The 57,315-nt window shown below is 66.1% G+C and carries 53 protein-coding genes, 2 tRNA genes and 1 pseudogene (2 of these 56 running past the window's edge); 22 read left to right on the top strand and 34 right to left on the bottom strand.

What is annotated here, in order from left to right; all coding sequences use genetic code 11:
• Nucleotides 1-653: the 5' end (the start) of an adenylate/guanylate cyclase domain-containing protein gene (locus tag ACAG21_RS06450; protein WP_370495138.1), read on the bottom strand. The gene continues 1,561 nt to the left of window position 1, outside the view; the window shows 653 of its 2,214 coding nt (coding positions 1-653); the start codon lies at nt 651-653; the stop codon falls past the left edge of the window.
• A 125-nt stretch (nt 654-778) separates the two neighbouring features.
• On the opposite strand from ACAG21_RS06450, the gene ACAG21_RS06445 reads away from it, so the two are divergent.
• Both ACAG21_RS06445 and ACAG21_RS06440 read left to right on the top strand, forming a co-directional pair.
• Nucleotides 779-1,654: a ribokinase gene (locus ACAG21_RS06445; protein WP_370495137.1), complete on the top strand. Its 876-nt coding sequence runs from the start codon at nt 779-781 to the stop codon at nt 1,652-1,654.
• A complete protein-coding gene (locus ACAG21_RS06440) occupies nt 1,654-2,262 on the top strand; it encodes an isoprenylcysteine carboxylmethyltransferase family protein (protein WP_370495136.1) in 609 nt (202 codons plus the stop codon). The genes ACAG21_RS06445 and ACAG21_RS06440 overlap by 1 nt, the downstream gene beginning before the upstream one ends.
• Here the strand turns inward: ACAG21_RS06440 and ACAG21_RS06435 are convergent.
• Complete coding sequence (locus ACAG21_RS06435; protein WP_370495135.1) at nt 2,259-3,077, bottom strand: GntR family transcriptional regulator; 819 nt, start codon at nt 3,075-3,077, stop codon at nt 2,259-2,261. The two genes, ACAG21_RS06440 and ACAG21_RS06435, sit on opposite strands and share 4 nt — an antisense overlap.
• 78 nt (nt 3,078-3,155) lie before the next feature.
• Here ACAG21_RS06435 and ACAG21_RS06430 point away from each other — a divergent pair, with 78 nt between their 5' ends.
• The 6 genes from ACAG21_RS06430 (at nt 3,156) to ACAG21_RS06405 (ending at nt 8,354) form a co-directional block, all read left to right on the top strand.
• Nucleotides 3,156-4,586: an MmgE/PrpD family protein gene (locus tag ACAG21_RS06430; protein ID WP_370495134.1), complete on the top strand. Its 1,431-nt coding sequence runs from the start codon at nt 3,156-3,158 to the stop codon at nt 4,584-4,586.
• Between the two features lie 11 nt (nt 4,587-4,597).
• The gene (locus ACAG21_RS06425) at nt 4,598-5,482 is read left to right on the top strand and encodes an oxaloacetate decarboxylase (protein WP_370495133.1); all 885 of its coding nucleotides are present in this window, start codon (nt 4,598-4,600) and stop codon (nt 5,480-5,482) included.
• Entirely contained in the window at nt 5,473-6,726 is a 1,254-nt protein-coding gene (locus ACAG21_RS06420) for an aconitase/3-isopropylmalate dehydratase large subunit family protein (RefSeq protein WP_370495132.1), read from the top strand. Before ACAG21_RS06425 ends, ACAG21_RS06420 begins: the two co-directional genes overlap by 10 nt.
• Nucleotides 6,717-7,277, top strand: coding sequence for a 3-isopropylmalate dehydratase (locus tag ACAG21_RS06415; RefSeq protein WP_370495131.1), 561 nt, complete (start codon nt 6,717-6,719; stop codon nt 7,275-7,277). The genes ACAG21_RS06420 and ACAG21_RS06415 overlap by 10 nt, the downstream gene beginning before the upstream one ends.
• A complete protein-coding gene (locus ACAG21_RS06410) occupies nt 7,277-7,822 on the top strand; it encodes a YbhB/YbcL family Raf kinase inhibitor-like protein (RefSeq protein ID WP_370495130.1) in 546 nt (181 codons plus the stop codon). The genes ACAG21_RS06415 and ACAG21_RS06410 overlap by 1 nt, the downstream gene beginning before the upstream one ends.
• Nucleotides 7,823-7,946: 124 nt before the next feature.
• Nucleotides 7,947-8,354: a hypothetical protein gene (locus ACAG21_RS06405; protein ID WP_370495129.1), complete on the top strand. Its 408-nt coding sequence runs from the start codon at nt 7,947-7,949 to the stop codon at nt 8,352-8,354.
• 52 nt (nt 8,355-8,406) lie between these two features.
• On the opposite strand, the gene ACAG21_RS06400 is transcribed toward ACAG21_RS06405, so the two are convergent.
• Nucleotides 8,407-10,449, bottom strand: a complete 2,043-nt coding sequence (locus ACAG21_RS06400; protein WP_370495128.1) for an NAD(+) synthase — start codon at nt 10,447-10,449, stop codon at nt 8,407-8,409.
• Nucleotides 10,450-10,507: 58 nt separating this feature from the next.
• Between ACAG21_RS06400 and ACAG21_RS06395 the strand changes: the two genes are divergently transcribed.
• From ACAG21_RS06395 to ACAG21_RS06380, 4 genes are all read left to right on the top strand, one after another.
• Nucleotides 10,508-11,047: a cysteine hydrolase family protein gene (locus ACAG21_RS06395; RefSeq protein WP_370495127.1), complete on the top strand. Its 540-nt coding sequence runs from the start codon at nt 10,508-10,510 to the stop codon at nt 11,045-11,047.
• A gap of 332 nt (nt 11,048-11,379) precedes the next feature.
• Nucleotides 11,380-13,317, top strand: coding sequence for a protein kinase (locus ACAG21_RS06390; RefSeq protein WP_370495126.1), 1,938 nt, complete (start codon nt 11,380-11,382; stop codon nt 13,315-13,317).
• Between the two features lie 81 nt (nt 13,318-13,398).
• Complete coding sequence (locus tag ACAG21_RS06385) at nt 13,399-13,896, top strand: CHAP domain-containing protein (protein WP_370495125.1); 498 nt, start codon at nt 13,399-13,401, stop codon at nt 13,894-13,896.
• Between the two features lie 221 nt (nt 13,897-14,117).
• Complete coding sequence (locus ACAG21_RS06380) at nt 14,118-14,924, top strand: NAD-dependent deacetylase (RefSeq protein ID WP_370495470.1); 807 nt, start codon at nt 14,118-14,120, stop codon at nt 14,922-14,924.
• On the opposite strand, the gene ACAG21_RS06375 is transcribed toward ACAG21_RS06380, so the two are convergent.
• Nucleotides 14,921-16,189: a cytochrome P450 gene (locus ACAG21_RS06375; protein ID WP_370495124.1), complete on the bottom strand. Its 1,269-nt coding sequence runs from the start codon at nt 16,187-16,189 to the stop codon at nt 14,921-14,923. The two genes, ACAG21_RS06380 and ACAG21_RS06375, sit on opposite strands and share 4 nt — an antisense overlap.
• Nucleotides 16,190-16,281: 92 nt before the next feature.
• Between ACAG21_RS06375 and ACAG21_RS06370 the strand changes: the two genes are divergently transcribed.
• Nucleotides 16,282-16,932 (top strand): TetR/AcrR family transcriptional regulator, encoded by a 651-nt coding sequence (locus tag ACAG21_RS06370; protein ID WP_370495123.1) that lies wholly within the window; start codon nt 16,282-16,284, stop codon nt 16,930-16,932.
• Between the two features lie 4 nt (nt 16,933-16,936).
• Here ACAG21_RS06370 and proB read toward each other — a convergent pair whose 3' ends face one another.
• From proB to clpX, 17 genes and pseudogenes are all read right to left on the bottom strand, one after another.
• Nucleotides 16,937-18,040 (bottom strand): glutamate 5-kinase, encoded by a 1,104-nt coding sequence (gene proB / locus ACAG21_RS06365; RefSeq protein WP_370495122.1) that lies wholly within the window; start codon nt 18,038-18,040, stop codon nt 16,937-16,939.
• Nucleotides 18,037-19,479 carry a GTPase ObgE gene (gene obgE / locus ACAG21_RS06360; RefSeq protein ID WP_370495121.1) on the bottom strand — a complete coding sequence of 481 codons (1,443 nt, stop codon included), beginning with the start codon at nt 19,477-19,479 and terminating at the stop codon, nt 18,037-18,039. The genes proB and obgE overlap by 4 nt, the downstream gene beginning before the upstream one ends.
• A gap of 42 nt (nt 19,480-19,521) precedes the next feature.
• Nucleotides 19,522-19,788, bottom strand: a complete 267-nt coding sequence (rpmA, locus tag ACAG21_RS06355; RefSeq protein ID WP_342928182.1) for a 50S ribosomal protein L27 — start codon at nt 19,786-19,788, stop codon at nt 19,522-19,524.
• A 15-nt stretch (nt 19,789-19,803) separates the two neighbouring features.
• The gene (rplU, locus tag ACAG21_RS06350) at nt 19,804-20,115 is read right to left on the bottom strand and encodes a 50S ribosomal protein L21 (RefSeq protein ID WP_370495120.1); all 312 of its coding nucleotides are present in this window, start codon (nt 20,113-20,115) and stop codon (nt 19,804-19,806) included.
• A gap of 368 nt (nt 20,116-20,483) precedes the next feature.
• Complete coding sequence (locus ACAG21_RS06345) at nt 20,484-23,306, bottom strand: Rne/Rng family ribonuclease (RefSeq protein WP_370495119.1); 2,823 nt, start codon at nt 23,304-23,306, stop codon at nt 20,484-20,486.
• Between the two features lie 319 nt (nt 23,307-23,625).
• Nucleotides 23,626-24,036, bottom strand: coding sequence for a nucleoside-diphosphate kinase (gene ndk, locus ACAG21_RS06340; RefSeq protein ID WP_370495118.1), 411 nt, complete (start codon nt 24,034-24,036; stop codon nt 23,626-23,628).
• Between the two features lie 29 nt (nt 24,037-24,065).
• A complete protein-coding gene (locus ACAG21_RS06335; RefSeq protein ID WP_370495117.1) occupies nt 24,066-24,443 on the bottom strand; it encodes a DUF4233 domain-containing protein in 378 nt (125 codons plus the stop codon).
• Nucleotides 24,440-25,872 (bottom strand): annotated as a pseudogene (locus ACAG21_RS06330) (folylpolyglutamate synthase/dihydrofolate synthase family protein). The gene ACAG21_RS06335 and the pseudogene ACAG21_RS06330 overlap by 4 nt, the downstream one beginning before the upstream one ends.
• Nucleotides 25,873-25,899: 27 nt before the next feature.
• On the bottom strand, nt 25,900-28,548 hold the full coding sequence (locus ACAG21_RS06325) for a valine--tRNA ligase (protein WP_370495116.1): 2,649 nt from the start codon (nt 28,546-28,548) through the stop codon (nt 25,900-25,902).
• A gap of 86 nt (nt 28,549-28,634) precedes the next feature.
• A complete protein-coding gene (locus ACAG21_RS06320) occupies nt 28,635-29,267 on the bottom strand; it encodes a LysM peptidoglycan-binding domain-containing protein (protein ID WP_370495115.1) in 633 nt (210 codons plus the stop codon).
• 241 nt (nt 29,268-29,508) lie between these two features.
• Nucleotides 29,509-30,765 carry a trans-acting enoyl reductase family protein gene (locus tag ACAG21_RS06315; RefSeq protein ID WP_370495114.1) on the bottom strand — a complete coding sequence of 419 codons (1,257 nt, stop codon included), beginning with the start codon at nt 30,763-30,765 and terminating at the stop codon, nt 29,509-29,511.
• Between the two features lie 98 nt (nt 30,766-30,863).
• Nucleotides 30,864-31,391 (bottom strand): transglycosylase family protein, encoded by a 528-nt coding sequence (locus tag ACAG21_RS06310; RefSeq protein ID WP_370495113.1) that lies wholly within the window; start codon nt 31,389-31,391, stop codon nt 30,864-30,866.
• A 1,104-nt stretch (nt 31,392-32,495) separates the two neighbouring features.
• Nucleotides 32,496-33,092 carry a molybdenum cofactor guanylyltransferase gene (gene mobA / locus ACAG21_RS06305; RefSeq protein WP_370495112.1) on the bottom strand — a complete coding sequence of 199 codons (597 nt, stop codon included), beginning with the start codon at nt 33,090-33,092 and terminating at the stop codon, nt 32,496-32,498.
• A 12-nt stretch (nt 33,093-33,104) separates the two neighbouring features.
• Complete coding sequence (locus ACAG21_RS06300) at nt 33,105-34,199, bottom strand: 2-oxoacid:ferredoxin oxidoreductase subunit beta (RefSeq protein ID WP_370495111.1); 1,095 nt, start codon at nt 34,197-34,199, stop codon at nt 33,105-33,107.
• Between the two features lie 73 nt (nt 34,200-34,272).
• Nucleotides 34,273-36,228: a 2-oxoacid:acceptor oxidoreductase subunit alpha gene (locus ACAG21_RS06295; protein WP_370495110.1), complete on the bottom strand. Its 1,956-nt coding sequence runs from the start codon at nt 36,226-36,228 to the stop codon at nt 34,273-34,275.
• Between the two features lie 271 nt (nt 36,229-36,499).
• Nucleotides 36,500-37,711 carry an MFS transporter gene (locus ACAG21_RS06290; protein WP_370495469.1) on the bottom strand — a complete coding sequence of 404 codons (1,212 nt, stop codon included), beginning with the start codon at nt 37,709-37,711 and terminating at the stop codon, nt 36,500-36,502.
• A gap of 37 nt (nt 37,712-37,748) precedes the next feature.
• Nucleotides 37,749-39,029 carry an ATP-dependent Clp protease ATP-binding subunit ClpX gene (gene clpX / locus ACAG21_RS06285; protein ID WP_036470433.1) on the bottom strand — a complete coding sequence of 427 codons (1,281 nt, stop codon included), beginning with the start codon at nt 39,027-39,029 and terminating at the stop codon, nt 37,749-37,751.
• A 288-nt stretch (nt 39,030-39,317) separates the two neighbouring features.
• On the opposite strand from clpX, the gene mmuM reads away from it, so the two are divergent.
• On the top strand, nt 39,318-40,229 hold the full coding sequence (mmuM, locus tag ACAG21_RS06280; RefSeq protein ID WP_370495468.1) for a homocysteine S-methyltransferase: 912 nt from the start codon (nt 39,318-39,320) through the stop codon (nt 40,227-40,229).
• A 19-nt stretch (nt 40,230-40,248) separates the two neighbouring features.
• Here the strand turns inward: mmuM and clpP2 are convergent, their stop codons facing one another.
• From clpP2 to ACAG21_RS06260, 4 genes are all read right to left on the bottom strand, one after another.
• A complete protein-coding gene (clpP2, locus tag ACAG21_RS06275; protein ID WP_096289341.1) occupies nt 40,249-40,893 on the bottom strand; it encodes an ATP-dependent CLP protease proteolytic subunit ClpP2 in 645 nt (214 codons plus the stop codon).
• Nucleotides 40,890-41,480, bottom strand: coding sequence for an ATP-dependent Clp protease proteolytic subunit (locus ACAG21_RS06270; RefSeq protein WP_096441443.1), 591 nt, complete (start codon nt 41,478-41,480; stop codon nt 40,890-40,892). The genes clpP2 and ACAG21_RS06270 overlap by 4 nt, the downstream gene beginning before the upstream one ends.
• Before the next feature lie 126 nt (nt 41,481-41,606).
• Complete coding sequence (tig, locus tag ACAG21_RS06265) at nt 41,607-42,995, bottom strand: trigger factor (RefSeq protein ID WP_370495109.1); 1,389 nt, start codon at nt 42,993-42,995, stop codon at nt 41,607-41,609.
• A 40-nt stretch (nt 42,996-43,035) separates the two neighbouring features.
• Nucleotides 43,036-43,112: transfer RNA gene (locus ACAG21_RS06260), tRNA-Pro, on the bottom strand.
• Nucleotides 43,113-43,246: 134 nt separating this feature from the next.
• Between ACAG21_RS06260 and ACAG21_RS06255 the strand changes: the two genes are divergently transcribed.
• Nucleotides 43,247-43,317 (top strand) — tRNA-Gly (locus ACAG21_RS06255).
• A gap of 31 nt (nt 43,318-43,348) precedes the next feature.
• The gene (locus ACAG21_RS06250) at nt 43,349-44,539 is read left to right on the top strand and encodes a serine hydrolase domain-containing protein (protein WP_370495108.1); all 1,191 of its coding nucleotides are present in this window, start codon (nt 43,349-43,351) and stop codon (nt 44,537-44,539) included.
• Nucleotides 44,540-44,607: 68 nt separating this feature from the next.
• Here the strand turns inward: ACAG21_RS06250 and ACAG21_RS06245 are convergent, their stop codons facing one another.
• From ACAG21_RS06245 to ACAG21_RS06230, 4 genes are all read right to left on the bottom strand, one after another.
• Complete coding sequence (locus ACAG21_RS06245; RefSeq protein ID WP_370495107.1) at nt 44,608-44,874, bottom strand: hypothetical protein; 267 nt, start codon at nt 44,872-44,874, stop codon at nt 44,608-44,610.
• A 132-nt stretch (nt 44,875-45,006) separates the two neighbouring features.
• On the bottom strand, nt 45,007-45,807 hold the full coding sequence (locus ACAG21_RS06240; protein WP_370495106.1) for an Fpg/Nei family DNA glycosylase: 801 nt from the start codon (nt 45,805-45,807) through the stop codon (nt 45,007-45,009).
• A 1-nt stretch (nt 45,808) separates the two neighbouring features.
• Entirely contained in the window at nt 45,809-46,288 is a 480-nt protein-coding gene (locus tag ACAG21_RS06235) for a ribose-5-phosphate isomerase (protein WP_370495105.1), read from the bottom strand.
• Nucleotides 46,289-46,405: 117 nt separating this feature from the next.
• Nucleotides 46,406-47,029 (bottom strand): DsbA family protein, encoded by a 624-nt coding sequence (locus ACAG21_RS06230; RefSeq protein ID WP_370495104.1) that lies wholly within the window; start codon nt 47,027-47,029, stop codon nt 46,406-46,408.
• 118 nt (nt 47,030-47,147) lie between these two features.
• Between ACAG21_RS06230 and pepN the strand changes: the two genes are divergently transcribed.
• Nucleotides 47,148-49,736: an aminopeptidase N gene (pepN, locus tag ACAG21_RS06225; protein WP_370495103.1), complete on the top strand. Its 2,589-nt coding sequence runs from the start codon at nt 47,148-47,150 to the stop codon at nt 49,734-49,736.
• A 20-nt stretch (nt 49,737-49,756) separates the two neighbouring features.
• On the opposite strand, the gene ACAG21_RS06220 is transcribed toward pepN, so the two are convergent.
• The 4 genes from ACAG21_RS06220 to ACAG21_RS06205 all read right to left on the bottom strand — a co-directional run bounded on the left by ACAG21_RS06220 (nt 49,757) and on the right by ACAG21_RS06205 (nt 51,862).
• Nucleotides 49,757-50,440, bottom strand: coding sequence for a hypothetical protein (locus ACAG21_RS06220; protein WP_370495102.1), 684 nt, complete (start codon nt 50,438-50,440; stop codon nt 49,757-49,759).
• A 4-nt stretch (nt 50,441-50,444) separates the two neighbouring features.
• A complete protein-coding gene (locus ACAG21_RS06215; protein WP_370495101.1) occupies nt 50,445-50,912 on the bottom strand; it encodes a DUF5130 domain-containing protein in 468 nt (155 codons plus the stop codon).
• Nucleotides 50,899-51,123 carry a hypothetical protein gene (locus tag ACAG21_RS06210; RefSeq protein ID WP_370495467.1) on the bottom strand — a complete coding sequence of 75 codons (225 nt, stop codon included), beginning with the start codon at nt 51,121-51,123 and terminating at the stop codon, nt 50,899-50,901. Before ACAG21_RS06210 ends, ACAG21_RS06215 begins: the two co-directional genes overlap by 14 nt.
• A gap of 67 nt (nt 51,124-51,190) precedes the next feature.
• Nucleotides 51,191-51,862, bottom strand: coding sequence for an HNH endonuclease (locus tag ACAG21_RS06205; RefSeq protein ID WP_370495100.1), 672 nt, complete (start codon nt 51,860-51,862; stop codon nt 51,191-51,193).
• Between the two features lie 143 nt (nt 51,863-52,005).
• On the opposite strand from ACAG21_RS06205, the gene ACAG21_RS06200 reads away from it, so the two are divergent.
• The 3 genes from ACAG21_RS06200 (at nt 52,006) to ACAG21_RS06190 (ending at nt 55,083) form a co-directional block, all read left to right on the top strand.
• Nucleotides 52,006-52,401: a globin gene (locus tag ACAG21_RS06200; protein WP_370495099.1), complete on the top strand. Its 396-nt coding sequence runs from the start codon at nt 52,006-52,008 to the stop codon at nt 52,399-52,401.
• A gap of 25 nt (nt 52,402-52,426) precedes the next feature.
• Nucleotides 52,427-53,992, top strand: coding sequence for a glycoside hydrolase family 13 protein (locus ACAG21_RS06195; protein WP_370495098.1), 1,566 nt, complete (start codon nt 52,427-52,429; stop codon nt 53,990-53,992).
• A 74-nt stretch (nt 53,993-54,066) separates the two neighbouring features.
• Complete coding sequence (locus ACAG21_RS06190) at nt 54,067-55,083, top strand: pyridine nucleotide-disulfide oxidoreductase (RefSeq protein WP_370495466.1); 1,017 nt, start codon at nt 54,067-54,069, stop codon at nt 55,081-55,083.
• A 142-nt stretch (nt 55,084-55,225) separates the two neighbouring features.
• Here the strand turns inward: ACAG21_RS06190 and ACAG21_RS06185 are convergent, their stop codons facing one another.
• Nucleotides 55,226-55,852 carry a TetR family transcriptional regulator gene (locus ACAG21_RS06185; protein WP_370495097.1) on the bottom strand — a complete coding sequence of 209 codons (627 nt, stop codon included), beginning with the start codon at nt 55,850-55,852 and terminating at the stop codon, nt 55,226-55,228.
• A 199-nt stretch (nt 55,853-56,051) separates the two neighbouring features.
• Between ACAG21_RS06185 and ACAG21_RS06180 the strand changes: the two genes are divergently transcribed.
• Together ACAG21_RS06180 and ACAG21_RS06175 are read left to right on the top strand one after the other, a co-directional pair.
• Nucleotides 56,052-56,918 carry an amidohydrolase family protein gene (locus ACAG21_RS06180; RefSeq protein ID WP_370495096.1) on the top strand — a complete coding sequence of 289 codons (867 nt, stop codon included), beginning with the start codon at nt 56,052-56,054 and terminating at the stop codon, nt 56,916-56,918.
• A gap of 15 nt (nt 56,919-56,933) precedes the next feature.
• Nucleotides 56,934-57,315 carry the beginning of an acyl-CoA dehydrogenase family protein gene (locus ACAG21_RS06175; protein ID WP_370495465.1) on the top strand. 1,841 nt of this gene lie beyond the right edge of the window, so the window shows 382 of its 2,223 coding nt (coding positions 1-382); its start codon is at nt 56,934-56,936; its stop codon lies off the right edge, out of view.

Raw genomic sequence — 57,315 nt, 5'->3', positions numbered from 1 at the left:
GTGACGATGCCGCGCATGTAGAAGTCGAATCGCGCATTAGCCGCCGACCACGCACTGCCGTCGCCCGCGTCCACCACCGGCAGCCCGTCGGCACTGGTCCTGGGCGGCGCGGTGTAGTTCGCCTGAAGATATTTCTGCGCGTTGGTACTCGGCATCACGGCATTGATATCGATCGTGTCGCCGGTGATGCGCTTGATCGGTTTGATCATCTCGTTGTCGTAGTAGTTGACGAGCGACTGCTGCTGCGCGGGGCTGATCGTCGCGTTGCCCAACTGGTTGAAGCCGGCGGAGAACGCTTCCATGGCCTGAACAATGCTGAAGCCGCCGCTGTAGACGATGAGGGAGTTCGTCATCTGCTTGAACAGCGATTCCAGTTGCCGCTTCTGAGACTCGCGCAACTCGGTCAGACGTTCGGCCTCGACTTGGCGCAGTGCGCTGCGGCCGGTGAGAGCCCCGATGAAGCCGACGACGGCCACCGAAAAGATGCTGCAGATCAAAAGAGTCATCAACAGCTTGGACTGGATGCCTACCCGCAGGAACCGCCGGCGGCGAAACCGGCGACTCGGGCGCGACGCACCCTCTTGGGGCACTGCCTGTTTGGCCGGGAGGGATTCGGCGGCCGATGCGGCGTCGGTCAGCTCACTCGATGTCACTGGCTTCCTTCTTCCCAACGACGCGCTGTTCACGCAGCACACTAGCGCGCGGACATCACAAAATTGGCGTTTGAGGCATGCGATTGCCGTCAAATGGCAAGCAACAGGCGACTAACGTTGAACAGATGGCTAGGGTCTGCGTCGTCGGCAGCGTGAATATGGACATCACCTGCGACGTCGCCGCGCTTCCCCGCCCGGGCGAGACGGTGCTCGCATCGTCATTGAGTTACGCGCCCGGCGGCAAAGGCGGCAACCAGGCCGTCGCCGCGGCACGCGCGGGCGCGCACGTGCAGTTCGTCGGGGCGCTCGGCGACGACGACGCGGCCGCGAGCTTGTGGGCACATCTGGTGGCCAACGGTGTTGGGTTGGACGCGACCGTGACCGTCCCCGGTCCCAGCGGTACGGCGATCATCGTGGTCGATGCCGGCGCCGAGAACACCATCGTGGTGGCGCCGGGAGCCAACGGACAGCTCACTGCGAGTACGGCGGCCACCCGGGTGATCACCGACAGTGATGTGTTGTTGACCCAGTTGGAGATTCCGATCGCCACGGCGGTGGCCGCGGCACGCGTAGCCAAGACGGCGGGTGCGGTCGTCATCGTCAACGCGTCGCCGTGCCACCAGGTGCGAAGCGCGCTCGCCGAACTGGCGGATCTCGCGGACGTGGTGATCGCCAACGAGAACGAAACCGAGGAATTACCGTGGCGACCAAATCATTTGGTGACCACGCTTGGTGCCCGCGGCGCTCGCTACGTCAGCCCTGACGACGAGCTCTGGGTACCCGCGCCCACCGTGCACGCGGTGGACACCACCGGTGCCGGTGACGTCTTTGCCGGAGTACTGGCAGCGAGCTGGCCGCACGACCCGGGTTCGCGGGCCGAGCGATTGGCAGCCTTGGAGCGGGCTTGCACCGCGGCCGCGCTGTCGACACTGGTGCCAGGAGCCGGTGATTGCGCACCGGATGCCAGCGCCATCGCCGCGGCAATGCCCGGACCCACCTGATGAGCGGCGTCGCCGTCGTCGCCCTGACGCTCTTTGCCGCTTTTGGGGTGTTCGGATTCGGTTGGCGCAGTTGGCTGCAGTATCGCCGTACCGGATCCGCCGGCTTTCGCGGCATCCGCGGCGGGGTGACGGAATGGATCGCCGGCGTCGGTTTCGCCATCGCGCTGGCGGTAGCGGCGAGCGCTCCAATCCTGCAGCTCTGCAACGTGGTTGAGCCGTTGCGTGTGCTGACCGCCGGGTGGATCCAGTACGTCGGGATCGTTGTCGCGATTCTGGGCATCGCCGCCACGGTGTACGCGCAACTCGAGATGGGTGATTCCTGGCGGATCGGGGTGGACGAACGGGAAACCACGACACTGGTGCACACGGGCGTGTTCGGGCAGGTGCGCAACCCGATCTATACCGCGATGTTCACCTTTGACTTCGGGGTCGCGCTGGTGACGCCGAATGTCGTTGCCTGTGCCGGGTTTATCCTGCTCGTCGCGACCGTCGAGCTACAGGTACGCCGTGTCGAGGAGCCGCACTTGCTGCGAGCCCACGGCGACGCATATCGGGCCTATGCGGCCGCCGTCGGCCGATTCGTCCCGGGGGTCGGCCTGATTCGTTAACGCGAGTCCCGCCGCACATCGTGGGCGATTGCCAGGCCGTCGCCCGTTTCCAACTCGGCCGCCGACTGACTCATCAGCACGCGACTGCGGCTCGGCGACAATAGGATCGACAGGTAATGGTGCGGCAGGTCCGCCACGAATGCGAGCCGGTTGACCCGCAGCAGCGCGGTCCCGATCGCGGTGTCGAGCAGGCGGGCAAAGCGCGGACCCGCGATCTCGGCGGTAATCTCGTGGCGCATCCGCTGCACCACGACACCGGCATCGGCCAGCAGCTCGTAGAGCGGTTTGCGCCGCATCACCGACTCGGGCAGCTTGTCCGCCAACGCGTTTGGCAGCCAGGCTTCGGTGACCATCAACGGCTCACCGGTCCGGCGCTGGCGGCGCACCCGCACGATGTGCAATAGCTCGCCGGAGGTCTCCAGCGCGTCGGCGACAGGACGTGGCGGGCGCCGATGCGAGTCGTATTCGAGCACGTCGACCTCGGTCTCGAACTGGGCCTGCCGCAACCCGTCCATGTAGGAGCCGCCGGCCGCGGGCAGGTCAGCCGGCGCGCGCTCCCGGACGAACGAACCGACGCCTTGGCGGCGCTCGATGTATCCCTGGTCGGCCAGGTCCGCCAGCGCGCGGCGAACCGTGATACGCGAAACCCCGAACTGATCGCACAGCGTCTGCTCGGTCGGCAGCGCGTCGCCGGGACCCAGCACGCCGCGATCGATCTCGTCGTGCAATACCAAAAACAGTTGCCGGTGCAGCGGCACACCGGCGCCGGCGGACACCGCGCCGCTTTCCGCATTGGCCCCCTGCATGGTCGCCATGCTCCCACACCACTTCCCTTGCACCCGGGCACCAGTTGTTATATATGTATAACAACTGATCACTTGTGGGGAGTTCCGATGACCGCGGTTCAGCAGCACGCCGCCACCGATCCGGCGGGCCCGACCGGCCGATTGGCCACCTGGGTCGCGGGCCTCACGCCCGACGACGTCCCCCCCGATGCGATTGAACGGGCGAAATATCTCCTGCTCGACGGGTTGGGATGCGCACTGGTCGGTGCGCAATTGCCCTGGTCACGGGTCGCGACCGGCGCGGTGCTGGGGCTGGAGGGTGCCGGCGACTCCGTGGTGATCGGCACCGGCCACACCACCGGCGCACCCGCGGCCGCGGTGCTCAACGGCACCTTCATCCAGGGTTTCGAGCTTGATGACTTCCATCCCCTGGCCCCGCTGCACAGCTGCTCGCTGCTGATTCCGGCATTGCTGTCGACGGCGTCGGTACGGCCGCATCCGACGACGGGCGCCGAGTTCCTGCTCGCGGCGGTCGCTGGGTTCGAAGTGGGGCCGCGCGTGGGCTACACATTGCACGGAACCCAGATGCTCGACCGCGGCTGGCACTCGGGCCCGGTCTTCGGCACGCATTCGGCGGCCATGGCGTCGGGCAAGCTACGCGGTCTGCCGCCCGCGCAGCTCGAGGACGCCCTCGGCCTGGCCGGCACCCAGTCCGCCGGGCTGATGGCCGCGCAGTACGAGGCCATGAGTAAGCGCATGCACCATGGCTTGGCCGCCCGCAACGGCTTCTACGCCGCCGGGCTTGCCGCCGCCGGCTATACCGGCATCAAGCGGGTGTTCGAACGCGAATATGGCGGGTTTCTCAGTGTTTTCGGTGAAGGCCACGATCCGGATGCCGCGCTGCTGACCGCTCAGCTCGGCCAGCGCTGGGAGACCACCTTCATCATGGTCAAGTCCTACGCCGCAATGGGCGGCCTGCACGGGGCGATCGATGCGGCCCGGCGATTGCGAGGTTCGATTGCGCCGGAGGATATTTCGGCTGTAGACATCACCGTCGGCGAGACGGTCTACAAGCACGGCTGGTGGCCTCCGGAGCGTCCGCTCACGCCGATCGGCGCACAGATGAATATCGGCTACGCCACCGCCGCGGCACTGCTGGACGGCAACGTGCTGCCCGAGCAGTTCACCCCGGCACGGCTGGACTCCGACGACATCTGGTCGCTGATCTCCAAAACCTCGGTGCACCTCGATGAATCGCTGACGAACGCGCCAATCACCGAGCGGTTCCGGACCGATGTCGCGGTAAGGATGCGAGACGGCGCGGTGCACCGCGCCCGCGTCGACCTGCCGCACGGCGCGCCCACCGACCCGGTCACCAACGACGAACTCGTCGCGAAATTTCATTCCCTCGCCGATCGGGTGACCAGCCGACGACGCGCCGATGCCATCGAGCTGGCGGTGGTCGGTCTGGAAAACCTGGATGACATCGACGAATTGATCGATTTACTCGCCGCGCCCGTCGCGGGCGCCCTGGACTGAAAAGGACGACCATGGCCAGCACACCGGCCCGCCAACGGCTGCGAGAATTGTTGGATACACGTGAAATGATCGTCGCGCCAGGGGTTTTCGACGGTATCTCGGCACAGTTGACCAAACGCACCGGGCAGGTGGCTGCGTACCTGACCGGCGCGGGTGTCGCGGCCTCCGGGTTCGGCCTGCCCGACATCGGGTTGGTCACCGCGACCGAAATGGCCGACCGGGTCCGGATGGTCGCCGGCGCACTGGGCGACATTCCGCTGATCGCTGACGCCGACACCGGCTACGGCGCACCGATAAACGTGGTGCGCACCGTGCGCAGCTATGAGGAGGCCGGAGTGGCCGCAATTCAATTGGAAGACCAAGTTTTTCCGAAACGCTGCGGCCATTTGCCCGACAAGCAGGTCGTCGATGCCGCGGTGTTCGAGCAGACCCTGACGGCCGCGCTGGACGCCAGGTCCGACGATAACCTGCTCGTCGTGGCCCGTACCGACGCCCGCGGCCCGTTAGGACTGGACGTCGCGATCGAACGGGCGAATCGTTATGCCGACGCCGGAGCGGACATCATCTTCGTCGAAGCGCCACGCGACGAGCAGGAGGTCGAGCGCATCGCGCGCGAGGTCGATGCTCCCCTGCTGATCAATCTCGTGCTCGGCGGGCTGACCCCGCTGCAGTCGGCGTCTCGCTTGCAGGAGTTGGGCTACGCGATCGCGATCCACCCGAGCAACCTACTGATGCAAGCGACATTCGGGATGCTGCAAAGCCTTTGCCAACTCAACGGCAGCGACGTGGCCACCCATCTGCCCACCAGCCCCCAGGACTTCTTCAACCTGGTCGGCATGTCCGAGTGGCTGGCCCTTGACACCAAGTACACGGGTAAGGATGCCTCATGGGAATGACCATCATCGAAAAGATCTTCGCCCGCAAAGCCGGCCTGGACTCGGTGGCGCCGGGCGATACCGTGGTCGTGGACGTCGATATGACCGTGCTGATCGATCTGCAATTCGCGACGATGTGGATCCAGCCCAACAGGATTCACGACCCCGACAAGCTGGCCGTCGTCATGGACCACGCCGTCCCCGCACCGACCATCAAGGATGCCGCAGGCGGTCCGCAGGCCCGCAAATTCGTCGCCGACTTCGGCATCCAACGCTTCTACGATGTCGGACGCCACGGCATCTGCCATCAGGTCATCGCCGAGAATGGCCTGGCCCGACCCGGAGAAATCTTGGCCTGCACCGACTCTCACACCTGCGCCGCGGGTGCTTACAACACCGCGGCCCGCGGACTCGGCCCCGCCGAGATCTACTCGATCATGTGCACCGGCACCACTTGGTTCCAAGTCACGCCGACCGTCCGTTACGAACTCGAAGGCAACAAACCAAACACGGTGAGCGGCAAGGACATCTTCTTGCACATCGCGGACAAGTACGGCGACGCCGCCAACCTCAACCTGGAATTCGGCGGCCCCGGCCTGGGCGGCATCCCGATGCACGACCGACGCACCATCGCAACCCAGGGCGCGGAGGTGTCGGCCGACTTCAGCACCTTCGAAGCAGACGACGTGCTGGCCAGATTCCTCGACGACGCCAACGTCACCGGATACGCCTCGGTCGCACCGGATCCCGACGCTACCTACCATGATGTGCGCCATATCGACCTGTCCGGGCTGGAACCGTATGTCGCGCGGCCCGGTACAGTCAGCCGCAACGGGCTGCCCGTGTCACAGCTGGGTCGGCAGAAAGTGGACCAGGCGTTCATCGGGTCGTGCGCGAACGGTCAACTCGAGGACCTCGAGATCGCCGCACAAGTGTTGCGCGGCATGACCGTTGCCCCGGGGGTGCGGCTGCTCGTCACACCCGCCTCCCAGTCCGTATACCGAGAGGCTATGCGGCTGGGTTACCTGCAGGACATCGCCGACGCGGGTGGTGTTGTCACCAACTCCACGTGCGGCGCCTGTTTCGGCTACCACATGGGCGTCATCGGCCCCGGCGAAGTGTGCGTCACGACCAGCACCCGTAACTTCACCGGACGCATGGGCAGCACCGAGGCCGAAATCTTCATGGCCTCACCGGCGACCGTCGCCGCGTCCGCGATCACCGGTTACATCACCGACCCGAGGAGTGTGGCGGCATGGCGGTGAGTTTTTCCGGCAAGGTGTGGGTGTTCGGCGACAATCTCAACACCGACGCGATGTACCCGGCCTTCGCGATGAAGATGGATCCTCCCGAAGCGGCCAAGCACATCTTCTACGAGGTCCGGCCGGGTTGGACCGATCAGGTTTCTCCGGGCGATATCGTGCTGGCCGGCAAGAACTTCGGGATCGGCTCGTCGCGCCCGGTCGCTGCTCTGTTCACCGAACTCGGCGTCGCCGGGCTTGTCGCCGAGGAGTTCAATTCGCTGTTCTTCCGCAATGCCGTGAACGCCGGACTGCCCGCGATCACCGTGCCGGGCGCCACCGCCGTGTTCGCCGAGGGCGATACCGGAACCTTCAACCTGACCGAGGGCACCTGGCGCAATGACAGCACCGGTGCGTCGGGAACGGTTCCGAAGCTGCCCGGCCTGATCCTCGAGGTCATCGAGAGCGGCGGCGTCATGCCCCGACTGGCGGCGCAGGGTTATCTGCCCGCCGAACTCGGCGACCTGCTGCGCTCCAGCGCGGTGGCCATGCGCGGCGCCGCAAGCGGCGCCTGATGGCCCTACTCGGCCGGCTGCTGCGCGGTGTCCGCGCCGGTGCACAGCGGGGCCCGTTGTGCGGTGCTGACTTTGCTGTGCCCGAATCCATCGCGGTCACCAGCACGGCGTTCGCCGACGGCGCCGCGATGCCGTCATCGAGTGCGGGAAAGGGTGTGGGGGACAACACCTCGCCGCCGCTGCGCTGGGACGCGCTGCCGCCCGATACCCGGCAGACGGTGCTCATCATCGATGACATCGATGTTCCGCTGCCCCGCCCGCTGCTGCACACCATCGCGCTGATCGAACCGTCGCTTGACCGAGTCGCGGCGGGCGCGCTGCAGCCGGGAACGACGGGGCTCCGGTTTATCCGCGCGGATCTGGGTCACCGCGGCTATGCCGGCCCACGTCCGATTCCTGGCCATGGACCGCATCACTACCGCTTCCACGTGTTCGCGATCGATCGGCCGATTCCGGAAAATGTCAGTACGGCAAGGGCTTTATTCGCCGCGATGGCCGGGCATGTACTGGCCCGCGGCACACTCACGGGCATCTACGAACGCTAGGCGCCAGCGGCCGCCGAACCAAGGCTGACCTGCGGTTGGCAGTAACTGGCAGCGCCTGGCGTCGATCTGGCAGTGCTTTCCGAGCAACGTCGAGGGCGTCGGAAACCAACCAGAAAGGAACCTCATGTCCGCCACCACTGTTGACCGCACAGGTACCCGCGACGGATTGCTTCGCCTCGCGATGCGCGCCGACGCCGCCATCAGCGGCCTGGTCGGCCTGGCCGGCGTCCCGCTGGCCGGATACCTGGCCCAGGCCTCCGGCACCACCAAGGCGTTTGAGTACGGCATGGCCGGCTTCCTGATCGGTTACGGCGTCTTGGTGCTCTGGCTGGCCTCGCTGCCGTCGGTGCGCCGCGCCGGCATGGCCGTCGTGCTCGGCAACCTGCTCTTCACCGTGGCCGCCGTCGCGCTCGTGCTCGCCGATGTCTTCCCGTTGAGCACCACCGGTGTGGTTCTCACCTTGGGATCCGGCATCTACACCCTGTTCTTCGCCGAGCTGCAATATCAGGGCTGGCGCCGCGCGCGGGCATAGCCCCCGCCACAGCTCGGGCCCGCTCGGTCTTTCCGGGCGGGCATCGAGCGTGCTAGTCCTCGGGCACCTCACGGTCGATCTCGTCGAGCCAGATGCGCGCGGACATGTCCGACGGAGCGCGCCAGTCCCCACGCGGCGACAGCGCGCCGCCGTGGGACACCTTGGGGCCGTTGGGCAATGCCGAGCGTTTGAACTGACTGAATGAGTAGAACCGCTGCACGAAGATCTGCAGCCAGTGCCGGATCTCCTTGAGCTGATAGGACGGTCGCTTGTCTTCCGGGAACCCGGGCGGCCAGTTGCCCCGCTCGGAGTCCGTCCAGGCGTGCCAGGCCAGGAACGCGATCTTCGACGGCCGGAACCCATAGCGCAGTACGTGGAACAACGAAAAGTCTTGCAGGGCATAGGGACCGACCTTGGCCTCGCTGCTCTGCAGTTCTTCTTCCTCGCCGGTGGGGACGAGTTCGGGAGTTATCTCGGTGTCGAGCACCGATTGCAGCACCGCGTCTACGTCGGACTCGAACTGTCCCGACGAGATGACCCAGCGAATCAGATGCTGTATCAGTGTTTTCGGCACCCCGGCGTTGACGTTGTAGTGCGACATCTGGTCGCCGACGCCGTAGGTTGACCAGCCCAGGCCCAGCTCGGACAGATCGCCGGTGCCCAGCACGATCCCACCACGCTGATTGGCCAGCCGGAACAGGTAGTCGGTGCGCAATCCGGCCTGGACGTTTTCGAAGGTGACGTCGTAGACACTCTCGCCGCGGGAGAACGGGTGATCCATCTCCTTGAGCATCAGCGCTGCGGTATCGCGAATGTCGATCTCGGCGAAAGTCACTCCGAGCGCGCGGCACAGCTCGATCGCGTTGCGTTTGGTGCGCTCACCCGTCGCAAACCCCGGCAGGGTGAACGCCAGAATATCGCTGCGCGGCCGGTTTTCGCGATCCATCGCCCGCGCGGCAACGATCAGCGCGTGGGTGGAATCCAGCCCGCCGGAAATGCCGATGACGACCTTGGGATAGTTCAGCGCACGCAGCCGCTGTTCGAGCCCGGAAACCTGGATGTTGTAGGCCTCGTAGCAATCCTGTTGCAGCCGTTGCGGGTCGGCGGGAACGAACGGAAAACGCTCGATCGCTCTGCGTAGTCCGATGTCGCCGGTCGGCGGGTCGAGCGGAAACTCGATGAGCCGAAACGTGTCCGTCAGGGGCCGGTGATGGCGCCGGTTGTCGTCGAAAGTGCCCATGCGCAGCCGCTCCGAGCGCAGCAGCTCGGTGTCGATGTCGGCGACCGAACGTCGCTCTCCCTTGGGGAAGCGCTCGGATTCGGCGAGCAGCACCCCGTTTTCGAAGATCATCGTCTGCCCGTCCCAGGCCAGGTCGGTCGTCGATTCGCCCTCCCCCGCGGCAGCGTAAACGTAGGCGGCCAAGCAGCGCGACGACGCCGAGCGGGCTAACAGCCGGCGGTCCTCGGCCCGCCCGATCGTGATCGGGCTGCCGGACAAGTTGGCCAGCACCGTCGCACCGGCCAGCGCAGCCTGCGCGCTGGGCGGAATTGGCACGAACATGTCCTCGCAGATCTCGACGTGCAGGACGAAATCGGGGTAGTCGGACGCCACAAATAGCAGGTCGGGCCCAAACGGCGCCTCGAAATCGCCGACCCGGATGATGCCGTGCTCGTCGTCACCGGGCGCAATCTGGCGGTGCTCATAGAACTCGCGATAGGTGGGCAGGTAGGACTTGGGCGCCACCCCGAGCACGACGCCGCGGTGGATGACGACGGCAGTGTTGTAGATGCGCTGCCGATAGCGCAGCGGGGCGCCGACCACCAAGATCGGCAACAGGTCGTTGGATGCAGTGACGATGTCGGCCAGCGCGGTTTCGACGTCGTCGAGCAACAGGTCCTGTAGGACGATGTCCTCGATGGAGTAGCCGGACAGCGTCAGCTCCGGGAAGACGGCCAGCGCGACGCCCTCGTCGTGACACTGGGCGGCCAACCGCAACACCGAGGCCGCATTGGCCGCCGGATCGCCGATCGTGGTGTGGTGCGTGCACGCGGCAACCCGGACAAATCCCTGGCGGTAGCTGTTGTAGAAGTCCATCGCCCTCCCATTGTCGCCCGATCGGTGTTAACAAGCATGCGCCGGGTATCACCTGGACATGAGTGATACCGCGGTCTTAGTGGTCGACATGATGAACAGCTATCAGCATCCCGACGCTGATCTCCTGATACCCAATGTCGGCAAGATCATCGACCCGCTCACCGATCTGGTGCGCCGTGCGCGCGAATCCGACGACGTAGACCTGATTTATGTCAACGACAACTACGGCGACTTCACCGCCGAGTTCACCGACCTCGTCGAATCCGCATGCCACGGCGCACGGCCCGAGCTGGTGGAGCCGATCGTGCCGGCCAAGGGCAGCCGGTTGCTGACCAAGGTACGCCACAGTGCGTTCTATTCGACGTCGCTGGCGTATCTACTCAATCGCCTCGACACCGAACGGTTGGTCCTGACCGGACAGGTCACCGAGCAGTGCATTCTCTACACCGCACTGGATGCCTATGTGCGGCATTTCGAGGTGGTCATTCCTACGGATGCCGTCGCCCACATCGACGAAGAACTCGGCGCGGCGGCATGCAAGATGATGGAAAGCAACATGTCTGCGGAGCTGACGACCGCGGCACACTGCCTCGGGTAGGGAGCGTAGTTCGCATTAATTCGGTTGTGCCGAAACGGCATTCAGCTGATGCAAAGTGGCAAACCGTCTGAAGCAGCCTCGTAGGCGCCCGCCTGGCCTGCCCGGACCAGCGTCATGTCTTCATCGTTCATCACCAACGAACGAAATCGCGATCAGCGCATGCATGCCCCGCCCGCGATGCGGCGTGCGGGCACCGGGAGTTCGCACCCGAATTTTCTATGCCTCAGAAATGAGATTGGCCTTAAATACTGAAGTTCGGGTATTGCATTTCCTAGGTACGGGGCCGTCGCCCGATTTATCGTGTTCTCGACCGTGGCTGCCGGGAGGCTGAAATGGATGGGACCCCGTTCGGGCGGTACCGCTTGGTGGAGTTATTGGGCCGCGGCGGCATGGGCGAAGTGTGGCGCGCTCACGACACCGCAACCGACCGCATTGTCGCGATCAAACTCTTGCCCGCGTTCTTGTCCGACGATGAGGAGTTCCAACAGCGTTTCCGCCGGGAAGCCCACGCCGCGGCCCGACTGAACAACCCGCACGTCATCCCGATTCACAACTACGGCGAAATCGACGGCCAACTCTATGTCGACATGCGGCTCATCGAGGGCCGCGATCTGCAGACCATATTGGCCGACGGGCCGCTGGATCCGGTACGCGCGGTACGCATCATCGAGCAGGTCGCCAATGCCCTGCAGGCGGCCCACCGGGTTGGGCTGCTGCACCGAGACATCAAACCCTCCAACATCCTGCTGGACCACGACGATTTCGCCTACTTGATCGACTTCGGCATCGCCCGTGCGATCGAAGAAACACGAATGACGAAGTCCGGCGACACAATTGGCACCTTCCAATACATCGCACCCGAGCGTCTGGACGCCACCGCGCACGAAGACGCCCGCGCCGACATCTACTCGTTGGCGTGTGTGCTCTACGAATCCCTCACCGGCCAGCCACCTTTCCCCGGTAGCTCGGCGGCGCACCTGATTACCGCACACCTGAACACCCCGCCGCCTCGACCCTCAACCACCCAACCCGACGTGCCCGTCGAGGTGGACGACGTGATCGCGACCGGGATGGCCAAAGATCCCGCACAGCGTTATGCGACCACGGTGGAATTGGCCAACGCTGCTCGCGACGCGGTCACCGACCGCATCCACACGCCGACGGCCGGTGCCGCGCAGCCCGCCACCGTGCTGGCACCAGATCCCCGCCTGCCGGCCACCGCTTACGCGTCTTCGACCGCGCCCACCCAATTCGGTGCACCGACGGACGCGACCTCGCCGCCGGCGCCACCCGCTGCGGACGGACGCAGCCAGAAACGCCGCCGGATCGCGATGGTGGCCGGGGCGGTGGCGACCGCGGCCGTCGTGGTCGTCCTTGTCATCGCATTCACCAACCTCGGATCCTCCAAGCCCCCCGACAACCCGAAGCCGGTCGCGGTTCCCAACACCGGCCCCTTCACGGGCGTCTACCGCGCCGACTTCGGCCCTTCGGCCACCAATGGCAAGCCGGATGACGGAGGGACGCCGTCAACCGGGCAGTGGTCGGTCCGTTCGATATGCCGCCAAACGGGCTGCATAGCAACAGCGACGGCAAACGGAGGGCCAACCCTGCAATCGTCGTTTGTGTTCGATGACTTCGGCGGACAGTGGCATGCGGTCGGCGCATACCCAGTGGCCTCGCCACCACCAGGCGTGTCGGGCTTCGACGGCTGCCAGTTCCCCGCCGAATACTGGACGGTCATCACCCTGCAACAGCGACCTGACGGAACAGTGGCCGGCCAGTACCGTGCAACGGGGCCCCCCGAGTGCGAGACCGAGCGCACGGTCACCTTTACCCGGATCGGCGACGTCGATGTGAACACGCTCCCGGACCCGGCCGGCCTCCCCGCGCCTGTGGGGTCCCCGGCCAGCGCATTCCACGGCCGCTACCACGCGACGCAGACGCCACTGGACATTCACAAAACGGGCACCTGGGAACCCATCGTTGCGACAGACTGCTTGCGCACGGGCGAACGCTGCGTCAGCAAGGTCGGGTACGACGTCTACCACTTTTCGAACGGTAAATGGGTTTTCAACCTTGACACCAAGCGGACCTGCGAAAAATCGGAAACCAGGGACGCGACCAACTTCTATTGGGAATTCCCCTTGCCGCAGCCACCGCAAGACCCGATCACGCTGTTGACCGGACACGGCCACAAGCAGGTAAGCGGCACCGATAGCTGCGCGGGCTCGTATGACGAAAACGTGAAGTTCGAACGCACCGGCGACTGAGTAGTCGGAACCGTGAAACGAATTCTGATCTCGCCGCGATAACAGGAAGGTAACGGTTCACCGGCCGGCGAGAGGACGCGCATGAAGCGCACCGGAATCATGGCCGCAGTCGCCGTCAGCAGCGCCCTGTCGCTGGGAGCGTCCATGGCTCCGGCACCGGCCAGCGGAGATCCGGCTGCAAGCGTCGGCCGCACGATCGATCACAACCCCTTTAGCGGCGACTACGAGGGGTACTGCACGTGGGGCGCCCAAGAACAGATTCACGCCCATACCGGCTACTACATCAAAGCGCTCACCGGAAACGCCGAAGACTGGGCTAACCAAGCCCAAGCGGCAGGCTGGACGGTCAGCAATGATGCGCAGGCCCACTCGATCGCGGTCTTCAGCAGCGCGCTCGTCGGCGGTGTCGGACACGTCGCCTGGGTCGACGCCGTCAACGGCAACCACCTCACGATCACCGAAATGAACATGGGTTACGGGGCCAGCGCGGCCAACGGATTCCGAACCACGGGCTTCCACCAGTTCGACACGCGCAGCGTCGCACAGGCACCGGGAATCAGCTACATCCTCATCCCCTGAGTGGGACCACGAATTATTCGACTTGCCAACACATTCCGCCGCTCTCACCGGCACGTTTTGGCGCAGTATTCCACTCGCGGGGACTGGGATTCGGACATGATCCTGCCGTTGGGGGGCGTCAAGTATGGGTACGCGCCCGCACTACCGGCGTGCCTGCGCGATGAACCCGTACTCTCGAATACGTGCCTCGCCGACCTGAATCTCCGGAACTGGTCGCGCTGATGGCTGGTCGCCGAATCGCGGTGCTGACCGGCGCGGGGATTTCCACCGACTCGGGCATTCCCGACTACCGGGGACCAGATTCGCCGCCGAGCAATCCGATGACGATTCGTCAGTTCACCTCGGATCCGGCGTACCGCCAGCGGTACTGGGCGCGCAACCACGTGGGCTGGCGACACATGGACGCGACGCAGCCGAATGCGGGGCATCGGGCACTGGCCGCGCTCGAGCTTGCCGGGGTGGTGACCGGCGTGATCACCCAGAACGTCGATCTGCTGCACACCAAGGCCGGCAGTGGCAACGTGGTCAACCTGCACGGCACCTACGCCCAGGTGATCTGCCTGAGTTGCGGCCACACCATGAGTCGCGCCGCATTGGCCGACGAACTCGAGGCACTCAACCCGGGATTCATCGAACGCGCAGAGGCCATCGGTGGCCTGGCGGTGGCGCCCGACGCCGACGCCGTCGTCGCCGATACCACGTCATTTCAGTATCTGGACTGTCCGCGCTGCACCGGCATGCTCAAACCCGACATCGTCTACTTCGGCGAGAGCGTTCCTAAAGATACTGTGATACAAGCTTTTTCGTTGCTCGACGAGTCCGACGCGTTGCTGGTCGCGGGCTCGTCACTGACCGTATTCTCCGGCTACCGATTCGTGCGGCACGCTGCCGCACGGGGCATCCCGGTCGCCATCGTCAACCGCGGACCGACCCGCGGTGACGAACTGGCCACCGTCAAGCTCGACGGCGGATGCTCGGAACTGCTGGTGCTGCTTGCCGACGAGTTGGCGCCGCTGGCCCTGCACTAAAACGTGCAGGGCAGGCTGCGCACCGCGTGCACGAAGTTGCCCGCCACGTACGCCGCCTCGCTTGCCTGAATGTCGGGCAGCTGACTCAGCAGCTCACCGAAGAAGGCGCGCAGTTGCGCGCGCGCCACGTGGGCACCAAGGCAGAAATGCAGTCCGCCCCCGCCGAATCCGACATGCGGATTGGGGCTGCGGCTTAGGTCGAAGTGATCCGGATGCTGGAAGGCATCGGTGTCCCAGTTACCCGACGAATAGAACATCACCACTTTCTCGCCCGCGGCGATACGCTGGCCGCCGAGCTCGAAATCGGTTGCCGCCGTGCGGCGGAAGGTCATGACCGGCGTCGCCCAGCGAACGAACTCCTCGACGGCCACGCCGATTCTGTTCTCGTAATCGGCTATCAGCCAAGCTCTTTGGGCCGGGAAATCAGTGAGCGCTTTCATGGTGTGGCTCATGGTCTGACGGGTGGTGTCGTTGCCCGCCACCGAGAGCAACACGAAGAACGCGGCCACCTCAGCGTCGGTCAGCCGGTCGCCGTCCACCTCGGCATGCACCAGGCTGCTGATCAGGTCTTCGCCCGGCTTCTCGCGGCGCTGTGCGGCGAGCGCGCCGACGACCTGGTGCAGGTACATCTGCTGTTCGAAGATGACCTCCAGGGCGGGGCGCCCATTGAGGAAGTCGGGGTCGGCCCACGACACCAGCGCGTCGGTGGCGTGTGCCATGCGCTCCCGCTCGGACTCCGGAATGCCGACCATGTCCGACAGCGTGCGGATGGGCAGCTCCTTGGCGCAGCGGTCGACGAAATCCGCACCGCTGCCGGCGTCGCGGAGCTCCTCCACGATCGCCTTCGCGTTCGCCTGGATCGATTCCTCGATGCGGCGGACCTGCCGCGGCGTGAACGCGGCGTGGGCGAGTTTGCGCAGCTTGGTGTGCCGCGGTGGGTCCATCGCCAGGAACGATTGGGACGCCTCGAGAAGCTCCACCGGAATGCTTTCGAACATCACCCCCTTGCCGGACAGGAAGACGTCGCTGTCGCGGCTGACGGTGACAATGTCCGCGCGCCGGGTGACCGCCCAATAGCCGGGGTCGTCAGGATCCGGCATCAGGGCGTCTTCGACGGGAGGATGCCAGCTCACCGGCCGCTCGGCCCGCAGCACGGCAAACGAACGCTCGCGGTCGGCGGCCGTCGTCGACCAGAACTCGCGCGAGGACAGATCAATCGCGTCGTAGGCGCGTGGGCGGCCGGACCGCCCGGTCAGTACTGCCATCGTTGCCCTCCATCACGTCATGAACTGCGTGGAACACTATGCCTAGACACTATGTCTAGTCAAGGTGTTGAAATGTCGGTTATGCTCGGCAAATGCCCTCGGTCACCCGCAAGCCGCAGCCGAAGCGCGAGCAGTCGCGCCAGCAGCGGCGTGAGGAGATGGAGCGCCGCCTGCTCGACGCCACCGAGCGGCTGATGCGCGGCGGCGCAAGTTTCACCGAGCTGAGCGTGGACCGGCTGTCGACGGAGGCCGGGATCTCGCGAGCGAGCTTCTACATCTATTTCGAGGACAAGGGCCACCTGCTGCGCCGACTCGCCGGCCAGGTGTTCGCCGATCTGGCCGACAGCGCAAATCGGTGGTGGAGCGTGGCGGGTCGCCACGATCCGGCCGACGTGCGTACGGCCATGACGAGCCTGGTGGCCAGCTATCGTCGTCATCAGCCGGTGCTCGTCGCGCTGAACGAAATGTCGGGCTACGACCCGGTGGTCGGGGCGACCTACCGCAATCTGCTGACCGCGATCACCGGTCGATTGACCCGGGTGATCGAGGAGGGCCAGGCCGACGGTTCGATCCGCCCGGAGCTATCCGCAGCCACCACGGCCAGCGCTTTGACTTGGATGGCCGAGCGGGCGTGCCAGCAGAATCTGCCCGGCGCGCCGGACTCCTATGACGCCGAACTGGCCGCGACGTTGTCCGAAATCATCTGGGCCACTTTGTATCTCAAGCCACTGTCAGCAGGCTGACACTTCAGACGGCGACCAGGTCGTCGGCATGCACCGCGGGCCGGCGCAGCTCGTCGGGCAGCTCCGAGGTCGACCGCCCCATCATCGTCGCCAGCTCGGCCGCGTCGTAGGCGACCACGCCGCGGGCCACCATGGTCGCGTCCGGTCCGTGCAATTCGACGACGTCGCCCGCGTAGAACCGGCCCGTCACGGCGGTGATGCCGGCCGCCAACAGGGACCGGCGTTGCTGCACCACCGCGCGCACCGCGCCCGCATCCAGGCTGAGCGAACCGGTGGACTCGGCGGCATATCGCACCCAGAACCGCCGGGCCGACATCCGCGCGGGCCGGGCGGCGAACACCGTACCCGACGAGGCGTCGGTGAGCGCCGTCGCGGCTTCCGACGCCGCGGCCAGCAGCACCGGCACCCCGGCATCGGCGGCCAGCAGCGCCGAGGACATCTTCGACGCCATGCCGCCGGTGCCCAGCGCGCTGCCCGGACCGGCCACCACACCGACAAGGTCCGACGTTCCGGCGACCTCGGGAATGAAGCGGGCCCCGTTGGTCTTTCGCGGATCAGCCTCGTAGAGGCCGTCGATGTCGGAGAGCAGCACCAGCGCCTCGGCACCCACCAGATGGGCCACCAGCGCCGACAGGCGGTCGTTGTCCCCGAACCGGATTTCGTTGGTGGCCACCGTGTCGTTTTCGTTGACGATCGCCACCGCGTGCAGCGCGCGCAACCGGTCCAGGGTGCGCTGGGCGTTGGTGTGCTGGGCCCGCATCGAAATGTCGTGTGCGGTCAGCAGTACCTGCCCGACCGTACGGCCGTAACGGGCGAACGCGGCACTCCACGCATTCACCAGCGCGACCTGGCCCACGCTGGCGGCAGCCTGCTTGGTCGCCAAATCCTTTGGACGACGGGATAATCCGAGCGGCTCGATCCCGGCGGCGATGGCACCCGAGGACACGATGACGACGTCGGTGCCGGCTTTCATGCGCGCCTCGATCGCATCGGCCAGGCCGGCCAGCCGACCCCCGTCGAACACCCCGGACGGTGTGGTCAGCGCGTTGGTCCCAATCTTGACGACCAGACTGCGAGCGGTGCGGATGGCGTCGCGATGGGCACTCACAGCTCGTCACCGCGTTCGCGCCGCCGACGCCGGGCGGCCTTGCGTTCGTCGGCGCCGATGCGCTCGGTGCGTTCCAGCCGTGCGTCGGTGCCGCGGCCCGTCAGCGGAACCTGTTGGCCCGCCGGCGTTTGCGGCTCCCAGTCGAATGTCATCTCGCCGATGGTCACCGCACAGCCGGGCTGTGCGCCCAGCCGCAACAGCTCCTCCTCCACGCCGAGGCGCGCGAGGCGATCGGCGAGATAGCCCACCGCTTCGTCGTTGTCGAAATTGGTCTGGCCGATCCAGCGCTCGGGTCGGGCCCCGGTGACCACGAAACCGCCCTGCCCGTCGGACTCGACGGTGAAACCGCTGTCGTCGACGGGCACCGGGCGGATCACCGGGCGTCGCGCTACCGGCACCGGGCGCGAGGCGTTGTACTCCGAGATCATCTTCTGCAGCCCGAAGATCAACGGCTGCAACCCTTCCCGGGTTGCTGTCGATACGAGGAACACCGGCCAGCCGCGCTCGGCGATCTCGTCGCGGACGAACTCGGCAAGCTCACGCGCCTCCGGTACGTCAATCTTGTTGAGTACCACCGCCCGCGGCCGCTCGGCCAGGTCGACCAGCGCCGCATCGCCTTGCAGGGTCGGGGTATAGGCGGCCAGTTCGGCTTCCAGCGCATCGATGTCGGAGATCGGGTCGCGGCCGGGCTCGGCAGTGGCGCAGTCGACGACATGCACCAGCACCGCGCATCGCTCGATGTGGCGCAGGAAATCCAGCCCCAGGCCGCGGCCAAGCGAGGCGCCCGGGATCAAACCGGGCACGTCGGCGACGGTGAACGACTGCTCGCCGGCCGAGACGACGCCGAGGTTGGGAACCAGCGTGGTGAACGGATAGTCGGCGACCTTGGGTTTGGCCGCCGAGATCACCGATACCAGCGACGACTTGCCCGCGGACGGAAAGCCGACCAGTCCGGCATCGGCCACGGTCTTGAGCTCGAGGGTGAGGTCGCGCGCCTGGCCGGGCTCGCCGAGCAGCGCGAAGCCGGGCGCCTTGCGCGCCCGCGACGCCAGCGCCGCATTGCCCAGCCCGCCACGGCCACCGGCGGCCGCCTCGAAGCGGGTGCCGGCGCCGACCAAATCGGCGAGGAGCCGGCCGTTTTCGTCCAGCACGACAGTGCCGTCGGGCACCTTGACTTCCAAGTCCGCACCGGCCGCGCCGTCGCGGTTGCTGCCCGCCCCCTGCTTGCCGTTGGGAGCGGTGACGTGCGGACGGAAATGGTAGTCCAGCAGCGTGTGTACGGCAGGATCGACGACGAAAACGACGCTGCCGCCGCGGCCGCCATTGCCGCCGTCGGGACCGCCGAGCGGCTTGAACTTCTCGCGATGAACCGAGGCGCAGCCGTTACCGCCGGAGCCCGCTCGGGCGTGGATGACGACTCGATCGACAAACCGAGGCATCGGTGGTCCTCTCAGCTACCCGCGTGCACGGGCGCGACGACCTCAGTCGGTGGTCTGCCCGGCCGCGACGATGTTGACGGTCTTACGTCCGCGCTTCTCGCCGAACTCGACCGCACCGGCGGCCGTCGCGAACAGCGTGTCGTCACCGCCACGCCCGACGTTGACGCCGGGGTGGAAGTGGGTGCCACGCTGGCGGACGATGATCTCGCCGGCCTTGACGATCTGGCCGCCGAATCGCTTGACGCCCAGCCGCTGAGCGGCGGAGTCGCGACCGTTGCGCGAGCTGGAAGCGCCCTTCTTGTGTGCCATGTCTGTCGCCTCCTGCTACTTGATTCCGGTGACCTTCAGGACCGTCAGCTGCTGACGGTGGCCCTGACGCTTGTGGTACCCGGTCTTGTTCTTGAACTTGTGGATACGGATCTTCGGGCCCTTGGTGTGCTCGAGCACCTCGCCGGTCACGGCTACCTTGGCCAGCGCGGCAGCGTCGGAAGTGACGGACGCACCGTCAACCACCAGCGCCACCGGCAGCGACACTTGGGCGCCGGGCTCGGATTCGAGCTTCTCGACCTTGACCACGTCACCGACGGCGACCTTGTACTGCTTGCCACCGGTCTTGACGATTGCGTAGGTCGCCATCGTTGCTCCTGCCTCTTCACGTCTTCCGCGCGCGTACCAACTGCGATGCGCGTGGTGGGTCTGGGGAGCGGGAGAATCTTCCCGCCTGTCGCCCGCCGAAGTCAGCTGCCCGGCTTGACGACAACTGTCCAAGGGTACGTGACCAGCGGCTACAGGGTCAAACCAGCACCCAGGCGTGCCGCAGCGGGTTCCGGGGCTCCCCGAGGTTGGCCTTGGCAACGAGGAGAATCGCCCTGGTCAGCTGTTTGTTGACTCTCAGCTAACCTGAGGCCGGCTCGGGGTGCTCGGCACGACGTGCCTGGGCCTGATGAAGATGCCGGTCTGGACGATCTTCGCCGGCGCGATCATGCTGGGCGCCGCGCCACGGTTCAGTCCGCGTGGATGGGCGGACCCGCCGGCCTGCCCGCCGCACGCCGGCGCCGTGGACGTCCGAAGCCCGAGTCGCTGTGGGACCCGTTCGCCGAACCGTTTTCGTCGTCGGAATCCTCGTCGTCGTCGAGATCCTCGTCCTCGTCGTCGAGGTCTTCGTCGTCATCGTCGAGGTCTTCGTCGTCGTCGAGGTCCTCGTCGTCATCGTCGAGATCCTCGTCATCGAGATCCTCGTCGACCGCGTCCTCCTCGTCGACGTCGTCGGTGTCCTGATCGGTGTCGTCGTCCTCGGCGTCCTCGAAGGCATCGGAGTCGGTGTCCTCCAAGTCGGCGGGACCCTCCACCTGGGTCTGCTCGTCGATCTCGGTGGTGACGTCCTCGCCGGCCTCCTCGGCGTCACCGTTGTCGCGAGTAGCCATCGCCTTGAACATCGGATGCTCGCCCGGCGCGTGCACGGGCACCTTGGCGACGGCGGGCTGATCGACGGTCTCTTCGGATCGATTCTTCTTCGACCGCTTGCCGCGACGGCCGCCGCCCGACTCGGACTTGCGCCCCGTCGACGGGGCCGAGTCGACCGGATCGGCGTGCAGCAGGATCCCGCGGCCGCCGCAGTTCGGGCACGACGTCGAAAACGCCTCGATCAGACCGGTTCCCAGTCGCTTGCGCGTCAATTGCACCAGGCCCAGCGACGTCACCTCGGACACCTGGTGGCGGGTACGGTCCCGGGCCAGCGACTCGGTGAGCCGGCGCAGCACCAGATCGCGATTGGACTCGAGCACCATGTCGATGAAGTCGATGACCACGATGCCGCCGATGTCCCGCAGCCGCAGCTGACGCACGATCTCCTCGGCCGCCTCGAGGTTGTTCTTGGTGACCGTCTGCTCGAGGTTGCCGCCGGAGCCAGTGAACTTGCCGGTGTTGACGTCGACCACGGTCATGGCCTCGGTTCGGTCGATGACCAGGGTGCCACCCGAAGGCAGCCACACCTTGCGCTCCATCGCCTTGGTCAGCTGCTCGTCGATGCGGTGCACCGCGAACACGTCCGGCCCGGGTTGCCCTTCCGCAACGGGCGGGGCATCGTATTTCGTCAGCTTCGAAACCAGATCGGGCGCAACGGAATTCACGTAGTCGTTGATGGTGCTCCACGCCTCGTCGCCGGAGACGATAAGACCGGCGAAGTCCTCGTTGAACAAGTCGCGGATGACCTTGACCAACACGTCGGGCTCTTCGTAAAGCGCGACCGCCGCGCCGGCGGCCTTCTCTTTGGTCTCGCCCGCCTTGGCCTCGATCTGCTGCCACCGCTCCTGCAGGCGGGTGACATCGTCGCGGATGTCTTCTTCTTTGACGCCTTCGGACGCGGTCCGGATGATCACTCCGGCGTTGGACGGCACCACCTCACGCAGGATCTCCTTGAGACGCTGGCGCTCGGTGTCGGGCAGCTTGCGGCTGATCCCGGTCGACGACGCGCCCGGCACGTAAACCAGGTACCGGCCGGCCAGTGAGACCTGGGTGGTCAACCGGGCGCCCTTGTGTCCGACCGGGTCCTTGCTGACCTGGACGACGACATAATCGCCCGGCTTGAGCGCCTTTTCGATCTTGCGCTCGGCCCCGCCCAGTCCCGCGGCCTCCCAGTTGACCTCCCCGGCGTACAGCACGCCGTTGCGGCCGCGGCCGATGTCGACGAAGGCCGCCTCCATCGAGGGCAGCACGTTCTGCACAATGCCCAGGTAGATGTTGCCGACCAGTGACGCCGACGCCGCCGATGTCACGAAGTGCTCGACGACGATGCCGTCTTCGAGCACGGCGATCTGCGTGTAGCGCGCACCGGGGTGCGGCGGCTCGGTGCGGACCCGGTCGCGCACCACCATGACCCGTTCGACGGCCTCGCGGCGTGCCAGGAATTCGGCCTCGGTGAGCACGGGCGGGCGGCGCCGCCCGGCGTCGCGCCCGTCGCGGCGGCGCTGCCGCTTGGCCTCCAGCCGCGTGGACCCGTCGATGCCCTTGATCTCGGCATTGCTCGAGCCGTTGTTGCCCCTGCTGTCATCGGAGGAGCCGCCCTTGCCGCGCGGAGCCCGCTCGTGCACCACGGTGTTCGGCGGATCGTCCGGTGCGGCGCTGTCGTCGTTGTCGTCAGCCGAACCCGACTTGCGACGACGACGCCGACGACGACGCCGGGTGGCGCCATCGGGCGAACCGTCATCGGCACCGTTGTCGTCGTCGGAGTCGTCCGAGTCATCGTCGGCGTCGTCCGAGTCGTCGCCGTCAGCCGATCTCGGGCCGCGCTGCTCGCCGTCACCGTCGTCGTCCTGGTCGGACCCGCCCTGTTCGCCACGGCCACGGCCGCGACCCCGCCGGCCCCGGCGCCGCCGCCGGTTAGCCGGCCGATCGGCCTGTTCCTCGTCGTCATCACCGTCATCGGGATCGTCGGTGTCGGTATCGGCGCTGTCGTCGGCGCGGCTTTGGACATCGGTCGCGACGGGCTGTGGCGCCACGAACAGCGGCATGTAAGCGGGACGGTCGACCGCGTTCTCGACCGTCACCCGGGACTCGGATGCCCCCGGTGAGCTGACCTCGGCGCTGCTGAAGGCCACGAAGTTCTCCGGCGGGCGCGGCGACAGCAGATCACGTACCCGAATCGCGTCCTCGTAGTCCACGCCGGAATGCGCGCTGCGGATGCGTCCGTCCAGTGCGCTGAGCGCGTCGACCACTCGCTTGCTGGTGGTTCCCAGCGCTCGGGCCAGGGAATGGACTCTCAGACGGTCCGGCAGATCCTCCTGAGCCGGCGTAGTTGAACTGTCTGAAGTTTGGTCACCGTCTATCACGTATTCTCCTCAAGCCCCCGGGCGCGTCACGTCGACGCGGCCACGCGAGGGCTTCGCTATGTGCCCGGGTCACTTCTCCCGGACTTGTGATGGTCTTGCTCCGAGCGACTTGGCTTGAACCCACTCGGCGCCGTGCTGAATGTCGGCCTGACATGCGGCGCAACATCGCGAGCTGGCAATGGTCGCGCTTGTCTAAGTCTTCATTCGGGTGTCTGACGCCGGTCCGGCGACGTTCACCCGCAGTCAGTATCCCACATCACGCCGCGGCCCCAAACGAGCCTGACCTGGAACCCCGGCGACGGGGTGTGGGTCTAAGGGCCTAAGCGCCGGGAAACCATAGCGCGATTTCGCGCTTGGCTGAATCGACCGAATCGGATCCGTGCACCAGATTCAGCTGCGTTTCCAGCCCGAAATCGCCGCGGATGGTGCCCGGTGTGGCCTTCTCCACCGGGTCGGTACCCCCCGCGAGCTGCCGAAACGCCGCAATGGCGCGCGGTCCCTCGACGATTGCCGCCACAACCGGTCCCGACGTGATGAAGTCGAGCAGCGACTCGAAGAACGGCTTGCCGTCGTGCTCGGCGTAGTGCTGCGTGGCCAGCTCCTTGCTGACGCTGCGCAGCTCGAGCGCCGCGATCGCGAGGCCCTTGCGCTCGATGCGGCTGATGATCTCGCCGATCAGCCGCCGTTCGACGCCATCCGGCTTGATCAGTACCAGGGTCCGTTCCGTCACGGCGGTCAGCGTACAGAAAGAATCGCGACTCAGCCCGGCGGTGTTTGCCCCTGACGTCGGCGCACCTCGGCGCGGAAATACGCGATCAGCAGCCACAGCCCGGCGAACAGCACGCCGATGAATCCGACGCCCGAGTACACCGCGAATCCGGCGAGGACGACGAGCTGGACGCTCAGGTTCACCCAGATGGCCCAGGGCCGGCCCTGCACTCCGCACAGCACGATGAGCAGCCCGGCCACACTGACCAGGTAGCCCAGGGACACCGGGGTCAGTCCGCCGCCGACCGCGCCGACCACCGGTATCGCCAACAGCACGACGATCGCCTCCAGGATCAGCGTTGCCGCCATCACGCCCCGGAAGCTCTTCCAGGGGTCGGCCGGTGGCGGGTTCTGCTCGCTATCGGTCATTGGGGGTCACGTCCAAACAAGGTACGCGCGGCCCCGGCGGTGAACACCGAGCCGGTGATCACCATTCCGGTGCCGGAAAACTCTTCGGCGTCGCCCTCGGCGGCGGCGTCGTCGACCAGCGCGGTCGCGACGTCGATCGCGTCGCGCAGGTTTTCGGCGGTCAGCACCCGGTCGGGCCCGAACCGCTGCTGGGCGGCCAGCGCCAGCGCCTCGACATCCAGTGCCCGCGGCGAGCCGTTGTGGGTCACGACGACGGCATCGAAGGCCGGCTCCAGCGCGGCCAGGATGCCGTCGACGTCCTTGTCGGCCATCACGCTAAGGACCCCGACCAGGTAGCGGAAGTCGAATTCACTGTCCAGCGTCTGCGCTAGCGCGGCCGCTCCGCCGGGATTGTGCGCGGCGTCGATGAAAACCGTTGGCGCGCTGCGCATGCGCTCCAGCCGGCCCGGACTGGTGACGGCGGCGAAACCGGCCCGCACCGCCTCGACGTCGAGCTGACGCTGCGCACCGGCGCCGAAGAAGGCCTCGACCGCCGCCAGAGCCACCACCGCGTTATGCGCCTGGTGCTCGCCGTGCAGCGGCAGGTATATGTCGGAGTACACCCCGCCGAGGCCTTGCAGCTCCAGCACCTGCCCGCCGATTGCGACCTGACGGCTCAGCACCGCGAACTCCGAGTCCTCACGCGCGACAGCGGCGTCGGCTGAAACAGTCTGTGCCAGAATGACTTCCATCGCCGCCGGCGCTTGGCGAGCGATGACCGCGACGGTGTCGGGTGCGCCTTCCGGCGCCTTGGTGATGATGCCCGCCTTCTCACCGGCGATCCCGGCGATGTCCTCACCGAGGTATTCGACGTGGTCGATGCCGACCGGGGTGATGACCGCGACGGGCGCGTTGATCAGGTTGGTGGCATCCCAGCGGCCGCCCATGCCGACCTCGACCACGGCGACCTCGACGGGCGCGTCGGCGAACGCCGCGAATGCCATCGCCGTCAGCACCTCGAACTTGCTCATCGCCGGACCGCCGGCGGCCTGCGACTGCGCGTCGATCATCTGCACGAACGGCTCGATCTCGCGGTAGGTCGCCACGTATTGCGCTGGGCTGATCGGCTTTCCGTCGATCGCGATGCGTTCGATCGCCGACTGCAGATGCGGGCTGGTGGTGCGGCCGGTGCGCCGGTGCAGCGCGGTCAGCAGCGCGTCGATGATGCGCACCACCGACGTTTTTCCGTTGGTGCCCGCGACGTGGATCGACGGATAGCCGAGTTGCGGCGAGCCGAGCAGATCCATCAGGGCGCTGATACGGGTCAGGCTCGGTTCGATTTTCGTTTCGGGCCACCGCTGGTCCAGCAGATGCTCGACCTGTAGCAGGGAGGCGATCTCGTCCGGTGTCGGAGCGGCATCCGGCGCCGGCGCAGAGCTGGTGGCCCCAGCTTCGTCGAGCCAGTCGGGCTCGTCGGTCATTGCAGCCCGGCCAACCTGGTGTTGATGCGCTCGGTTTCCTCTTGGGCCACCCGCTGACGATCGCGAATCTTGGTGACGACGTTCTGCGGTGCCTTGCCCAAGAACTCCTCGTTCGCCAATTTCGCTGTGGTGGACGCCAGTTCCTTCTGCGCTGCGGCCAAGTCCTTTTCCAGGCGGCGGCGCTCGGCCGCGACGTCGATGGTGCCCGAGGTGTCGAGTTCGACGACGACGGTGCCGCCGTTCAACCGAACTTCCACCGATGCCGACGGGTTGAACTCGGGGCCCGGCGCGGTGAGCCACGCCAGCGACGTCACTGCGGACACCTGAGTGCTCAGATCGCTGTCCGCGACGCCGGCCAGCCGGGCCGGCACCTTCTGCCGGTCCGCCAGACCCTGGTCGCTGCGGAACCGGCGAACCTCGGTGACCAGCCGCTGCATATCGCTGACACGCTGCACCGCAACAGAATCCAGGCTGACGCCGGACGGCTTCGGCCACTCGGCGATGACCAGGGACTCCTCCCCCGTCAACGCCTGCCATAGCTCCTCGGTAACAAACGGGATGACCGGGTGCAGCAACCGCAGCAGTGTATCGAGGGCCGCGGCCAGCACCGCGGTGGTGTGGGTGAGCCCGTCGGCGAGCTGCACCTTGGCCACTTCGACATACCAGTCACAGAATTCGTCCCACGCGAAGTGGTAGAGCGCCTCGCAGGCCCGGCTGAACTCGTAGCTGTCGAACGCCGAATCCACTTCGGCGCGAACCTCTTCCAACCGACCCAGGATCCACCGGTCGGCGTCGGTCAGCTCGGCGACCGGTGGCACCGGTGCCAGTTGCGCGCCGTTGAGCAACGCGAACCGGGTGGCATTGAACAGCTTGGTGACAAAGTTGCGTGACGCCCGGACGGCATCCTCACCGACGGACAGGTCGCCGCCGGGACTGGCGCCACGGGCGAGGGTGAACCGCAGCGCATCGGCCCCGAATGCCTCCAGCCAGTCCAGCGGGTCGATCACGTTGCCCTTGGACTTGCTCATCTTGCGGCCGAACTCGTCGCGGATCAGGCCGTGCAGGAAAACGTCGGTGAACGGCACCTGTGGGCCGCGCGAGCCGCCGAGCGTGATCGCGTCGTCACCGCCGACGAAGGTGCCGAACATCATCATCCGCGCCACCCAGAAGAACAGGATGTCGTATCCGGTCACCAAAACACTTGTCGGATAGAACTTTTCCAACTCAGGAGTCTTATCCGGCCAGCCCAGCGTGGAGAATGGCCACAGCGCCGACGAGAACCAGGTGTCCAGCACGTCGGGGTCTTGGGTCCAACCCTCCGGGGGGGTCTCGTCCGGGCCGACACAGACCTGTTGGCCGTCGGGCCCGTACCAGATCGGGATGCGGTGGCCCCACCAGAGCTGTCGCGAGATGCACCAGTCGTGCATGTCGTCGACCCAGCCGAACCACCGCGGTTCCAGGCTGGCCGGGTGAATCACGGTGTCCCCGTTGCGCACCGCGTCGCCGGCGGCCTTGGCCAGCGACTCCACCCTGACCCACCACTGCAGCGACAGCCGGGGCTCGATCGGTTCGCCACTGCGCTCCGAGTGCCCGACGCTGTGCAGGTAAGGCCGCTTCTCCGCGACCACCCGGCCCTGTGCGGCCAGCGCCTCACGAACGGCGACGCGAGCTTCGAAGCGATCCATGCCGTCGAATTGTGTTCCGGTATCGACGATCCGGCCTTTGGTATCGAGAATCGAAATCATCGGTAATTCGTGACGCAGCCCGATCTCGAAGTCGTTCGGGTCGTGCGCGGGCGTGACTTTGACTGCGCCGGTACCGAATTCGGGGTCCACGTGCTCGTCGGCGACGATGATCAGCTGCCGATCGAGGAATGGGTGCGGCAGCGTGGTACCGACCAGATGCCGGTAGCGCTCGTCGCCGGGATGCACCGCGACCGCCGTGTCACCGAGCATCGTCTCGACCCGGGTGGTCGCCACCACGATGTGCGGCTGCGAGTCGTCGAGCGACCCGTACCGGAACGACACCAGTTCGCCTTCGACCTCCTGATAGTCGACCTCGATATCGGAGATTGCCGTCTGGAGCACCGGCGACCAGTTGACCAGTCGTTCGGCCTGATAGATCAGCCCCGCCTCGTAGAGCCGCTTGAATATTGCCCGGACCGCGCGGGACAGGCCCTCGTCCATGGTGAACCGGTCGCGGTCCCAATCGACCCCGTCGCCAAGGCGGCGCATCTGGCCGCCGATGGCGCCGCCGGATTCACGCTTCCAGTCCCAGACCTTGTCGACGAACAGCTCGCGACCGAAGTCCTCTTTGGTCTTGCCGTCGACCGCGAGCTGCTTTTCCACGACGCTCTGCGTCGCGATGCCGGCGTGATCCATCCCCGGCTGCCACAGCACCTCGTATCCCTGCATGCGCTTGCGGCGGGTCAGGGCGTCCATCATCGTGTGCTCGAGCGCGTGGCCCATGTGCAGGCTGCCCGTGACGTTCGGCGGCGGCAGCACAATCGAGTACCCGGGCTTGGAACTAGTCGGGTCCGCCTTGAAGTAACCGGCGTCCACCCACTTCTGGTAGATCGCCGTCTCCAGCGCACCGGGATCCCACGACTTGGGCAGGTCGGCGGCGGAGCGGGGGCTGGCGGTCACCGGTCAATTCTAGGAACCGCGACGGGCCCGCGTGTAAGCGCCCGAACACGGGGTGTGCTCGGTCACTCTCGGTGGCGCCGCGCCGCTCAGGGAATCGTGAGCACCTGGCCCGGGTGGATCAGGTCTGGATCGGAGACACCGCTGGCGTCCGCGATCACCTGATACTTGCTGCCGTCACCGTAAAACCGCTCCGCGATCGCCCACAGCGTGTCGCCGGAGACGACGGTGTACGTGCGCGGCGCGGGCTCGGGGGCCGCCTCGCCCGCGGGCTGCGGAATGCCGCCGACAGGACCGGACATCGGCTCGGGGGCGGGTTCGGCGACGGGCTGGGACGTGTCGGTCGTCACATCCGCGGGCTCGGCGGCCGGCGCCGGAGGTGGCGGACCGTCGGTCTCGGTGTGAGTGGACCATGCCGGTCCGTCCGCGGCGTAGAGCACGAGGTTGCAGTCGTCCTGAAGCACCAACCGGACGTCCTTCTTCCCTTTGGTGTCGGTGTGCCAAACCGGCTTGTCCGACGTGTAGAGGACGAAATTGCCGTCGCGCTGCACCTCGGCGCGCTGCACGTCTTGGCCGTTGGTCGCCGTCGCCCACAACGCTTCGCCGCGCGCGGCCAGTACGAGGTTGCCGTCGTCTTGCAGCGTCAGCGTGTAGGCCCCGTTCTTGGAGGCGAGCGACTGCCCCCGCTGCAGCTGTTGTCCTTCAGTAAGCGTGTCTGACATGGCTTTTCCCTCTCGTCGTCTAGGCCGGCGTGATGACGCCGGACACGTCTGCTGGCATACCTCCCTCGGCGCAATCGAAACCATCGGAAATTCCGACGATCGCTCCAGACGTGCAGTGACGCTTGGCTACTTCGTCGCGTGGTCGGCGGCGACGAACCATCTCTTGCACAGATCTTCAAGCACGTCGACCAGGACACTGATCCAATCCAGCGGCCGGTCGAAAGACGTTGTGGCAGTGGGTCTAATCCAACCGCTCGGTCCGCAGCGACACGCCGGCAGCGGGCAACCGGGTCAGCAATACCTCACCCATCGCGGCCGCCGGCGTGAGCACCCCGCGCAGGTCAGAGAGCTTGTCCCGATCCAGCGCGAGAGCCAGGCCGCACTCTCCCAGCAACACCGCCGTCGCCTTGTAGCCGGGGTCGCCCTGCTGCTCCATCCTCGCCACATACCGCGCACCACTGGTTGTGCTGGTGTAGGTCTCGAGCCGGTAGTAGCCGCGGTCGCGCGTTTTAGCGCTCGGACCGGTGCCGGGTTTGGGTGTGATGCGGTCCACCAGCGCGTCCGGCAGCAGCCGCAAGTAGCGACTGCCGAGGCCAATAGACGCGTTGCCGATCCCGGCCATGATGGCCGACGCGACCGGCGCCAGCGGCGACGAGCCCAGGCTCATGTGTTCGGTGTAGCGGAAGCGCCGGCCGTATGCCCAATCCAGTAATGCGTTGCTGCGACGCACGATTCGGGTGTTGATCGACGACATCAGAAATCCGGCTGTCCAGACTCCGGTCAGCTCCGGCGCGATGTAGCGACCCCTTCGCCAGGGCAGATCGGGCTGCCGCCCGAGTTCGGGTTCGGCGCCGCGATCGGTGCTGAGCGTGTACGGGTCGGCGAGCAGGCTGCGGACATCCGCGTCGCTGGACGCGGCGCGCAGCACGCCCATGATCGACGCGACCGTCCCGCCGGAGAACCCGCCCATCAATGCGCGCATCACGAAGTTGGTGTCGCCGAGCTCGCCGGTGCCGTCGTCGCGTGCCGCCCGGTACAAGGCGTACACCGTCAGATCCGAAGGGACCGAATCGAATCCGCAGCAGTGCACGATCCGGGCACCGTTGTCGGCTGCTTGCTTGTGATAGAGGTCGATGGCCTCGCGGATGAACATCGCCTCGCCGGTCAGGTCCGCGTAGTCGGTACCCGCCGCGGCGCACGCGGCCACCAACGGCATTCCGTAGCGGGCGTAGGGGCCGACCGTGGTCACGACGACCTGGGTGCGGGCGGCCATCTCGTCCAGTGTCGAGGGCGACGCCGCGTCGGCGCTCAGCACCGGCCAGGACTGCGCGGCCTCCCCGAGGCTGTCGCGGACGGCGCGCAAGCGCTCTGCCGACCTGCCGGCCAGGGCGATCCGCGCACCGGCCCCGGCGCGTGCCAGGTATTCGGCGGTGAGCTTGCCGACGAAGCCGGTCGCCCCGTACAGCACGATGTCGAATTCACGCCCCGATGCCGTCATCGTCGCGACGGTACCGGACGACATCGGCTGTACCGCGGCCGCGCGTACAACAGAAAATGCCGGGCACGAAGGCCCGGCATTTTCTGTTGGCTTTGAGGTCAGCCGCGACGGCCGCAGACCGGCCACGCGCCGATCCCCTGCGAGTGCAGCACGTTCTCGGCCACCCGTATCTGCTCCTCGCGGCTCGCGCCGGCGGGGGAGCCCGATCCGCCGTTGGCACGCCAGGTACTCGAGGTGAACTGCAGGCCACCGGAGTAACCGTTGCCGGTACTGATCCCCCAGTTGCCACCCGATTCGCACTGCGCGATGGCATCCCAGTTCACGCTGTACGCCTTGATCGGCGCGGGGGCGTCCGGTGCCGGAGGCGGCGGGGCGTCAAAGCCGACCGGGGCGGGCGGCGGCGGAGCGTCCGGCGCAGGAGGCGGCGGAACGTTCGGGTCGAAGCCCACCGGCGCAGGCGGCGGGGCGTCCGGTGCCGGAGGCGGCGGAACGTCGAAGCCCGCCGGCGCGGCGGGCGCGTCGGGAGCCGGCGGCGGGGGCACATCCGCGCTCGCGGTGGCGGACGGAAGCGTCACCAGCGAACCTGTGATAGCAGCGAGGATGAGCGTCTTACGGACGTTATTCAAAGCGTTCCTTTCGCGAGCGCGCGCGCCAAAGCAAACCCACGGATGGGTTTAGGGGGTTCGTGAAGTGGAAATAGGTGCTCTGGACCGTGCCGTCTCGTTTCGGCACGACAGCGAGGGCATGGTCTGCCCAGCAGGCACAAAGCCGCTGGCTGCCGGGCGGCGTTCACCGTCCGCAGCCCCGCTCACACACGGGTACGTGGATTAAATTTTGTTTAACCCCTTTCGGGCTAAAAGGCACCGTAGGGGACCGCGAAGCATCCGTCATATCCGACACGCCGATATCTCGGAACAATAACGAGCAGATCACGACGTGGGACGGGAATAATTTCTGCAGGTCAGCGACGCCTTTTCTTCGCAAACTCCCAGGTCAAGATCATGGCATTTTCGTGACTCGAATCACGCACATTTTGTGAGCTGGACCACCCGTTTGCCGGACGGTTCAGCCGCCGTAGAGTTCGCTCGACGGCAGACCCGACCGAGGGCAATCAGCCGGCACGAGCGGACTGATCTTGATCGGTTCAGTTCGAGTCGAATCACGCCGAAACTTGTACCTCTAGCAGCCGAAACATGCTCTTGCACAGGGTCGTTCGTCGATGTACGCGCGAGGCGCCCATGCGGCGGGCGTTAGCACTACGTAAACATGTCTTGACAATCGTTTCGGCCGAGTTACGCAGGGCTTCAACGGCTTTAGTGAGACATACACGCGGAGGAGCCGCAGCATCCGCCGACGCGTCGGTTCTTGGCGCCACGGCTGAGCCACGGGCGGTGGGCTCAGCGCATTTGCACGAAGCAATTTGCTGGAGAAACTCACCTGGCGATCTAGACTGCGCACATCAACGTGCCAATAGCGACCCGCCCCGCCGGCGCGCCGAAGAGTACTCGAAACCTACTGTGGCACAACGTGGCTCACTCGCGCGGAACGCCCCGATACCGGCACGTGCGGCAATAACGCGGCGAATGGCCGGATATTCGCTTGCATTCGAACCAAAAATGAGGATGAACCAATGGTTAACTGGATGAGTATTAAAGCGTGCTTTTAACTCGATAATTTGAGATAAAGGCGATCAATTAACATCCAAGAATGGCGAAACCCGCCGGGGCGCGTCAGGCGCCGGGGAGCACTAGGGCGCGGAACTCGGCGTCGGTGTTGACGTTGGTCAACGCACGCGAATCCGGTAGCACGATCTGTTGGGCATCTGACGCGTCGATCAGCGCGCTCATCCTGCGCTCGCCGCCGGCCACCAGTGCATCGATGCGGTCGGCAAGAGTGGTGCGGTACACCGCGGCCAGGAAATGACTGCGGCCGTCCCAGGGCACGATCACTTCGGCGTCGGTCTTGGTGGCGAGCGCCATCAGGTCGTCGATCAATTCCGGTGTCAGCAGCGGCATGTCGACCGCGCAGACAAAGGCGAATTGAGCGCCCGCCTCCGCGGCGGCGCGCAGTCCTCGCCCGGTGGCCGGCAGCGGCCCCAGGCCCTGGATCTCGTCACGGATAACATGCGCCGCCGCCAGCTTGGGCAGCGGTTGGCCCGGGGCTGCGACGACGAATACCGGCTCACAGCGCTGCGCTACGACACCGACGACGTACTCGGCCATCGTGGCGGCTCCGCCGGGCCCCGGCAGGGTGGCCTTGTCGCGGCCCATGCGCCGCGATTCGCCCCCGGCGAGTACTACTGCGGCCAATGACACTGCATCGGACACGAGCGCAGCCCCTTATTCGACGGTCCAGGTGTCACGCCCGCGCAGCAGAGACTGCAGCGCGGCCGCGTCGTACGGAGTGGCAGCCCGGGCCGCGGCGACCTGAGCGCGGGCCGCGTCGTCGTAGGTGGGCCGGGAGACATCCCGGAAGATGCCCAGCACGGTGTGATCGAGGTTCTGGTCCGACAGCCGCGACAGCGCGAACGCGTAGGCCGGGTCGTCGGTGTGCGCGTCGTGCTTGACGATCTCCTCGACGGCCACGTCGGCAGTCTTCGCGGCTTCGAGGCTGAAGCCCGACTTCACCACGCAGTATTCGCCGTTGGCGCCGAACACAATTGGCTCACCGTGACGCACGTTGATCACGCGGTCCTCGGCTCCCTCTTTCCGCAGCGCGTCGAACGAACCGTCGTTGAAGATCGGGCAATCCTGCAGGATTTCGACCACCGCGGCGCCGCGATGTTCGGCGGCACCGCGCAATACCTCGGTCAGCCCGGCACGGTCGGAGTCCAGCGCGCGACCGACGAAGGTCGCCTCGGCGCCCAGCGCCAGCGACACCGGGTTGAACGGATGATCCAGGGACCCCATCGGCGTCGACTTGGTGATCTTGCCGACCTCGGACGTCGGCGAGTACTGGCCCTTGGTCAACCCGTAGATCCGATTGTTGAACAGCAGGATCGTGATGTTGACGTTGCGGCGCAGCGCGTGGATCAGGTGGTTGCCGCCGATCGACAGGGCGTCGCCGTCGCCGGTGACAACCCAGACCGATAGGTCCTCGCGAGAAAGCGCCAGGCCGGTCGCGATCGCCGGGGCGCGGCCGTGGATCGAGTGGAACCCGTAGGTCTCGAGGTAATAGGGGAAGCGGCTGGAGCAGCCGATACCGCTGATAAACACGATGTTCTCGCGGCGCAGGCCGAGGTCCGGCAAGAAGTTGCGGATCGTGTTGAGGATGACGTAGTCACCACAGCCCGGGCACCAGCGGACCTCTTGGTCACTGGTGAAGTCCTTGCCCTTCTGCGGCTGATCGGTGGTGGGTACACCGTCGTTCTTCTTCAGCCTCGGAGTCAGGCCGAGGTCCGTGCCCGCCAGGTCGCCGCTGATCGCGTTAGTCACGAGCGCCGCTCCTCCCCATCGCTTCGTCCCCCGCAAGCGGGCGGTGCCCCTACTGCATCGTCGCCGTCGCGCGTCATGCGTTAGCTCCAACCGTTGCTGCCGCCATTCTGGCGACCATCGCTTTGTCCTGCTCGATCTCGGCCAGGGTCCCGGCTAGGGCCGCGCGGATGAGCCGTCCGACCTCGTCGGCGAGGAAGGCAACGCCTTGCACCTTGGTGACCGACTGCACGTCGACCAGGTACCTGGCACGCAGCAGCATCGCCAGCTGGCCCAAGTTCATCTCCGGTGCCACCACCCTCGGGTACCGACGCAGCACGTCGCCGAGGTTCGCGGGGAACGGATTGAGGTAACGCAGGTGGGCGTGGGCGACCTTGATGCCCTTGCGCCGCGCGCGTCGGCAGGCTTCACCGATCGGGCCGTACGAGCTGCCCCAGCCGATCAGCAACAGCTCGGCATCATCGGTCGGGTCGTCGACTTCCAGGTCGGGCACCGAGATGCCGTCGATCTTGGCCTGGCGCAGCCGAACCATCAAGTCGTGGTTGACCGGCTCGTAAGAGATTGCGCCCGAACCGTTTGCGGCCTCCAGGCCGCCGATCCGGTGCTCCAGACCCGGCGTGCCCGGAACGGCGAACTGGCGGGCCAGCGTCTCCGGGTCGCGCGCGTAAGGCTGGAAGGGCTCGTCGGGCTTGGCGAAGTTATGCGTGATCGGCTTGAGCGTCGAGACGTCGGGGATCTTCCACGGCTCCGAGCCGTTGGCGATCGCGCCATCGGACAACAGGATCACCGGCGTGTGGTACGACACAGCGATGCGCACCGCCTCCAAGGCGGTCTCGAAGCAGTCCGACGGCGACCGCGGTGCCAGCACCGCCACCGGTGACTCGCCGTTACGGCCGAAGAGCGCCTGCAGCAGGTCGGCCTGCTCGGTCTTGGTGGGCAGACCGGTGGACGGTCCGCCTCGCTGCACGTCGATGACCAGCAGCGGCAGTTCGGTCATCACGGCCAGGCCGAGCGCCTCGGACTTCAGCGAGATACCCGGTCCGGAAGTGCTGGTCACGCCCAGCGCGCCGCCATACGAGGCCCCGATCGCGGCGCAGATGCCACCGATCTCGTCCTCGGCCTGGAAGGTGATCACATTGAAGTTTTTGTGCCTGGACAGCTCGTGCAGGATGTCCGACGCCGGAGTGATCGGGTAGCTGCCGAGCACGACCTGAATGCCGGACAGCTGGCCGGCCGCCACGATGCCGTAGGCCAGCGCGGTGTTGCCGGAGATCTGACGGTATTCGCCGGTGGGCAGGGTCGCCCGGGACACCTCGTATGTGGTGCCGAAGGCCTCGGTGGTCTCGCCGTAGTTCCAGCCCGCCTTGAGCGCGAGCACGTTGGCCTCGGCGACGTCGGGCTTGCGGACGAACTTCTCCCGGATGAAGTTCTCGCTGGTCTGGATCGGTCGCCCGTACATCCACGACAACAGGCCGAGCGCGAACATGTTCTTGGCGCGCTGCCCGTCCTTCTTGGACGCGCCGATTGCCTCGACGGCGCCGAGCGTCAGCGTGGTCATCGCGACCGAGTGCACCACGTAGTCGGACAGCTCGTCGGTCTCCAGCGGGTTTGCTACGTAACCGACCTTGGTCAGGTTTCGCTTGGTGAATTCGTCGGAGTTCGCGATCACCATTCCGCCGCGCGGTAGGTCACCGATGTTGGCCTTCAGCGCGGCCGGGTTCATCGCGACGAGCACGTCGGGCCGGTCGCCGGCGGTGAGGATGTCGTAGTCGGCGATTTGAATCTGGAATGACGAGACCCCGGGCAATGTGCCTGCGGGGGCGCGGATCTCGGCGGGATAGTTCGGCTGAGTCGCGAGGTCGTTGCCGAAGAGCGCGGCCTCGGAGGTGAACCGGTCACCGGTCAGCTGCATACCGTCGCCGGAGTCGCCGGCGAATCGGATGACGACCTGTTCCAGGCGTTGACGGTCCGACCCAACAGGAGGGGACCCGCCATGAGAATCTGACCCGGCTCCACTGCCGTTCGGATCCACGTCTCCGCCTTCCATTTGTTAACCGGACAGGCACACTGCCGAAGTTTCAGGTTACGCGCCGTCAAAGGAAGTCCCACGCAAACACGATTGTATGAGACTCGTAGTACCAATTATTGCACTGGTTTTCGTGTCAGAAGGACGTCCTCGACTACCCGTACTTACCAATATCTTAAGCAAAACACGTAGTCAGCAAGGGCTACCGACGAGTACGACACAAAACTGTGGTCTTGGTCACGTCGTCGCCAATGCGTTTGACTGCCGTAATCAATCGTTAGCCAGCGCGTTGTTCACGCACGACCGTTTCCGGCATCGCGAGCAAATACAGCACGAAACCCGCACCGGCGAGGCCGCCCAGAGCCAAGAAGGCGACGTTGTAGCCGGCCGCGACCACGATGGCGCCCGCGGCGTAATTCGACACCGCGGCACCCAATCCCGTCGCCGCCGTGATCGCTCCCAGACTGAGGTTGAATCGGCCGGTTCCGTGGGTCACGTCTTGCACGACGAGAGGAAACAGCGCCCCGAAAATGCCGGCGCCCACCCCGTCCAGTAGCTGTACACCGACCAGCCAATACGAATTGCCGGACAGCGGGTAGAGAAAGCCGCGAGCGGCCAGAACCGCGAATCCGAACAAAAAGATCGGCTTTCGCCCCCAGGCGTCGGCCTTGGCGCCGGCCAGATAGGCAACCGGCACCATGACCACTTGTGCCGCGACGATGCAGACCGCCATCAGTGCGGTCCCGACGTGTTTGTTGTGCAGCGCGAGCAACTGGCCGACCAGCGGCAGCATCGCGGCGTTCGCAAAATGAAACGCGACGACCGCGGCGGCGAAGATCATCAGCCTGCGGTTGTGCCACAGCACGCGCAGGCGTGACGGCTCGTCCTGCTGCTCGCCGGGCACGTGATCCATGCCTCGGGCGACGTCATGGTCGATGGCATCGCGCGGGATGCCCAGGGTCGCAGCGATGCTGGCGGCCGCCATCGCGGCAAGCACCCAGAACACCACCGCCGGGCCGAAGCAATAGGCCAGCCCCCCGGTAATGGCTGCGGCCGTGGCGTTTCCGGCATGGTTGAACGACTCGTTGCGGCCGATTCGGCGCGAAAACCGTCTCGGCCCGACGATGCCCAGGGTGATCGCGGCCAGCGCCGGCGCGAATACCGAACCGGCGATTCCGGCCAGGACCTGCAGCACCGAGATTGAGTAGAAGCCGGGAAACATCGGCATCGCCAGCGACGCGGCGGTGACGGTCGAGGCACCGGCGATGATCAGGGCGCGCTTGGCGGTGGTCTTGTCGACCAGCGCGCCCACCGGTGCCTGCACAAGAATGCCGCCGACACCGCCGATCGCCATGACAAAGCCGATCGACTCCTGGTCCCAGTGGTGGGTCAGCAGCAGGTAGATCGAGAGATAGGGCCCCAGCCCGTCGCGTACGTCGGCCAGCAGGAAATTCAACAGGTCGAGCGGACGGGCCAGTCGACGCGGAATTGCGTCGCTGGTCGGAACGGGCGTGCCCGAGTCCTAGCTAGGCGCTCTTGTCGCGGCGCTCGGTGCGCGACGGCTTGCGCGGCACGATCGTCGGCAAGACGTTGTCCTGCACGGTCTCCTTGGTCACGACCACCTTGGCGACGTCGTCGCGGCTCGGGATGTCGTACATCACCGGCAGCAGCACCTCTTCCATGATGGCGCGCAGGCCACGGGCGCCGGTGCCGCGGTGAATCGCCTGGTCCGCGATCGCCTCGAGCGCGTCGTCGCTGAACTCCAGCTCGACACCGTCCATCTCGAACAGGCGGGTGTATTGCTTGACCAACGCGTTCTTGGGCTCGGACAGGATCTTGACCAGCGACTCCATGTCGAGGTTGGTGACCGAGGCGACGACCGGGAGCCGGCCGATGAACTCGGGGATCAGACCGAACTTGATCAGGTCCTCGGGCATCACTTCGGCGAAGTGGTCCGTGGTGTCGATCTCGGCCTTGGAACGGACCTCGGCACCGAAGCCCAGGCCGCGCTTGCCGACGCGCTCGTAGATGATCTTCTCCAGACCGGCGAACGCACCCGCGACGATGAACAGCACGTTGGTGGTGTCGATCTGGATGAACTCCTGGTGCGGGTGCTTGCGGCCGCCCTGCGGCGGAACCGACGCCTGCGTGCCCTCCAGGATCTTCAGCAGGGCCTGCTGCACGCCCTCGCCGGAGACATCGCGAGTGATCGACGGGTTCTCGCTCTTACGGGCGATCTTGTCGACCTCGTCGATGTAGATGATGCCGGTCTCGGCGCGCTTGACGTCGTAGTCGGCGGCCTGGATCAGCTTGAGCAGAATGTTCTCGACGTCCTCACCGACGTAACCGGCTTCGGTCAACGCGGTGGCGTCGGCGATGGCGAACGGCACGTTGAGCATCTTGGCCAGCGTCTGGGCCAGGTAGGTCTTGCCGCAGCCGGTGGGGCCGAGCATCAAGATGTTGGACTTGGTCAGCTCGACCGGCTCGCACCGGGAGTCACGACCCTTTTCGCCGGCCTGAATTCGCTTGTAGTGGTTGTAGACCGCGACGGCCAGCGTGCGCTTGGCGGTGTCCTGCCCGATCACGTAGCCCTCGAGGAACTCCCGGATCTCAGCGGGCTTGGGGAGCTCGTCGAGCTTGACGTCGTCGGCGTCAGCCAGCTCCTCTTCGATGATCTCGTTACAAAGATCAATGCACTCATCGCAGATGTAGACCCCGGGGCCCGCAATGAGTTTCTTGACCTGCTTTTGACTCTTTCCGCAGAACGAGCACTTCAGCAGATCACCGCCGTCTCCGATGCGCGCCATGGTGCCTCAGTGCCTACTTCCTGTTGCCGTACGTCTTTTAACGTGCCGCATGTATTCCCCCGACGCTACCCGTTGGATCGGGCCCGCCGCGACCATTAGCGCCGAATCGCGTCGGTGGTATTCATGCCTGTCCGAAAACATATAGCCCGACAACCCCCGTCACTGCCGCAGACGCGCTTTCCGTGTCTTTGGCGTGTCGCGGTCGTTACCCCACCGAGGCTGCTAACACCAAACGGGCTGGTTGCCAGGCCACCACCATACAGTGGCCGGGTGGGATTGGCTGGGGGAATTTTCGGGGCGGGCGAATCGGTCCTGATCAGCGATGGCGGCCTGGCCACCGAGCTGGAAGCACGCGGTCACGACCTGTCCGACCCGCTGTGGTCGGCGCGGCTGCTGGCCGATGCCCCGGAGGAAATCGTCGCGGTGCATGCCGCCTACTTTCGGGCGGGCGCCGCGATCGCGACGACCGCGAGCTATCAGGCGTCCTTCGACGGCTTTGCGGCCCGCGGGTTTGACCGCGACCGCGCGGGCGAATTGTTGCGCCGCAGTGTCGAACTCGCCCGGCTGGCGCGCGACGAGAACGGCGCCGACGGCCTTCTCGTCGCCGCCTCGGTCGGGCCCTATGGCGCGGCGCTGGCCGACGGATCCGAATACCGCGGTCGCTACGGCCTCACGGTTGAGGCGCTGAGGCGCTGGCATCGGCCGCGACTCGAAACCCTGGCCGCAGCGGGCGCCGACGTGCTGGCATGCGAAACCGTGCCGGACGCCGACGAGGCCGAGGCACTGGTCGAGCTGGTGCGTACGGTCGGCGTGCCGGCCTGGCTCAGCTACACGATCGACGGGCCGGCTACGCGTGCCGGCCAACCGCTCGCCGAGGCGTTCGCGGTCGCTGCCGGGGTCGACGAGATCGTCGCGGTCGGTGTCAATTGCTGCGCACCGGACGACGTGCTGGGAGCCATCGAGATCGCCTCGACGCTCGGCAAACCGGTGATCGTCTACCCGAACAGCGGCGAACGATGGGACGGTCGCGGGTGGACCGGAACGTCGCGCTTCTCCGCCGAGCTCGCCGGGCAGTGGATCTCCGCCGGCGCGCGCATCGTCGGCGGATGCTGCCGGGTCGGGCCGAAGGACATCAAGGACATTGCCGATGTTCGCCGAGCGTGCACTCAGCGCGAAAAATCAGCCGAAAATTCGCAGTGAGCGCACGTTCGGCGGAAACTCACGCGGTCTGCGCGGACAGCTTCCGGTACTCGAGAACGGTGTCGATGATCCCGTAATCCTTGGCCTCTTCGGCGGTCAGGATCTTGTCGCGGTCGGTGTCCTTGCGGATGACCGAGGGCTCCTTGTTGGTGTGCCGGGCCAGCGTCGTCTCCATCAGCGTGCGCATCCGCTCGATCTCGGCGGCCTGGATCTCCAAGTCGGAGAACTGCCCCTGGATCACACCCTGCAGCGAGGGCTGGTGGATCAGCACCCGCGCGTTGGGCAGCGCCATCCGCTTGCCCGGCGTGCCGGCGGCCAGCAGCACCGCCGCGGCCGAGGCGGCCTGACCCAGGCACACCGTCTGAATGTCGGCGCGCACGTACTGCATGGTGTCGTAAATCGCCATCAGCGAGGTGAATCCGCCACCGGGCGAGTTGATGTACATGGTGATGTCGCGGTCGGGGTCCAGCGACTCCAACACCAGCAACTGCGCCATGATGTCGTTCGCCGAGGCGTCGTCGACCTGCACGCCGAGGAAGATGATGCGTTCCTCGAACAGCTTGTTGTACGGGTTGGACTCCTTGACGCCGAAGCTCGAGTGCTCGATGAACGACGGCAGAATGTAGCGCGCCTGGGGCTGGGTTTCGGGGTTCTGGAAACTCATCGGGCTTCTCCATTGGTGATGTGGGCGGCGCGGGTGATGATGTGGTCGACGAAGCCGTATTCCAGGGCCTCCTGCGCGGTGAACCACCGGTCGCGATCGGAGTCGGCCTCGATGCGCTCGATCGACTGACCGGTGAACTCCGCGTTCAGCCGGAACATCTCCTTCTTGATGACGTGGAACTGCTCGGCCTGGATGGCGATGTCGGCCGCGCTACCGGTCACCCCACCCAGCGGCTGGTGCATCAGGATGCGGGCGTGCGGCAGCGCGTAGCGCTTGCCCTTGGTCCCCGCCGCCAACAGGAACTCGCCCATCGAGGCGGCCATGCCCATCGCGTAGGTGGCGATGTCGCACGGCGCCAGCACCATCGTGTCGTAAATCGCCATCCCCGCGCTGATCGATCCGCCCGGGGAGTTGATGTAGAGGTTGATGTCCTTGTCGCCGTCCTCGGCGGCGAGCAGCAGAATCTGCGCGCACAACCGGTTGGCGACCTCGTCGTTCACCTCCGAACCCAGGAAGATGATGCGCTCGGAGAGCAAGCGCTCATAGACCGAGTCCGTGAGGTTGAGACCCACCGAATTCGAACGCATATCAGTCACGACTGAATTACCTGCTTTCTTTGCGATCTGTACTGACGACACTAACCAACCAAGCGCACCGTTTCGCGGCCACGCACCCCCGAAACGGGCGCGTTCGCTCACAGCGTCACGGTTGGATCATTCCTCGCTGGTCTCGTCGGCCGCGTCGTCGGCGTCCTGCGCGTCCTGCGCATCGGCGTTCTTCGTGCGGTCCGGGAAGAACTCGCTCGTGTCGATGGTGTTGCCGTCGGTGTCGGTGACGGTTGCCTTGGAAACCACCGCGGCGATGGCCAGACCGCGCCGCACGTCGGCGAACATGGCCGGCAGCTGGTTGTTTTCCTGAAGGTAGGAGAACAGCTGTTGCGGCTCGATGCCGTACTGCCGCGATGTCGCCACCAGTCGCTCGGTCAGGTCGTCCTGGCCGACCTGGACTTCCAATTCATCGGCCAGCGCGTCGAACAACAGCTGGCGCTGGACGTCCTTCTCGACCGCGGTGCGGGTCTCGGTTTCGAACTCCTCGCGCGTCTTGCCCTGCTCGGCAAGCACCTCGGCGAACTTGGCTTCGTCATGGTTGACGCTGTCGATGGCGCCGTGCATGGCGCTGTCGAACTGCTCGGCAACGATGCCCTCCGGCAGTGGCACCTCGACCTGCTCGAGCAGGGCGTCCATCGTGGCTTCCTGGATCTTGCCCGCCTGCTCGGCGCGCTTGAGGTTGGCCACTTGCTCGCGCAGGTTGCTGCGCAACTCCTCGATCGTGTCGAATTCGCTTGCCAATTGCGCGAATTCGTCGTCCGGCTCGGGCAGTTCGCGTTGCTTGATGGTCTTGACGGTAACGGTCACCAACGCGTCCTTACCGGCGTGTTCGCCGGTGGCCAGCTTGGCGGTGAATTCCTTGGACTCGTCGACGGACAGCCCGACGATCGCCTCATCGAGGCCTTCGATCAGCCGGCCGGAGCCAACCTCATGCGACAGGCCCTGCGCGGCGGCGCCCGGAACCTCTTCGCCGTCGATCGTCGCCGACAGGTCGATCGAGACGAAGTCGCCGTCGGCCGCCGGACGGTCCACTCCGGTCAGGGTGCCGAACCGGGCCCGCAGCGACTGCAGCTCGGCGTCGACGTCGTCGTCGCTGACCGCGATCGGGTCCACCGACACCTTCAGCGCGCTGAGGTCCGGGAGGGTGATCTTGGGACGGACATCGACCTCGGCGGTGAATGCGAGGTCCTCGCCGTACTCCTTCTTGGTCACCTCGATTTCGGGCCGGCCGATCGGGTGCACCTCGGTCTCGGTGACCGCTTGTCCATACCGGGTGGGCAGCGCCTCGTTGACGACCTGGTCGAGCATCTCCTCGCGGCCGAAGCGCGCCTCCAGCAACTTCATCGGCACCTTGCCGGGGCGAAACCCGGGCAGCCGGACCTGCCTGGCCAGTTCCTTGTAAGCGCGCTGGAAGTCGGGCTCGAGTTCGGTGAACGGCACCTCCACGTTGATGCGCACCCGGGTGGGGCTCAACTGCTCGACGCTGCTCTTCACGGATGTGCTCCTCGTTCTTTGTTTTCGGTGGTGCGGCGCGTGGTCGGGGTGACAGGATTTGAACCTGCGGCCTTCCGCTCCCAAAGCGGATGCGCTACCAAGCTGCGCTACACCCCGCGCTGACCTCGCGATCCTACGGCGCGACGGCGTCGGCCCACCAACGGCCTCGCAGACCTAACAGAGCGGTCACAAGGCCGCGTCGATTAGATTTGATGTTCGCCGCCAGATAAAGTCACGCTCGACTAATACATGCGGGCGTAGCTCAATGGTAGAGCCCTAGTCTTCCAAACTAGCTACGCGGGTTCGATTCCCGTCGCCCGCTCCGGGTAAGTAGTGCTCCACAGAAAGGCGCCATGAGCGACCTGAAACTGGACGTGGACATTAAGGGCTCGTGCGCGTCGGACTTCGCCGGAGTCCGCGACGCGTTCGAGCGCAACTTTGCCGAGCGTCTGGAGCAAGGCGCGGCCGTCGCGGTCTGGGTCGACGGGGACCTCGTCGTCAACCTCTGGGGTGGCTGGGCCGACGCGGCCGGCACGCGGCCGTGGGAGCAAGACACGCTGACCACGGTGCTGTCCGGCACCAAGGGCCTGTCAGCGACTTGCGTGCACCAGCTCGTCGACCGCGGGGAACTGGACCTGCACGCGCCGGTAGCGCGCTATTGGCCCGAGTTCGGCCAAGCCGGCAAGCACGACATCACGCTGGCCATGGTGATGAGCCACCGATCCGGCGTCATCGGGCCGCGGGTGCCGATGAGCTGGCAACAGGTCACCGACTGGGACTACGCCTGCGCACAGATCGCCGCCGCCGAACCATGGTGGGAGCCGGGGACCGCGCAGGGCTACCACATGACGACCTTCGGCTTCATCTGTGGCGAGGTCTTCCGTCGCACGACCGGCCGCACGATCGGTCAGTACCTGCGCACCGAGATCGCCGAGCCGCTGGGCGCCGACATCCACATCGGCCTGTCCGACGCCGAGCAACGGCGTTGCGCCGAGCGGGTGAACAAGCCGCACATGCGCGACCTGCTCACTCATATCCCCAGCGACCCGACCAGCCTGTCCGACCACCCCAAGGCGGGGCTGGCGGTGGCCATGGGCTTCGCGCCCGACGACGAGGTCAGCTCCTACGACCTCGAGCTGTGGCGCCGACTCGAATTCCCGGGCACCAACGGCCAGGTGTCGGCCCTGGGATTGGCCACGTTCTACAACGCGCTAGCCCAGGAGAAGCTGCTCAGCCGCGAACACATGGACCTGATCCGGGTGTCGCAGGGCGGGCTGGAGAACGATTTGGTGCTCGGCCCGCGCGTCGCCGACCACGGCTGGGGCCTGGGTTACATGCTCAACCAGCGGTGCGTCAACGGCCCCAACCCGCGCATCTTCGGTCACGGTGGGCTGGGTGGCTCGTTCGGCTTCGTCGACTTGGAGCACGGCATCGGCTACGCGTATGTGGCGAACCGCTTCGACGCCACCAAGGCCAACGCGGACCCACGCAGCCTCGCCCTGTCCAACGCGGTGTACGCCGTGCTGGGTGTCGACGTCAGCTGAGTCACCCGAGATAACCGCGCCCTGCCGAACGGATGCCGGCAGGGCGCAGTTGTCGGGACGGACATGAATCAGGGGTGCCAGCCGGGCGGCGGCGGCGGCGGTCCGGGCGGCCCCCAGCCGGGCGGCGGCGGCGGTCCGGGCGGGCCCCAGCCGGGCCCACGGTCCCACGGGTTTCCGGGCGGTGGCGGGGGGCCTCCGCGCCAGTCATGGCAGTTGTTCCAGTCCCAGTTGTTGCCCCAGCCCGGGTCCCACCACTCCCCCGGACACCATTGCGGGAACGGGCCGGGCTGTGCGGCAGCCTCGGCCGCCACACCCACGCCCGCCAGAGCCAACACGGCTCCCGCGAAAATCGTTGCAGCTAAACGCGGTATCGGTTTCACAAGCGCAACTTCTACCCACGATAACGCGATCGAAAACTATAGACGCCAGCGTTTCTTGCTGTCAGTTTCCTGGCAATGCGAAAAGCATCACTTTTGGCAGTTCGGGCACCAGAACACGTTGCGGCCCTCGAGGACTGCCGTGCTGATCGGGCCGCCGCACACGCGGCACGCCTCACCGGCGCGCCGGTAGACATACGTGCGGGGCCGGCCGGGGGCGTACGACGGAGGGCCGTGATCGTGTTCGGGGCGCACCACGACGATCTTGCCGCCCCGCAAGCCGACCTTCATCAGCGCGACCAGGTCGGTCCATGCGGCGTCGAACTCCGCTTCACCGACCCCTCGCCCGGGACGATACGGGTCGATCCGGTGACGGAACAACAACTCGCTTCGGTACACATTTCCCACCCCGGCGATGACACCCTGGTCCATCAGCAACGCACCAATAGGCCTGCGGGACTTCGTGATTCGGTTCCACGCCCACGCCGGGTCGGCGTCGCTGCGCAACGGGTCGGGACCAAGCTTCGCGACGACGTCGCTGACCTGAGCCTCGTCGATCACCTCGCACACCGTCGGGCCGCGCAGGTCGGTTCCGAACTCGGCGCCGACCATCCGCATCCGCACCTGTCCGACCGGTTCGGGAAGCTCGTCGCGGCGTTGCCATTCGGTGAAGGTGCCGTAGAGACCCAGATGCACGTGCACGATCGGGCCGCCGGCGTAGTGGTGGAACAGGTGCTTGCCCCAGGCGTTGGACTTGCGCAGCACCTGACCGTCGACCACCGACGCCGCATCGGCGAAGCGGCCCTGCGGGCTGGACACGGCAACGGGCGCGCCACCGAAGCGCCGTTGGTGCAACCGGGCCAAGCGGTGCAGGGTATGCCCTTCGGGCACCTTAGGCCTGCGCGCCGGGCACCGGCGGGGCCTGGTGAGTGCGCTCGTATTCGTCGAGAATGTCGATACGCCGTTGGTGGCGTTCGGCTTTCGACCACGGCGTGGTGAGGAAGGCGTCGACGAATGTCAGCGCCTCCTCCACGGTGTGCATCCGGCCGCCGATGCCGATCAGCTGTGCGTTGTTGTGCTGACGCGCCAGCGACGCGGTCTCGACGCTCCAGGCCAGCGCACACCGGGCGCCCGGCACCTTGTTGGCGGCGATCTGCTCGCCGTTGCCCGATCCCCCGATCACAATGCCCAGACTGTCGGGGTCGGCCACCGTGCGGCTGGCGGCGTCGATACAGAACGCCGGGTAGTCGTCCTCCGCGTCATAGGTGAAGGCACCGCAGTCGATCGGCTCGTGCCCGGTCTTTTTGAGGTGGTCGATGATCGCTTGCTTGAGCTCGAATCCAGCGTGGTCTGAACCCAGGTAGACGCGCATGACCGTCATTGTGCACCAGGAGCCGCGAGGCAATCCCGCCACCGTCGGCCGAGAGCGAACCGCGCGACGCGTATCCGGCGTGTCGCGTCGTGAAATTCACACTCGGCGCCGAACGGCTCAGTCGAACTCGGGCTTTTCGTGGCGCGACCGCTTGAGCTCGAAGAAGTGCGGGTAGGCGGCGAAGGTCACCGACGCGTCCCACAGCTTGCCGGCTTCCTCACCGCGCGGGATCCGCGACAGCACCGGACCGAAGAACGCGACGTTGTTCACGTGGATGGTGGGCGTTCCGACGTCGTCGCCCACCGCGTCCATGCCGGCGTGGTGGCTCTTGCGCAGCGCCTCGTCGTAGGCGTCGCTGTCGGCGGCGGCGGCCAACTCGGCCGGCAGACCGACCTCGTCGAGCGCCAGCTTGATGACGTCACCGAGCTCCTTGTTGCCCTTGTTGTGAATCTGGGCGCCCATCGCGGTGTAGAGCGGCGCCAGCACCTCGGCGCCGTGCGCCTGCTCGGCGGCGATCGCCACCCGCACCGGACCCCAGGCCCGCTTCACGTTCTCGCGGTACTGCTCGGGCAGGTCTTCGCGGTTCTCGTTGAGCACTGCCAGGCTCATCACATGGAAGTTCACCTCGATGTCGCGAACCTTTTCGACTTCGAGGATCCAGCGCGACGTGATCCATGCCCAGGGGCACAGCGGGTCGAACCAGAAATCGGCCTTGTCTTTCGCGGGGGCCTTCTCGGACATTGCGCAGTCCTCTCGGAAGAGATCGGAAACGGTTAGAGCACCGTTGTGCACAACCGTAGTCGCCGCGCGCGTGTTCCCGTTGCGCACTGTGAGCCCGCGACGCTATTAAGTTGGACGAGTGGCCCTTCCTAACCTCACCCGCGACCAAGCCGTCGAACGTGCGGCTCTGATCACCGTCGACAGCTACCAGATCAGCCTCGACGTCACCGACGGTGTTTCAGGCGGGCCCGGCGAACGAACCTTCCGCTCCACCACCACCGTGGTGTTCGACGCACTCGCCGGCGCCGACACGGTTATCGACCTGTCGGCGCAGACCGTTCGCAGTGCCACCCTCAACGGGCGCGACGTGGACGTCTCGGGGTACGACGAGTCGACCGGCATCCCGTTGCGTGGACTGGCCGACCGCAACGTGGTCGTCGTCGACGCCGACTGCCGCTACTCGAACACCGGCGAGGGACTGCATCGCTTCGTCGACCCGGTCGACAACGAGACCTACCTGTACTCGCAGTTCGAAACCGCGGACGCCAAGCGCATGTTCGCCTGCTTCGACCAGCCCGACCTCAAGGCGACGTTCGACCTGCGGGTTGCCGCGCCCGCGCACTGGAAGGTGATATCCAACGGCGCCACCACGTCGGTCGAGAACGGCGTGCACAGTTTTGCGGTCACCCCGCGGATGAGCACCTATCTGGTGGCGCTGATCGCGGGCCCGTACTCACAGTGGACCGACTCCTACCGCGACGAGCACGGCGAAATCCCGCTGGGCATTTACTGCCGGTCCTCGCTGGCCGAACACATGGACGCCGAGCGGTTGTTCACCGAGACGAAGCAGGGATTTAGCTTCTACCACAAGAACTTTGGGGTGCCGTACGCATTCGGCAAATATGACCAGCTGTTCGTTCCCGAATTCAACGCCGGCGCAATGGAAAACGCGGGAGCGGTGACCTTCCTCGAGGATTACGTCTTCCGCAGCAAGGTCACCCGTGCCTCCTACGAGCGGCGCGCCGAAACGGTGCTGCACGAGATGGCGCACATGTGGTTCGGCGACTTGGTCACCATGACGTGGTGGGACGACCTGTGGCTCAACGAGTCGTTCGCGACGTTCGCGTCAGTGCTGTGTCAGGCCGAGTCGACCGAATACACCTCAGCCTGGACGACATTCGCGACCGTCGAGAAATCGTGGGCTTACCGCCAGGACCAGTTGCCGTCGACACATCCCATCGCCGCCGACATCCCCGATCTGCACGCGGTCGAGGTGAACTTCGACGGCATCACCTACGCCAAGGGCGCGTCGGTGCTCAAGCAGCTGGTGGCCTACGTCGGGCTGGAGCACTTCCTGGCCGGACTGCGCGATTACTTCCGCACCCATGCCTTCGGCAACGCCACCTTCAGCGACCTGCTGTCCGCGCTGGAGCAGGCCTCGGGCCGCGACCTGTCGAACTGGGGACAGCAGTGGCTGAAAACCACCGGGCTCAACACGCTGCGGCCCGAATTCGACACCGATGCCGACGGGAAGTTCACCCGTTTCGCGGTGACGCAGAGCGGCGCGGCCCCGGGGGCCGGTGAGACCCGGGTGCATCGGCTGGCGGTCGGGATCTACGACGACAACGACGCGGGCAAGCTGGTGCGGGTGCATCGGGAGGAACTCGACGTCGAAGGTCCACAGACGGAAGTGCCTGGGCTGGTTGGCGTTTCGTCGGGCAAGTTGATTCTGGTCAACGACGACGACCTGACCTACTGCTCGCTTCGCCTGGACCCTCAGTCGTTGAGGACCGCGCTGGAGCGCATCGCCGACATCGCCGAGTCACTGCCCCGCTCGCTGGTGTGGTCGGCCGCGTGGGAGATGACCCGCGAGGCCGAGCTGCGTGCCCGCGACTTCGTCGCGCTGGTCTCCGGCGGTGTGCAGGCCGAGACCGAAGTCGGTGTGGCACAACGGTTGCTGATGCAGGCGCAGACCGCGCTGGGCTCTTACGCCGAGCCGGGCTGGGCCCGCGAGCACGGCTGGCCGCAGTTCGCCGATCGGGTACTGGCGTTGGCGCGAGCTGCCGAGCCGGGATCGGATCACCAGCTCGCCTTCGTCAACACGTTGTGCTCGTCGGTACTCTCCGACCGGCACATCGCGGCGCTGGCCGATCTGCTGGATCGGGATCCGTCCGAATTGGGGCTGGCAGGCCTCGAGATCGACACCGACCTGCGCTGGCGCATCGTGACCGCGTTGGCCACCGCCGGCGATATCGACGCGGACGGCATCGAGACGCCATTCATCGACGCCGAGGTGCGACGCGACCCGACCGCGACCGGCAAGCGCCACGGCGCCCAGGCTGCCGCGGCCCGGCCCCAGCTAGAGGTCAAGGAGCAGGCGTTCACCACGGTGGTCGAGGACGACACCGTCGCCAACACGTCGGCCCGCTCGATCGTCGGGGGATTCGCGGCGCCCGGCCAGGCTGAATTGCTCAAGCCGTTCACGGTGCGCTATTTCCAGGCCATTCCCGGCGTCTGGGCGCGCCGTTCCAGCGAGGTCGCGCAGACCGTGGTGATCGGGCTGTACCCGTCCTGGAACATCAGCGAGGAGGGCATCGCCGCCGCCGACGAGTTCCTGTCCGCGCCGGACTCCGAGGTGCCCCCGGCGCTGCGCCGCCTGGTGCTGGAGGGCCAGGCCGGGGTGAAGCGGGCCTTGCGGGCCCGCGCCTTTGACGCGGGTCCGCAGTAACGGCGCGCGCTACTGCACCCTTACTGGACGGTTTCGGAGGTCACCGTCATCTCGAATTCGTCGGCGCTCCACGCCGACATGAACTGCGAGATGGGCACCTGTAAATCGCGGCCCCGTTCGGTGCCGCTGTCGTTGAGATGCGCGACGCTGTTCACGGTGTCGATTCCGGTCACCACGAGTTCGTGATCGTCGGCCCCCGGTGGCGCGTTTTCCCAGATGGTCTGCGCGTGGACGCCCACCATCACGGCATGGCCCGAGCCTAGGGTGCCCTCCAGCTTGGTGAGCGCAGCGTCGTTTTGGGCATCGCTGGAGATGGTGGAGTGGATGCCGTAGTGCAGCAGCAGCGGCGGCAGATCCTCGGTGACGACGCCGTGGCCGTTTTCGTCTTCGTAGACGGTGCGCCCGCCCCCTTTGACGCTCGGCGTGTTCCTGGCGAGGTCGATGACCTCCTGCTCACTGGGCATGCTGCCGGTGATCTGGCCGACCACGCCGGCCACCGACACCAGCGCGCAGTTGTTGTCGTAGGTCTGGTACTCCCAGTACTGGGCGGCTTTGGCCGGATCGCCGTACATCCCCGGCTCTGCCAAGGCCGGCGCGAGGAGCGCCGGGCTGACCCCGAGGCCGCTGAGCACGAGCAGCAGAGCAAACGACACCGCCGCAACGGCGCGCCCCGTGGTCACGAACCGGGACGTGCAGTGGCTCATGACTCTAAGCCGGGGTGATACCAGCGCTGAGCACGCGAATCGCGCTGACCAGGCCGTCGACCAGGTGCCCCTGCTCGAACGCCGACGAGGCGGCGGCCACGCCCAGCGGGGCGGCCGATTCGGCGCCGCGCCCGCGGACCTCGGAGCCGTAGACCACCTCGATGACTGCCTGGTCGGGCGAAACGGCCAGTAGCACCGCGTTGTTGGGCGTCGGCACGTCGGCCAGGATCTCGCGCGCCCGGGCCGCGGTGTCGCTGCCCAGATCGCCGAGGTAGATGGCGAACCGCGTCATCGACTGGCGCGAGCCGTATTTCAGGGCGTCGTCGATCGCGACAAGGTCGGTGATCGGGAACGGGTAATGCACCGACAGCTCACCGGGCTCGGTGACACCGGAAACCCGTCCGCTGCTGGTGATCGCAAAGCCGACGGGCAGTTCCGCCGGCGCTTTCGTCGCTACCTCACCATGTGCCACTGGCGCCACCTCCGACTGAGAACTCCGATGCGTGATGTCCGTGCGGGTGGCCGACGAATTCGTCGGTGGCCGCCCACAGAATCGGCGGATGCGTCCACGGCTCGGACATCTTGTAAGTCGCCGGGTGCGGCCCCTTGCGCGACCAGATCAGCGCCGCCAGCACGATCACCAGCAACGCCGGGATTCCAATTAAGTACAGGTGGATCTCCATAGCGCTCACGACGCAAACCGTATCCCACGCAGTGTTCCCGCGGCGCGCTTGGACACAAGATTGGCCGTCAGGCCGCGCCCTCGCCGAGGTATCGGACCCAGGACGGATCCATTTCCTTGACCGTGGACAGCAGACGCCAGTGCTGACCGGTCGGCGGCAGCGGCGCCCGGCGCAGTGTCCAACCGAGTTCGGTGAGCAGCTTGTCGCCCTTGCGATGGTTACAGGTCGAGCAGCAGGCGACGCAGTTCTCCCAGGAGTGGCCGCCGCCGCGGCTGCGCGGCACGACGTGGTCGACGGTGTCGGCCTTCGCTCCGCAATAGGCGCAGCAAAAGCGGTCGCGGTGCATCAGCGCCGCACGGGTCATCGGGACACGGGCCCGGTAGGGAACCCGGACGTAGGTCCGCAGCTGGATCACCGACGGCACCGGGATCGACTCGCTCGCCGAGTGGATGACCGGCCCGGATGGGTCGTGGTGCACCACGTCGGCCTTGCCGCAGATCACCATCACGATCGCGCGCCGCATCGGCAGCGCGGTGAGCGGCTCGTAGGTGGAATTCAGCAGCAGAACCCGTCGGCGACTCCAGATCGACGCGCTTTCGTGCCGGTTGGGCGGATGGGTATCGGCGCCGGGGGCGGGTCGGTGGGAAAGACTATGCAGAGACGACGCGGGTGTGGGTCCGGTCAGCCCTGCCGCGGCCCCTGAACTTCGGTGGCTGCGGCGTCTCTTGCCCTGCGCCATAAATCCTCCGCCGATAGTCCACCATGATTCGTCGCCAATCGCACGCCTAATTGCTGGTGCACGCCGTGTCGAACCGGTGAACAGCAGGAGCGACTCCGCCCGTTTGACTGCGCCGGCATGCCGATGCACCACAATGGGGGGTGATGGATCAGGTACAACAGTCCTTCTACGACGCCGTCGGCGGTGCCGAGACCTTCAAAACGATCGTGGCGCGCTTCTATGCCCAGGTCCCCGAGGACGAAATCCTGCGTGAGCTGTATCCGCTGGACGACCTGCAGGGCGCCGAAGAGCGGCTGCGCATGTTCCTCGAGCAGTACTGGGGCGGCCCGCGCACCTATTCCGACCAGCGCGGCCACCCGCGGCTGCGGATGCGTCACGCGCCGTTCCGGATCACCCCGATCGAGCGCGATGCGTGGTTGCGCTGCATGCACACCGCCGTCGCGTCGATCGACTCGCAGACTCTCGACGACGAGCATCGCCGAGAGCTGCTCAACTATCTGGAAATGGCTGCTCACTCACTCGTCAATTCGCCCTTGTAGATACCTCGCAACCGAACGGAGCAATATGAGCCCCGCAGCATGGTGGTCGAACGCGGTCTTTTACCAGGTCTATCCACGGTCCTTCGCCGACAGCAACGGTGACGGGGTCGGTGACATCGACGGCATCGTCGCGCACCTGGATTACCTGGTGCAGCTGGGCATCGACGCGATCTGGCTCAGCCCGGTCACCGTCTCGCCGATGGCCGACCACGGCTACGACGTCGCCGATCCGCGTGATATCGACCCGCTGTTCGGCGGGATGCCGGCGATCGAACGGCTGATCGCGGCGGCCCACGAGCGCAACATCAAGATCACCATGGACGTGGTGCCCAACCACACCAGCTCCCAGCACGCCTGGTTCCAGGCGGCGCTGGCCGCCGGGCCGGGCACCGAAGCGCGGGAGCGGTATTACTTCCGCGACGGCAAGGGGCCCAACGGGGAACTGCCCCCCAACAACTGGACGTCGGTGTTCGGCGGGCCGGCCTGGGAGCGAGTGGTCGAGCCCGACGGCAATCCCGGCCAGTACTACCTGCATCTGTTCGACACCCACCAGCCGGACCTGAACTGGGAAAACCCCGAGGTTTTCGACGACTTCGAGGCATCGCTGCGGTTCTGGCTGGAGCGCGGGGTGGACGGCTTCCGCATCGACGTGGCACACGGGATGGCCAAGCCGGCCGGCCTGCCCGACGCGCAGGAAGCCGTCAAGGTGTTGTCGCACCGCGACGACGACCCGCGTTTCAACAACCCGGCCGTCCACGACATCCATCGCAAGATCCGCAAGATCGTCGACGAGTACGACGGCGCGGTGACCATCGGCGAAGTGTGGGTGCTGGACAACATGCTCTGGGCCGAATACCTGCGGCCCGACGAACTGCATCTCGGCTTCAATTTCCGGCTCACCAAGGTCGCCTTCGACGCGCACCAAATTCACGACGCCGTCGAGAACTCGCTGAAGGCCACCGCCATCTACGACTCCGTTCCGACCTGGACGCTGTCCAACCACGACATCGACCGTGAGGTCACCCGCTACGGCGGCGGCGAAGTCGGGCTGCGCCGGGCGCGGGCGATGGCGATGGCGATGCTCGCCCTGCCCGGCACGGTGTTCATCTACAACGGCGAGGAGCTCGGGCTGCCCGACGTACTGGACCTGCCCGAAGAGGTGCTGCAGGACCCGACCTGGGAACGGTCCGGGCACACCGAGCGGGGCCGCGACAAGGTTCGGGTTCCGCTGCCGTGGTCGGGCGACACTCCCCCGTTCGGGTTCTCCAGCTCGCCCGACACCTGGTTGCCGATTCCGGCCGACTGGGCGTCGCTGACGGTCGAAAAACAGGACGCGGATCCCGACTCGACGTTGGCGTTTTTCCGCACGGTGCTCAAATTGCGCAGGGAGCGTACCGAATTCGACGGCGTCGAGCTGCAGTGGCTGACGGCGACCGACGATGCGCTGGTATTCCGGCGGCCAGGCGGCCTGGTGTGCGCACTGAATACCGGAAATCGTCCGATGGGACTGCCCGCCGGCGAACTCATTTTCGCCAGCGCACCGTTGGTCGACGGTCAGTTGCCGGCCGACTCGGCGGCCTGGTTGGTCTAGCCTTCCACCGGGGCCGATTCGCGCCGCGGCCCGCGCTGGCCTATATGTGTTACATGGCAGCGTATGCGTGGGCAGTGATCGGAGCCGGCCCCGCCGGAATTGCCGCGGTGGGAAGGCTTTTAGATCACGGCATCGCGGCGGAGAAGATCGCCTGGATCGATCCCGCTTTTGCGGCAGGCGATCTCGGCCAGAAGTGGCGAGCGGTGTCGAGTAATACCATCGCCGAAACCTTTCTGCATTTCCTGAATGGCTCTGCGGCATTTCGGTTCTCGGAGGCACCGCCGCTGCCGCTGCGAGACGTCGAGCCGGCCCAGACCTGCGCGCTGGACCTGGTGGCCGATCCGCTGGTGTGGATTACCGGGCACCTGCGCGAGCGGGTACACGTCTTTCAGACAACAGCGACCTCGCTTTTTCTGGGCAACAGGCAGTGGAGAATTGAAACCGGACAACAAGAGGTCATCTCCGAAAATGTGATCCTCGCCGTGGGTGCGGTGCCCAAGAAGCTTGCGTATCCCGGCCTCGAGGAGATTGCCGTCGAGGTCGCACTGGATCCCGACCGGCTCGCCGAGCAGTCGCTCGACGGCGCGACGGTGGCCGTCTTCGGCTCGTCGCACTCGTCGATGATCGTGCTGCCGAATCTGCTGCGCAACCCCGTCGCACGGGTGATCAACTTCTACCAGAGCCCGCTGAAATACGCTGTGTATCTGAATGATTGGATCCTGTTCGACGACACCGGCCTGAAAGGCCGCGCGGCCGCGTGGGCGCGGGAGAACATCGACGGCGTCTATCCGGAACGGCTGGACAGATGCTGGGTATCAAGCCCGGAGTTCGACGACAAACTCGCGCAATGCGATCGCGTGGTCTACACCGTCGGTTTCGAGCGCAGAAAGCTGCCCGAGACGCCGCAGTGGGGCCCGCTGGATTACAACAGGAGAAACGGAATCCTTGCCCCGGGACTCTTCGGGCTGGGCATCGGGTTTCCGGAATATGCCGAAGATCCGTACGGATTCGGGCAATACCGGGTGGGGCTCAAGAAGTTTATGGATTACCTGGATGCCGTCTTGCCGTTGTGGTTGCTGTACCCGACCTGACACGCGGTGGCGATGCCTGCCTACGAAGCACCAAGATTTTTGTCCGTTCGATCGCTACTACGGCTGCGCATGGGACATCTCGTCCGCCAGTCGGTCGCATACCGGCGGATCCATGGCGCAATGGTGACATGGGTGCATGCCCTCATGTCTCGTGATCTGCCACAGATCCGATCAACGTTCGCGCGACCCACTCCACCCGCTGCAGCGCTTCGTCCAGGGCGAGGCCCCCGGTGAGCACCGCCATCAGCGCGCTGGTCAACGCCGCGTTCACTCCGAAGTTAACGTCGGCTACGCGTTCCTGCGGAATACCCTCGAGTAACCGGTCAAACAGCTCGACGTTGGTCCGTCTCATGTGGTCGATCCCGGTCTTGGTTTCGGGATCGGTGGATGTCATAGCCTCGAGCATTAGTGCCGTCATCCGGGGGTTGCGATGAAATGCGCGCTGCGCGCGTTGGAGGTAGTCCAGTACCGCTGGTAGCGGGCCGTCTCCGGTCGGCCCGCCGCGTGTCATCACCCGCCGCGTCAGCCTCTTCTGCCAATCCTCGAGTGCGGCGGCCAGCAGGCGCTCCTTTGAGTTGAAGTACCGGTACACGGTGCCGAGTGCAACACCGGATCGCTGAGCCACGTCGCGCATCTGCACCGCATCCGCACCCACCTCGCCGATCAAGGCGATCACCGCCTCAATGATTCGGCTCCGCCGCAGGAGCTGACTGCTGGTCATGTCGGCGATGGGAAGGATCTCGGCCTTCGGACGTTCGGTAGCTCTCACGGGACGGGACTCTTCCTTCGTTGCCGACTGAGCTCTAGATATTACTGCGTTCTAACAAGACTAGATAGATTTCGCCGGAGACTTCCTGGTAATACCAGTTTTACCTCCGTGGCGCCGGAGCCGTGCTTGATAAAAATAGAACCGTGTTTCATTATGGGTTATGTAGCGCGCCACTCCACCCGCCCAATCGGAGATGCCCATGCCCGGACCCGTCGGCTTACCGGTGATCGACACGATGATCGGCTTCCCGCACGAGGGATCCGCTCAGTACGACTTCATCCGCAGGCAGACGAAAGACCGCGACTCCAAGGAGAACTTCGAGTTCCCCGTCGAGTACATGTTCAAAGACGTACCCGCAGGGTTGCCGACGGACGATCCGGTCACGTTGGTGCTGCAGCAGATGGATCGGTTCGGCATCGAAAAAGCCATGATCGGCGTGACCGAGCCATGCGCCGCGAAAGCGCTGAAGACGTTCCCGGATCGGTTCATTCCCTCCGGCGCCATCGCCGACCCCAATGACGTGATGGGTTCGGTGAACGCCATCCGCCGCGACTACGAGCAGTACGGAATACGCGCAACTTCGGTGTTCCCGGCGGGCACCTTCCCGCAGGTCGCGATCGACGACCCGAAGATGTATCCGATCTACGCAACCTGCGTCGACCTGGGCATACCGATCTTCGTGTGCGCGGGCGTTCCCGGCCCCCGCGTTCCCTTTGCACCACAAGAGGTTTCACGGATAGACGCGGTGATGTTCGACTTCCCCGACTTAGTGTTCGTCACCCGCCACGGCTGCGAACCCTGGGAAGACCTCGCGGTCAAGCTGATGCTCAAGTGGCCGAATCTCTACTACTCGACCTCGGCCTTCGCGCCCAAGTACTACCCGAAAGCGATCATCGACTACGCGAACTCCCGCGGTGCCGACAAGGTGCTCTACGCCGGCTACTTCCCCATGGGCCTGTCGCTGGAGCGAATCTTCAGCGAGCTGCCCGGAGTGCCGTTCAAAGACACGGTGTGGCCAAAGTTCCTGTACGGCAATGCTGCCCGCATCCTCGGCCTCGGGGACTGATCGACGCCATTCGGGATCACCTCCGATCAGGAGCAACTGGCCGCTGCCGTCGGCGACTTCGCCGCACGTCATTCGCCGATCGACAAGACCAGAGCGTCGTTCGACTCGATCGCCGCCGGCGAGATTCCGCCCTGGTGGGAGGAACTCACCGCCTCCGGCTTTCACGCGGTGCACCTACCGGAAGCCGTAGGAGGCCAGGGCGGCTCGCTCGCCGACTTGGGCTGCCTCGTCGAGGCCGCCGCAGCGGCCCTGCTGCCCGGCCCGCTGCTGAGCACCACGATTGCCAGCGCCGTCGCACACCTCTCGGACGGCTCCGGCGCCACCCTGCTCGCCGATCTCGTTCGCGGCGCAACCGCCATCGCGATACTGCCCGAGCATTCCATGGTCCACGTGACAC

The organism is Mycobacterium sp. pR1184 (assembly GCF_041287235.1).
GTDB lineage: Bacteria > Actinomycetota > Actinomycetes > Mycobacteriales > Mycobacteriaceae > Mycobacterium.
The sequence above is the reverse complement of the archived record's forward strand: the minus strand, read 5'-3'. Positions and strand labels throughout refer to the sequence as shown.

Bases quoted from the DNA above. Each gene is read 5' to 3' on its own strand.
- ACAG21_RS06220 (WP_370495102.1), bottom strand. From the start codon at position 50,440: ATGAGCCACTGCACGTCCCGGTTCGTGACCACGGGGCGCGCCGTTGCG.
- ACAG21_RS06440 (WP_370495136.1), top strand. From the start codon at position 1,654: ATGAGCGGCGTCGCCGTCGTCGCCCTGACGCTCTTTGCCGCTTTTGGG.
- ACAG21_RS06320 (WP_370495115.1), bottom strand. From the start codon at position 29,267: ATGTCAGACACGCTTACTGAAGGACAACAGCTGCAGCGGGGGCAGTCG.
- ACAG21_RS06385 (WP_370495125.1), top strand. From the start codon at position 13,399: ATGAAGCGCACCGGAATCATGGCCGCAGTCGCCGTCAGCAGCGCCCTG.
- ACAG21_RS06430 (WP_370495134.1), top strand. From the start codon at position 3,156: ATGACCGCGGTTCAGCAGCACGCCGCCACCGATCCGGCGGGCCCGACC.
- ACAG21_RS06420 (WP_370495132.1), top strand. From the start codon at position 5,473: ATGGGAATGACCATCATCGAAAAGATCTTCGCCCGCAAAGCCGGCCTG.
- clpX (WP_036470433.1), bottom strand. From the start codon at position 39,029: ATGGCGCGCATCGGAGACGGCGGTGATCTGCTGAAGTGCTCGTTCTGC.
- ACAG21_RS06195 (WP_370495098.1), top strand. From the start codon at position 52,427: ATGAGCCCCGCAGCATGGTGGTCGAACGCGGTCTTTTACCAGGTCTAT.
- obgE (WP_370495121.1), bottom strand. From the start codon at position 19,479: ATGCCTCGGTTTGTCGATCGAGTCGTCATCCACGCCCGAGCGGGCTCC.
- ACAG21_RS06200 (WP_370495099.1), top strand. From the start codon at position 52,006: ATGGATCAGGTACAACAGTCCTTCTACGACGCCGTCGGCGGTGCCGAG.
- ACAG21_RS06335 (WP_370495117.1), bottom strand. From the start codon at position 24,443: ATGACCGATAGCGAGCAGAACCCGCCACCGGCCGACCCCTGGAAGAGC.
- ACAG21_RS06210 (WP_370495467.1), bottom strand. From the start codon at position 51,123: ATGGAGATCCACCTGTACTTAATTGGAATCCCGGCGTTGCTGGTGATC.
- ACAG21_RS06400 (WP_370495128.1), bottom strand. From the start codon at position 10,449: ATGGACTTCTACAACAGCTACCGCCAGGGATTTGTCCGGGTTGCCGCG.
- ACAG21_RS06405 (WP_370495129.1), top strand. From the start codon at position 7,947: ATGTCCGCCACCACTGTTGACCGCACAGGTACCCGCGACGGATTGCTT.
- ACAG21_RS06425 (WP_370495133.1), top strand. From the start codon at position 4,598: ATGGCCAGCACACCGGCCCGCCAACGGCTGCGAGAATTGTTGGATACA.
- ACAG21_RS06380 (WP_370495470.1), top strand. From the start codon at position 14,118: ATGGCTGGTCGCCGAATCGCGGTGCTGACCGGCGCGGGGATTTCCACC.
- ACAG21_RS06235 (WP_370495105.1), bottom strand. From the start codon at position 46,288: ATGCGCGTCTACCTGGGTTCAGACCACGCTGGATTCGAGCTCAAGCAA.
- ACAG21_RS06390 (WP_370495126.1), top strand. From the start codon at position 11,380: ATGGATGGGACCCCGTTCGGGCGGTACCGCTTGGTGGAGTTATTGGGC.
- rplU (WP_370495120.1), bottom strand. From the start codon at position 20,115: ATGGCGACCTACGCAATCGTCAAGACCGGTGGCAAGCAGTACAAGGTC.
- ACAG21_RS06315 (WP_370495114.1), bottom strand. From the start codon at position 30,765: ATGACGGCATCGGGGCGTGAATTCGACATCGTGCTGTACGGGGCGACC.
- ACAG21_RS06230 (WP_370495104.1), bottom strand. From the start codon at position 47,029: ATGTCCGAGAAGGCCCCCGCGAAAGACAAGGCCGATTTCTGGTTCGAC.
- clpP2 (WP_096289341.1), bottom strand. From the start codon at position 40,893: ATGAGTTTCCAGAACCCCGAAACCCAGCCCCAGGCGCGCTACATTCTG.
- ACAG21_RS06270 (WP_096441443.1), bottom strand. From the start codon at position 41,480: ATGCGTTCGAATTCGGTGGGTCTCAACCTCACGGACTCGGTCTATGAG.
- ACAG21_RS06395 (WP_370495127.1), top strand. From the start codon at position 10,508: ATGAGTGATACCGCGGTCTTAGTGGTCGACATGATGAACAGCTATCAG.
- ACAG21_RS06445 (WP_370495137.1), top strand. From the start codon at position 779: ATGGCTAGGGTCTGCGTCGTCGGCAGCGTGAATATGGACATCACCTGC.
- rpmA (WP_342928182.1), bottom strand. From the start codon at position 19,788: ATGGCACACAAGAAGGGCGCTTCCAGCTCGCGCAACGGTCGCGACTCC.
- ACAG21_RS06415 (WP_370495131.1), top strand. From the start codon at position 6,717: ATGGCGGTGAGTTTTTCCGGCAAGGTGTGGGTGTTCGGCGACAATCTC.
- ACAG21_RS06370 (WP_370495123.1), top strand. From the start codon at position 16,282: ATGCCCTCGGTCACCCGCAAGCCGCAGCCGAAGCGCGAGCAGTCGCGC.
- ACAG21_RS06410 (WP_370495130.1), top strand. From the start codon at position 7,277: ATGGCCCTACTCGGCCGGCTGCTGCGCGGTGTCCGCGCCGGTGCACAG.
- ACAG21_RS06250 (WP_370495108.1), top strand. From the start codon at position 43,349: ATGAGCGACCTGAAACTGGACGTGGACATTAAGGGCTCGTGCGCGTCG.
- ACAG21_RS06205 (WP_370495100.1), bottom strand. From the start codon at position 51,862: ATGGCGCAGGGCAAGAGACGCCGCAGCCACCGAAGTTCAGGGGCCGCG.
- ACAG21_RS06435 (WP_370495135.1), bottom strand. From the start codon at position 3,077: ATGGCGACCATGCAGGGGGCCAATGCGGAAAGCGGCGCGGTGTCCGCC.
- ACAG21_RS06375 (WP_370495124.1), bottom strand. From the start codon at position 16,189: ATGGCAGTACTGACCGGGCGGTCCGGCCGCCCACGCGCCTACGACGCG.
- ACAG21_RS06180 (WP_370495096.1), top strand. From the start codon at position 56,052: ATGCCCGGACCCGTCGGCTTACCGGTGATCGACACGATGATCGGCTTC.